Here is a 57671-nt window from a genome sequence, read left to right as displayed (position 1 = left end):
TATTCTCGCATTTTGAGTTCAGATTATATACCCCCCATGTTTAAAATGAATTTAATAAAAACTAGTATGTGCCACTCAATTATAGAAAAAGTATATAGTTAAGTCAATGAAACCTATTTAATATAGATAACTGGGAGTTGAAAATTGAGGAATTGGAAAATATATGTTATAATTTCATTTAAAGTGGCTATTTGTACTAAACTTTCATATATGTACTAGAGCTGTTTTTTATTATAAATATTTTAATTATAAAGAAATTATTAAGTTTTATAGAATTTAAAATAAGGAACTATATAATTAATTATGTAGGAGGAAGTAATAGTGAAAGAAAAACTGCTAATAGTCGAAGATGATGAAGCAATTGCAAATATTTTAAAGGAGTATCTCGAAAAAGAAGGTTATGAAGTTAATTGGTCATCAACTGGTAAGGAAGGATTGGAGGATTTTAAGAAGTATAAATTTGAATTGGTGATGATAGATATAATGCTTCCTGAAATGGATGGATTTACTCTTTGCAAAAATATAAGATGGATTAGTGAAGGTATACCAATAATGATACTTAGCGCAAAGCAAACAGATATTGATAAGGTTAATGGGTTAAAACTTGGTGCAGATGATTATATAACTAAACCATTTAGTTTAACCGAAGTTGCTGCAAGAGTAGAAGCACATTTAAGAAGATATAGAAGAATAGACAAAACTTTAATATCAAATGGCATTTTGAAATTTAAAAAAGATCTTATTATAATACCCGAAGAAAAGAAAGTTACTATAAATGGACAAGAGATCCAAATGACATTAAAAGAATTTGACTTGCTACAACTTATGGCTCAAAATCCTAACAAGGTATTTTCAAAGGAAGAACTATATCATCATATATGGAATAGTATAGACATGGAAGGAAACAATACGGTAACAGTACATATTAAAGAATTAAGGGAAAAAATGGGAGATAGCAGTAAAAATCCGATGTTTATTCAAACTGTATGGGGAACAGGTTATAAATTTATAGGAGAAAAAATATATTAAAAATGTAATAAAGGGGGATGATGTTAATGAAAGTATTTTTAAAAAAATCTAGCATTTTTATTTTAGCATTTTTTATGTTATTTTCTTTCTGTAATATGTCATTTGTGGGACAAACTGTTTATGCAGCAAATGCAGATATTACAAGCCCTGAAGTAGGTAAAAACTATTATGGATTCCAACTTGCTTCAGTTAAGGAAGAGCAAAAGAGTAAATCTACTGTTATGATGTTTACTCATGTGAAAACAGGTGCAAAGCTTATGTACATTAAAAATGATGATACACAAAGAGTTTTTGATATTACTTTCCGTACACCTGTTACAGACAACACTGGAGTTAATCATATTATTGAACATTCAGTTCTTGATGGTTCTAAAAATTATGCAGTAAAATCTCCATTTAAAGAAATACTTAAAGGATCACTTGGTTCATTTATCAATGCCATGACTAGCACTGATTACACTACATTTCCTGTAGCAAGTACTAATGAACAGGATCTTAAAAATCTTATTGGAGTATATTTAGATGCAGTATTTTATCCAAAACTAACTACTGATCCAAATATATTTAAACAAGAAGGCTGGAGATATGAACTTCCAGCAAAGGATTCAGCTCTTTCAGTTAATGGAGTTGTGTATAATGAAATGAAAGGTAATTATTCCAATCCTCAATGGCTTTTACGTAATGCAATAACTCAATCACTTTTCCCTGATACATCTTCTAAATGGGATTCAGGTGGAAATCCAGATGTTATTCCTACTCTTACAAGAGAACAATTAATTTCAACTTATAAGAAAAATTATACACCTTCAAATAGTTATATATATTTATATGGTAAATTGGATATAGGAGAATATTTGAAATTTATTGATAGCAACTATTTAAGTAAATTTGATAAAGTTAATGTGGACACTTCTATTAAAACTCAAAAACCTTTATCCAATATTCCTGTGAAGGTAGTATCTTATCCTATACCTAAAGATGGAGATGCAAAAAAGAAAACATATCTTTCATTAAATTTTGTCACAGGCAGCATAGAGGATAAGGAAACAAATGTGGCACTTAGCTTTTTAGATTATTTGCTTATGGGAACAGATAATGCTCCACTAAAAAAAGCACTTACTGACGCTGGTATTGCAGAAAATGTAAGTTGTTCTTTTAGTATGCAGGGTGCCCAACCTATATTTTCAATTAGTGCTATTAATTCTGATGAAGCTTCAAAAGAAGTTTTTGAAAAGACAATTTTTAATACTTTAGATAGTATTTCAAAAAATGGATTTGACAAAGATTTTATTAAATCTGCCATGGCATCTTATGATATAAGCAATCGCTCTGAAAATCTTGTAACTCCTATGCTTGGTGGAAATGGATTGATTTTATCACAAACTGCACTATCTACATGGATATATGATAAGGATCCTACAATGTATTTTGAAACAGATAGTGTTATGAAAAAAATTAAGGAAACAGATCAAAATAAGTATTTCCAAAACTTAATTAACAAATGTTTGCTTTCAAATAACTACCATTCATTAGTTGTGTTAAAACCTGAAGCAGGACTTGAAAGTAAAAATACTGAAAATACAGCTAAAAAGCTTGCAAGCTATAAGAGTCAAATTGGTGAAACAGGAGTCAATTCTCTTTTAAAAGGTACTGAAGATTTTAATGTATGGCAGAAAACTGAAGATTCTAAGGAAGCACTTGAAACTTTACCAAAGCTTTCTCTTAAGGATGTTAAACCTGAAATGCCAAATTTAAGTTATGGGGTTCAAAATCAGTCAGGTATGAAAGTACTTAAACATAATGCGGATTTAAATGGACTTTCAATTATAAGTTTTTACTTTGATACAACCAAGGTTCCTCAGGATAAATTACAATATTTAAGTTTACTTTGTTCATTACTTGGAAATGTAGATACTAAGGAACATGATTATAAAGGACTTTCAAATGAAATGCTGCAATATACAGGAGGAAATATAACTTTTGTTCCTTCAGCAATGGCAAACAGTAAAAATTCTGATAATTACAACCCTAAAGTTACAGCAGCTATTTTAGTACCACAGGAGAGTATTTCAAAATCATTTGATATGATTAGCGAAATTATAAATAGCAGCAAATTTGATGATAAACAAAGGATAAAACAAATTATAGGGCAGAACAAATCAGCTCTACAGATGCTTTTAACATCAGGAGCAGGCAGTACTGCAATTATGAGAATGAATGCATATATGAATGAAAGTGGAAGATATAATGAAGCGATTACAGGACTTTCATATTATAAATTTTTACAGGATTTAGACAACAATTTTGATGCAAAATGGGATAGTATTTCTAAGAACCTTAAGGATACATGTAATCTTGCATTTAATAGGGATAATCTTGTAGTGAGTTATAGTGGAAGTGAAGATGATTCTAAAGTATTTAGCAAGGAAATAGATCGTATAAGTCCTAAAATTAATTCAGAAGTACTTCCACATCAAAGGTATACTTTTGCTCAGCCTAATAAAAATGCTGCATTTTCTTCTACTGCAAAGGTGCAGACAGTAATACAGGGAGGAGATTTAAAAAAGGCAGGATATACTTACAATGGAAAAATGATGGTACTTCAAAATGTACTTAATATGGGATATTTGTGGAACAAGGTAAGAACAACTGGCGGAGCTTATGGAGTTCAAAGTGCATTTTCATCTGATGGCAGGGTTATACTTGCTTCAATGAGAGATCCAAATCTTAAAGAAACTTTAGATGCTTTTAAGGGTACAGTGGATTATCTTAAAAACTTTAAAGCAACAGACAGCGAAATGACAAATTATATTATAGGTGCTGTTAAAGAATATGTTAACTTAAAAAGCAATGGACCACTTATGGAAAGTTCACTTTGTGATTCAATGTATCTTACTAATTCTTCTGTAAATGATTTGCTTGAATATGAAAAACAGGCGCTTACAACTACACCAGAGGATATAAGAAGCTATGGAGATATGCTTGATAAGGTTTTAAAACAAAATATGTATTTTGTAGAAGGTTCTAAAGAAGCTATTGACCAAAATGAGTCATTGTTTAATGAAGTTATAGATATTGGCAAATAAAGGCAATTGTTAAAGGAGGAATGTTTTTCCTCCTTTAATATATTCAATGATTTTTAAGGTAATCTTAAGATTTTAATAAGTTTAGATAAATGATACTACTATAAAATTAAAATAGAAAGCTGCAGGAGGATAAATATGAATAATATAATAAATATATGTTTTACAGATGGCGCAGGAGGAAAATTTAGAATTGCTAGTAAGATGAATGAACTGGATAGCAAGCAAAAGGTTATGGTTCTTTCTGATGATCTTTCACATGGACCTATAAAATGTGGAGTAAATATTGAAGAGAGAATTAATTGGTGGAAAGTTGCAAGTGAAGATGAATACTTTCTTCAGTATGGTGCAGAGGATTTAAAAGAAAATTATAATACACTTCATAGTGAAATTTCAAAAATAGATAGCAAAGATGTTTTATACTTATGGTATGGCTCCAGTCAAGAGTTTTGTGGAATGCTATATACCTTAGAGCTTTTAAAGAATAAGGATTTAAATATATATTTAATAAATGTAACAGATGCAGTTGTGAAGCATAAAGGAAATGTGTATTTAGCTAGAGATACTGGATACATTGTACCACAATATATAGAAAAATATGCAAGGTTAAAGGAAAAACTGGCTTCAGATAAATATAGGGAGCTTCTTAATACCTGGGAATTATTAAAAAATGATAATTCAATGTTACGTGTTTTTGAAAATGAAAAAATAAGAAGTGTAGATGAAAATTATTTTGATATGGATATACTGAAATACGTTCCAAAAGAATTTAAAAATTCAGCTAAAATTGTAAGGTTAGTAGTAGAAAACAGTGATATGGAAATTTCCTTTGATTATATAATGTGGAGAATAAAAGAATTAGTTAAGTTAAGAAAAATTGACTGCGCATATGATAAAACTTATCATGGTAAATTTGAGAGTCCTAAAATGAATATAAAGATAACAGAAGAAGGATTAAAGTATCTAAGTACTGATCAGAAGGCTATGAGTATTTGGAGAAATAGTAAAAAAGATTTAAATTCAGAAGAGTATATTATAAATGAATACATAGAAGAAGGTAGGCTGGAAGAAAAAGTAAATATTGCAAAAGCATTGAAAGACGTATTAGATGCAGAAACCATAGCAGAAAAAACAGGTTTAACTGTAGGACAAGTTAAGAATTTGTAATATAGAAACTAGTGTGTTTTAATAAATAGTATTACAAAATTAAAAGTCATGGGGGGATAGCAATGAACAAAATAATTAACATATGTTTTTCAGAAAGTGCAGGAGGAAGTTTTAAGTATGCTATTAATACTAAAATACTTCAAGGTAATCAGGAGGTAATAATTTTTGTTGATGATCTTTCACAGGGATCTATAAAGGATGAAATAAATATTGATAAAAGAATCAATTGGGATAATACTTTTACGAGAGAAAATCAATTAAGGTCAGCTGTTGAATATGATATAGATGATTTAAAAGAAAATTACAGCACATTTTATAATGAGATTTCTAAAGTGGATCATAGTGATATTTTATATTTATGCTATGGCTCTAGTAGAGAGTTTTGTGGAATGTTATATGCTTTAGAGGTTTTGAAAGATAGAAATTTAGATATATATTTAATAAATGTAAAAGATACAGTTATTAAACGCAAAGAAATTGAATTTAAGGCTAGGTCTGTTGGAGAAATTATACCAGAAAACATAGAAAAGTATGCAGCAGCTAAAAGAAAGCTGAATTTAAATGAATATAGAAAGCTTCTTGATAAATGGGAATTACTAAAAAAAGATAACTCTATATTACGTGTTATTAAAGATGGAAAGTTAGAAAGTGTAGATGAAAACTATTTTGACATAGATATACTAAAATACACCCCAAAAGAATTTAGAAATCCAATAAGAACAATAGGAGATGTATTAGGCAAAAGTGAAGAAAGAATTTCAGATGAATACATATTTTGGAGAATAAAAGAATTAATTAAAACAGGAAAAATAGAACACAATGGTAAATTTGGAATTATAGGAATGGAAATAAAAATAACTGAAGAAGGATTAAAATATTTAAGTAAGGACAAAGATGCCATAAAAATTTGGGAAGAGTATAGAAAAGAATTAGTAGCAGAAGAAGAGATTAGAAAAAAGTATAGACAGCAAGGTGTATTTGAAGAAAGAATGGATATAGCAAAAAAATTAAAAGATGTTTTAGATGATAAAACTATAGCAGAGAAAGTAGGTTTAAGTATAGAACAAGTTAAAAACTTGAAAATTTATGATTGATTACAGATATACAGCTCCAAAATCTTAATTTTATAATGGAGGATTAGTATGAAACTATTAAAAAAATATAAACATTTTATTATAGGAATTGGAATACTTTTTTGGGTATTGGCTAAAATCATTGGGATTCAAGAATGGGGCAATATTATTTTTGGGATAGCTGTTATAATAGCTGAAACAGATGATGTTATTAAATATGCAAAAAAGGTTGGAATTGTTAAATTCATTATTTTGATTTTTATATTTTTAAGTATAACTGTATTAACAGCTTTAGTATTTTTTCGAATACACGAATATTTTATTCTAGCAGCAACTTCTAGAATACTTATTATAATATTAGCTATATTAATTGATGTATCAATTATGGTTTTTTCAATAAAAAAAATGGAAAAAGTATAATAATGTATCTTATTCTGAAATCACGAGTGGACGAAATATTTTGATTACTATAGTAATATATATTAATTTTAAATTGGATAAGTAGTTTGAAAGATTACAAACTGCTTATTTTTATTGTGTTATAATTAAAATCTTAAAACATGTTTTTAATTATAAAGAAATTATTAAGTTCAACAAGTAGATAAAGAATTCAATATATAATGTAAATATAAGCTCATGAGATTTAATGATAAAATAAGAATATATGAGTAATTATTAGATTTAAATTAAATATTTAGGAGAGAAATACACATGAAACTTAAAAGATGGCTTATATTGTCTCATTTAACAGTTATGCTAACACCAGTGATTTCAGGTTTGTTATTATATATAATTATAGGCAATTATAATAAAAATACTCAAGTTTCAGATTATATATCTGCTGTAAATAAATTTAAAACATATCAGCAGCAATTGGATAATTCTGATATATATACTGGATACTCTTTAAAAGATAAAAAATTTATATCTAGCAAGGACAGTAATTCTATAAAAATAGAATTATACAATGCTGTAGGTCAGGAAATATATTCTTCAGATGATAATATAGCTGGTTTTATTTCAAAGGAGATTGCATTTTCAGACTTATATAAAATACAAACAGGAGCTAGAGCATATACACTGAAGATGCCCGTATTCAATAAGGATAGTGCACTGGTAGGGTTTTATAAAATAGCTGTAGCAAGGGAAGATTTTATTCAAGGTATAAATTATGGAACCGTTATTACAGTTTTATTTTTTATAATTATAGTTTTGTGTATTCTTATATCAGTATGGCTTCTTTTAAACAAAAAACTTAATAGGCCTATTAAAATTCTAGTAGAAGGAATGAATAAGTTTGCTTTAGGAGATAAAAACATAGTAGATTATAAATACAGTGACGAGATAGGTGAGCTTATAAAACATTTTAATGATATGAAAAAGGATATTGAAGAGAAAAGAGAGATTATTGAGCAGCAGCAAAAATCTAAGGAATATATGATATCTGCCATATCTCATGATTTAAAAACACCGTTAACTGCTATAAGAGCTTATGCTGAGGCTATGATTAATGATAAAAATTTATATACAAAAGACAATAAAAATAAGGCTTCAGTTATACTGAATAAAAGTGATTATATGAAAAATATGATAGATGATTTAATGATGTACAATCTTCTTACTACAGAATATAAAATGAATTTTGTAGAACTTGAAGGCTCGGAGTTCTTTGAAATGCTATTTTCAGGGTATGATGAATCCTGCACACAAAAGAAAATAAAACTTACTATAGATATAAATGTTCAAGGTAAATACAAAGTAGATGTAAGGCAGATGACAAGGGTAGTAGATAATTTGATGGCAAATGCTTTAAGATATACTCCTGTAGAGGGATATATATGTATTGGTGCAGTTTCACTAGATAATGAAATGCCAGATTGCTTGAAAATAGGCACAGAAAGTAAGACAGTTACATGGAAAAAAGATGGTTTGCTCATTGTAGTTAAAAATCAGGGTAATGGCATTATAGATAAAGAAAAAGAAAAGGTGTTTATGCCATTTTATCAAAGTGATGATTCTAGAAATAAAAAGTTGTGGAATGGTGTAGGACTAGGGCTTAGCATCGTTAAATTAGTAATTGAAAAGCATTATGGTGAAGTTAAAGTATTTTCAGAAGGAAACAGTACAATGTTCGCATGTTGGATACCTATAAATAAACAGTAATATTGAGGATATGAAAAAACAGTTATTTTAAAGATAAAAAGTAAAAATTATAATATAGGTTGGAGGTTCTTTTATGATAGTTTTGCAAGTTGAAAATTTAGTGAAAAAATATGGAAAGTTTACAGCTATAAATGATATTTCTTTTGAGCTTACAGAAGGAAAGATTATTGGACTTATAGGACCTAATGGCGCGGGAAAGACTACCACTTTAAAGTGTATTACTGGACTTTTGAAGTCAAATGCTGGAAGAGTTCTTATAATGGATAAATGTATAAGGGACAAGGAAGCCAGGAGCAATATTGCATATATTCCTGAAACTCCAGATATATATGGTATGCTGACAGTTTGGGAACACCTTAAATTTATAGCTTTAGCATATAATCTAAAAAATTGGGAAGTACATGCTGAAGAACTACTTCAAAAGTTTGACTTAAAGGATAAGAGAAATGATCTATGTAAAAATCTATCCAAGGGTATGACTCAAAAAGTATCGATATGTAGTAATTTGCTCCATGATCCTCAAGTTATATTGGTAGATGAACCTATGATAGGATTAGATCCAAAGGCTATAAGAGAATTGAAGGATGCATTTAAAACTTTAAAGGAAGAAGGGAAGACTGTTTTTATAAGTACTCATTTGTTAGACAATGCCCAAAACCTTTGTGATGAAGTTATAGTTATGAAAAAAGAGAAGATTATTGCAAAAGGAAGTCTGGAAGAGCTTAGAAAAGATTTTAATGCAGGTAAAGATGTAACCTTGGAGGATCTGTTCTTGGAGGTAACTGAAGATGAAAAAAACTAATATAATAAATGATATTAGAGCTATAATGTACTTAAAAATTATGGAGTTTAAAAATAATATAATGGAAATATTTAAACATCCAATTCGTGCCATTATTGAAGTTTCAAAGTTTGTACTACCAATAATATTTGCTATGATTCCATTTATTTTTAATACTAAAAAACAAGGAAATACAATCAGTATAGATGGTTCATCAGCAAATATTATAGGATCAGTAATAATGCTTTTGGTAATAATAATTTTTTTCATGAATCTTTATAAAGCTGTAGTCAAATACTATCCCACTCAGTATTCTACAGCAGATGTGAATTTTCTATTTACATCTCCTATAAGCAGCAGAACAATATATTCATTTTCTATAGCAAAACAGATATCTATTTCATTGATAGGAAGTCTTATTGTAATACTTCCTTTTTATGCAATGTTAAAAAGTTTAAATATATTAATCTCAGATTTAGGCACTGTCTATACATTTATTGGTATAGTTTTATTTATAATAGTAATCAAAACTTTAAATTTCTTTTTATATTCTATATCTAAAAGATTTAATATAGCTTTTCTTATTGAAAGTATGGTTATAATTTTAATAGCTTCAGTAATTTTATATTTTGGTATTTCGTTGTACAGAAGTGGAGATATTATAAACAATGTAATTGTAATCCTTAATGGAAAAACCTTTGGATTAATACCTATAATAGGATGGACTAGGGAACTAATAATGGCAGGTTTTACAGGAATAATTTCAGTAAGCTCTTTGATGAAAATGAGTGCTTTTGTAATACTAATGATGTTTATTACTATTTATTTTGCTACAGATTATTATGAGGAAGCAATAGTTTCTGTGGAAAGAACTGCATCAATGAAAAATAAAAATCTAGATGAGGTCGAAACTAAATCAGTTAATAAGAAAAAAGTAAAAAACATTAATATAACTTGGGATTTAAAAAAGGAATATGCTTTTTTATGGAAGGAATTAATAATAAATAAAAGGAAAAGTAAAGGAACAATAGTTTTAGTACTAAAATATGTTTTATTTGCAGTTGTAGGAGGAATAGCAGGTTATTTATTGAGAAAGCAGAATTATGTGAATATAATTTCATTGGTACTAATTTTCAGCATAAGCTTAAATAGTGCCAGCAGTGGATTTATGGAGGGAGTACAGTATGAACTTAGAAAATCATATATATTTTTACTTCCAGGAAAAATAAAAAACAAAATATTTGCTATAAATATGCTTCCAGTAATAAAGATTGTTTTTAGAAATTCAGTTATAATAAGTTTCCTAACAATATTTGTAAAGATAACATTGCTTCAGTTTTTATCCATATGGGTGCTAGTTAATTCTATTAACTTAATAAATCTTTTTACAACAGTAGTAATGAAGGTTATTCTTCCTTCAGAAAATGGGAAAAATATTTTACTTATATATGTTAAGGCTATTCTTGAATTAATAGCAACTATTCCAGCGGTAGGGGTTGGGGTACTGGTATGGTATGTTTCAAAGAAGATTGAAGCTTCTATTTTTATATTTGGTGCAGCAAGCCTATTAAGTATTGTAGTACTTTTATGGATAAGTGAAGCTTTGTTTAAAAGAGTGGAGTGTGAAAAATGATACTAAAAATTCAATATTATAAAGAAATTATTAACTTTAATAGGAAGAGTAAAAATATCGATATAATGTATACATAAGGTTAAAAAATTTAGTAAGAGATTAAAAGGAGATGTTTTATAATGAAGAGAAAAATATTAGCAATATTTATTACAGCGTTAATAACGGCAAGTTTATTTCAAGGTTGCAGCAGTTTAAGGAGGGATACAATAATACCAAGTGAGGTTATAAATAAAGCTATGAGTGCTTATGAGAAACCTAAGTCGTATTATGGTGAATCAAAGCTGGAAATACATGAAAATGGAAAATTAAGTGAAACAGCCAATATAAAGGAATGGGCAGATAACTCATCAAATAAAATGAGAAGACGTTATGAATCAAATTCCAACATTAGTGGAAAAAATATATCTACTAATGATGGTAATAAAATATTAGTATATATGGAAAAAGATAAAAAGGCTATGTCTATGAATGTAGGAAATAGTCTATCAGAGATAAATAATGATTATAAATCACAGCTTATGAAACAACTAAGCAACATATCAAAAACACATGATTTAACTTATAAAGGAGAAGAAAATATAAATGGATTCAAAACCTATCATTTATATGCTAAACCTAAACAGAAAAATAGCATTTTAGGTGATATGAACTATTGGATAGACGAGAGTAGTTGGCTTGTTATAAAGTGTACATCAGAAAGTTCTAATGTGAAAACAAATACAGAATATACAAAGATAAAGTTTTCACCTAAGTTAGACGATAGTTTATTTACTCAAAATATTCCTTCTGATGTTAAAATAGAAGATATAAATAGTAATACACTTAAAGAAAATAAAATTGACATGAAAGAAGCAGAAAAAATAGCAGGAAAACCTATTTTAACATTAAAAGAAATGTTTGGGTACAAGCTAAAAAGTGTAACTTATATGGATGTACCAGGAGTAAAGCATAAGGAAATAAATCAAACTTATGAAAAAAATGGAGCAGATCAGTTGATTCTTACAACTATAGTTCCATATGATAATAAGGCTATTGAAAAGGATGATACAAAAATTGATGGTGAAAAAGATATTACTGTAAGAGGAAAAAAAGGAACAGTTATGGAAGAACCTATAAAAAATATATGTTGGAGTGAAGATGGATTTAATTATAATTTGTTAATTCAAGATCCTACATTAAATATAGATAATGGTAAAAAAGTAGTTGAAAGCTTACAATATTATAAGTAAAGCACTACTTTACAAGTAATTTAAAATTACAAAATATACAATGTATCAAATACCTCCTATCAGTGATGTTGAGAGAACATAACTGATAGGAGGTATTTGGTACTATGATTAGTATTTACGAAAAACAAATACTTGGTAAAATAGCATTACACAAAATTCCTATTAGCAAATGATAATAAATTGTATATAGCAATAATATTTTACATAAAATATTATTGCTAATATTCACTATTAATAATATTTATACAAATCAATATATATACAACATTTATAAATAAGCTGTTGTGGTAAACTATGTTATAATTTATTTATATATAAAGTATAAAAGGAGGATAAAAATGAAAAAGATACTATCATTAATTGTTTCTACTGTCATAATGTGTTCATTTTCACTAGTTGGATGTTCTCAGAAGCAAACCCCTGCACCACAGCAAAGCTCAAAACCTGTAGAAACTACATATGTTCATAATGATTTATTAGTTAGTGCAGATTGGGTAAAGGATAATCTTGATAAAGGTATAATAATTCTTGACGCAAGAGATAAAAAATCTTATGATGCTAATCATATTGCAAATGCTATTAATGTAACATGGCAGCAATTTACAGATATGCAGAATAAAAAACCTGGTGATAAAGGTTGGGGAATTTTGCTTGAACCATCAAAGCTTGCTGATGCTATAGGTAAATTAGGAATTGATGGTACAAAAACTATAGTTGTTTATGGTGCACCTCCAACAGGATGGGCAGAAGATGGAAGAATTGCTTGGACACTTAAATCTGCGGGAATTAAAGATGTAAAAATTTTAAATGGTGGATGGAAAGTTTGGGAAAGTAAAGGATATGCTAAAGATACAAAGGTACCAGCACTTAAACAGGCAATATTTAAAATTTCAGCAATGGATGAAAGTATAAATGCTACAACTGATTATATAAATCAAAACTTAGGCAAAATAAAGATAATCGATGCTAGAGACACTAGTGAATATAATGGTGCTACTAAATATGGCGAGGCTAGAGGTGGACATTTGCCTAAAGCAATAAATGTGACTTGGACCCAATTATATAATAGTGATGGTACGGTAAAAAGCCAAAAAGATATAGAAACACTATTATCATCAAAAGGAATTAATAAAAATGATGAAATAGTTACATACTGTACTAAAGGAATAAGATCAGCTGATATGGAATTGTTATTAAAAATGGCTGGATATGATAAAACAAAAAATTACGATGCTTCATTCTATGAATGGGCTGGAAATGAAACTTTAACTGTAGAAAAATAAGATGATTTCGGTTATTTAATAATAGGAAGATATGCTACTTTAACTTTTTTAGCATATCTTTTTTGTATTTATACATGAACAGTGTTCATGAGGAAAGGTATATGGGGAAATTGTTTCCACATGTGGCTTATTTTATGCGAACGTTGGCTTAAAGTTAAGTGTTGTTATTTTTTAGCGAATGGTCCTTAATTTTTTTACCTCAGAATAGGGTATCTTTCTAAAACCTTTGTCTGTTCTGTATGCCTTAACCAAGCCTTTGTCACACCATTTAATTACAGTAATAGGAGCTACACTAAATATTTTTGCAAATTCAGAAGGTGTAAGCATTTCCTTTAACTTTTTATCTGTATAGCTTTTATGTTTCGTAGTATATCCAAGTAATTCATCTATTTCTTTAGCAATGTAGCCTTGCTCTTTTAACTTAAGTTTATAAAAATCCCTTAAAGTGGATAGTGTAACTTTATTATAAGGACAATTTTTTCTAAATATCCAACGCAGTCCTGAAGTTGTATATTTAGTACCTCTTTCATTTATGAAAAGGTATTCTTCCATAGTATATATTTCTTTTAAATATAGCTTTAAGGAATTTTCTATATTAGAGTTCATAGGAACCTTTCTTTCGTAGGAACCAGTTATATTCATAATTCTTTCATCAAAATTTAAATCTTTTAATTTAAGTTCTATAACTTCAGCAGTTCTTAATCCAGAATATGCGATTAAGCTGAGCATTGTATAATTTTTTATTCCATCATTACAGCAAATTTGTTGAAGTAAATTTTCTATGTATTTCTCATCTATGTAATTATTTTTCTTAACTTTGACTTTTGAAATTTTCACTCTTAGAGAATTGTCTACTACCATTTCATTTTGAATACCTTCATTTATTAAAAAGTTATTATAAGATTTAAAGAAATTGATGTAATTATTTATAGAACTTTCACTTATATTTAAAGAAATACTCTTAATATATTTTTTTACAATACTTTTTTCTAATTCTTTAAATGGAGTTTTTATCACTTCTTCATGCCATTTTAAGAATTTCCTTAAATAGTATATGTATAGATATATAGAATTATCTTTCATATTTTGCTTTAGTAAATAGTTATTATATTTATAAAATGTTTTCATTTTTTTGCTCCCAATTTAAATATACTTTAATATAAATTATAACAAATTATTGTATTTAAGATAGAAGAAAATTAAAAATATTTGCTCCATATGATATAATAAAATGGTTAAAATTTAAATTATTAGGGAGAAAATATGTTAAGAGAAGATATGTTTTTACAAATATTTAATGAAGAAACTAGCGGTAATAATTACAGCAAAGGTCAGAGAGTTTTAAGTAATGATTTAGTTTCTTCTATAGATATTACAGATTTAGATAATTTAATTCATATAGATGGTAATGTAATTTCAGAAAATCTTTTTAATGAATATAATACGAAAATTGAAATAGATACAGAGAAAAAAAGTATTTTTTCTACTTATTGTAGTTGTTTTGAATATGAAAAAAATGAGTTAAAAAAGAAAAATTATTGTTGCAAGCATTTGGTGGCAACCTTTTATAAGGCTTTACCTAGGCTAGCTGAATATTCTATTTTAGATAAAAATGAATCCCATAAAGAAATTGTATTTAAAAGAAAAAGCAATATACTATCTATGCTTTTAGATGATAGTAAAAATAAGGAAAAAATAAAAATAGAAGTATACATAAATAAAAATGGATGGACTGATAAACTTAAGGTTGAGTTTAAAATAGGATTGAATTTTATGTCCTCTAGTAGTCTTTATGTTTTAAAGGATATAAATCAATTAATATTATGTATTTACAATAATATTCCTATAAAGTATAGTAAAAATTTTACCTTTAACATAAAAAATCAAAAATTAGATACAAAGGATAGAAGGCTTATAGATTTTATAAAAACGCTAAAGGATTTAGAAGAAAAGAACAATCTTGTTACTAAGAATAGAGAAAATTTCATAGAAGGAAAATATATAAATATTCCAGATTATTTTGTTAGAGAGTTTTTTGAAATTATAAAGGAACACAGAGTTTATTTAAATGAAGGGTTTTTTTATAGAACTGTGGAAACAGAAATTTTGCATGATGTTCCACCTATAGATTTTGATTTAAAGAAGATAAAAGATGAATATATATTAAAATCCTCAGGAGGAATGCCAATAAGCTTGGATTCTAAAAATGAGGCTTTTTTATATGGAACAACTATATATCTCCCAGATTATGATTTTTGCTATAAGATAAGTCCATATCTTCAAATATTTAGCCAAAATAAAGTGATAACCATGGAAGATACTGAGGAAGAGATTATACTGAGAAAACTAATTCCTCATCTTAAGCTTTTAACGGATAACATAAGTGTATCTAAAAATATAAAAGATAAGATAGTAATAGATGAGTGTAGTTTTAATTTCTATTTTGATAAAGAAGAAGGAAAAGTTACATTATTAGTAAAAGTAAATTATGGGCAATTTGAGTTTAATATTTTTCAAGATTATAAAGAAAAAATAATATATAGGGATTCTAAAAAAGAAAATGAAGTTATACAAATTGTAAGGAGCTTGGGCTTTGAAGAAATAGATGAAAAATTTTATTTTTTGAAAGATGATGATTATATGTTTAAGTTTTTTAAAAGCGAAGTTAAAAAGCTTCAACAAATAGGTGATGTATATTATTCTGAAAACTTTAAAGGAATAAAGCATTTAGGTACAAAGGGAATAAAAGGAGAAATTAAATCAGGAAAATACGATTATTTTCAAATGGATTTTAAAATATCGGATATAAGTTCAGAAGAGACCAATGAAATTTTAAGAGCTTTTAGGGATAATCTTAAATATTATAAATTGAAAAGCGGTGAATATCTTGACTTACAGGAATTGGAGCTTAATAAGTTTTTGAAACTTTTAGATGTAATTTCTTATAATGAAATAGAAGAAAATTCTATAGAAGTACCTAAAAATAAGAGTATTTTTTTAGAAAGCTTTATGCAAGAAAATAAAATTAGATACATAAAGGGGAAAAATCAATTAAAAGAGGTAAAAGATAAGTTTCATGATATAAAAAATATGAAATTTCAAATTCCAAGTGATTTAAAGGGAGAGTTAAGAAAGTATCAAAAGGTAGGTTATAATTGGTTTAAAACTCTTCAATATTTAGGCTTTGGAGGAATTTTGGGAGATGAAATGGGGCTTGGCAAAACAATTCAAACCATTACATTTATAGTATCTAATATAGAAAGTAAATCTTTAATTGTAGCACCTACATCACTCATATATAACTGGATAAGTGAATTTGAAAAGTTTGCACCTACTGTGAAAGTAGGAGCTGCATATGGTATAAAGTCGGAAAGAGAGGAAGTAATTAAAAATATAGGAAACTATGATGTTATTATAACAACCTATAATTTATTAAAGAAGGATTTAGAAAGTTATGAGGTATTAGAATTTGACTTTTGTATATTAGATGAAGCACAATACATAAAAAATTCAAATTCTCAAAACGCAGCAGCTGTTAAGCAAATAAAGGCACATAATAGATTTGCGCTTTCTGGTACTCCAATAGAAAATTCTCTTATGGAACTGTGGTCCATATTTGATTTTATAATGCCAGGATATTTATATGATGAAAAAAGATTTAGCGTAAGATATCACAAAAGGCTTAATGAAGCTCCAGAAGTTATAGAAGAGTTAAATAAACTTATAAAACCATTTATACTTAGAAGAAGAAAGAGTGAAGTTATAAAAGAACTACCTTCTAAGATTGAAAAAAAATTATTTGTAACACTAAATGATGAACAGAAAAAAGTATATAAGACTTATGCTAATTATGCTATGGAACTTATTAAGAAAAAAGTAAAGGATTTTGAGTTTCAAAATAGCAAAATAGAGATATTAGCTTATATAACAAAGCTAAGACAGTTATGTTTGGACCCTAGCATAATAATAAAAGATTATAGTGGTGAAAGTGCGAAAATAGAAGCATTAGTAGAACTTTTAAGTAAAAGTATAGGGCAGGGGCATAGAATACTTGTCTTTTCACAATTTACATCTGTTCTCAAAAATATTGGAAGAAGAATTAATAAAGAAGATATATATTTTAGTTACTTGGATGGCTCCATACCTTCAGAAAAGAGGATAAATCTAGTAAATGCTTTTAATCAAGGTGAAAATTCAGTATTTCTAATAAGCTTAAAGGCAGGAGGGACAGGATTAAATTTAACTTCTGCTGATGTAGTAATTCATTTTGATCCATGGTGGAATCCAGCAGTAGAAGAACAGGCTACAGATAGAGCTCATAGGATAGGTCAAAAAAAAGTAGTAGAAGTTATAAAGATAGTAGCTAAGGGCACCATTGAAGAAAAAATTATATCATTGCAGGAAGAAAAGAAAAAACTTATAGGATCTCTTATAGAAGATGAGTCCTTTAATGGAAAGAAATTCTTAAGTTTAACGGAAGAAGATATAGTTGAATTGTTCACTATATAATATAGAAATATATAATTTAATTTTAATTAAACTTATAATTACTTCATATTTTTAAGGGGAATTTGCAGGAATTTGACAATAAATATTGAAATATATAATTTATAAATAATGCTTAAGAATAATTTCTGGAGGTGGACAGTATGAAACAGTATTCAGAGTTGACAAGAAAGGATCTAGAGCTTCAATTTAATGAAATGCCTGATTTTGACACTACTTGTGATGTGGAAAGCTACAATATGGTAATAGGTCAAAAAAGGGCAGTAGAATCTATAGAACTTGGACTAAATATGGATAGTAAGCAGTACAATATATTTATATCTGGTAAAACTGGAACAGGTAAAACTGGGTATATTGTAAGAAAAATAGAGGAATATGCGAAAAAAATGCCTACACCACAGGATTGGTGTTATGTTTATAATTTTGAAAATCCCAATAATCCTGTTGCAATTTCTCTTAATACAGGAACTGCCATTAAATTTAAGGAAGGTATGAATTTCTTTATTAAATATATCATTAAAGAAGTTCCAGTTTATTTTGATTCTGAAAATTATGAAAATGAGAAAAATAGTATAATTGGCAAGTACGAAAACATGCTTTTAGATTTATCCAGAGAGCTGAATATTGAAGCAAAAAAAAGAGGATTTTCAGTGAAAAAGACACCGACAGGAGAATTTGTTTTTATTGCCTTAAAGAATGATAAGCAGTTAAGTGATGATGAATATGAAAATTTAACAGATGAAGAAAGAAAGATTATAGAAAATTCAATAAGCGAACTTAGAAATATATCCTCTGATATATTTAAACAAAGTAATCAAGTTCAAAAAAAATTAGAAAGTGAATTGAAATATTTAGATGATAAAATTGCTGAAAATATAATTTCTGAAAAAATAAAAGAATTAATAAATAGTTATGGATGTAGTGAAAAGGTTATATATTATTTAAATGCAGTAAAAGAAGACATAATTGAAAATATATCCTATTTCTTTGAAGAAGATGTTAATAATGAAGAAGTAAAAAATGTAAAGAGATTGTTTTTAAAAAGATATGAAGTTAATGTTTTAGTTGATAATAGTGAAAGTGAAGGAGCTCCAGTTATTTTTGCAGATTCAGCTGCTCAAGGAAAAGTTTTTGGAAATATTGAATATGAAAACAAAATGGGTAGTCTTATTACTGATTTTACATTAATAAAGCCAGGTTATTTACATAAAGCTAATGGAGGATATATTATAATTAAAGCGCAGCAGCTACTAACTCAACCGTCTTCATGGGAATTACTAAAGAAATGTGTAAATCTAGAAAATATATCTATTAATAATTCAAAATACAATATAGATGTACTTCCTATTTCAACGCTCAGTCCAGAAGAAATACCTTTAAAAATTAAGGTAATATTAATTGGAAGTAACTATATATATTCAGCACTCTTAAATAATGATTTAGAATTTGAAAAGATATTTAAAATAAAAGCTGAATTTGATAATGAAATTGAAAAGGATAGAGATAATGTAACTAATCTTCTAGGATTATTAAACTATTATATCAATGAAAATAATCTTAATCACATAAGAAGAGATGGAGTTAAAAGACTACTGCAATTTTCTTCTAGACTTGCAGAAAGTAAGGATAATTTTTCTGCTTCTATGAGTAATCTTTTTAAAATAGTGGATATTGCAAATTATTATGCTAAAAAAGATAAAAGTGAAATTGTTGAAGATAAACATGTTTCAGCAGCACTAAAAGAACAGGAATCAATGCATGGACTTATTAGAAAAAAAATTCTTGATATGTATAAAAAGAAAAAATATATAACTGTGTTAAAAGGTACAAGAGTTGGCCAGATTAACGGACTCTCAGTTTCAGATTATGGTGATTGTGTAATTGGACAGCAGCATAGAATAACTGTTTCAACTTTCGCAGGAAGAAATGGCATAATCAACATTGAAAGAGAGGCTGATATGAGTGGAAATATTCACAGCAAAGGTGTAATGATCTTAGCTGGTTTTGTAGGACAGCTTGTAGGAAGGGATATCCCAATATCATTTAATGCAAATATTGTGTTTGAGCAGCTTTATTCAGGGATAGAAGGAGATAGTGCTTCGGCAGCAGAATTATTAGCATTATTATCAAGTTTATCAGAAATTCCAATAAATCAGAGTATAGCAATAACTGGTTCAGTTAATCAAAGGGGAGAAATACAGCCAATAGGAGGAGTTAATGACAAAATAGAAGGTTTTTTTGATATATGCTCATTAGACGGTCTTGATGGAACGCATGGTGTTATAATACCGAATACTAATGTGGATGATCTTGTATTAAAGGAAGAGGTATTAGAGGCAGTGGAAGAAGGAAAATTCCATATATATTCAGTAAGTACTATTTGTGATTGTATTCAGATACTATTTAGTGATGAAAATATAAATGTTTCTCATAAAAATATTTTAGAATATGTAAAACAGAAAATGCTGAAGACTTTAAAAGAATATAATAATATTTTAAAAGAATCTAAAATTAATTAAAGATAAAGAAGTTATCAAATTTAAAATTTGATAACTTTTTTTACTAATTCGATGTAATAAAATGGAAAATATATCATCTTGACAGATATAAAGAAAGAGTTAACAAGTATTTATTGATTTTAAGAAAATTGTTTATAATGTGCTGGATTACAAAACACTACATAATTAACAAAAAATAGTTGTACGTACAAGTTTTGGGTAGTATAATAAGCTTGTACATAATATTTCTATTGAATTTTTAATTATGGAGGTGGAATTTAAATGATTAATATTCCAAAAGTAAAATTGGGGATTGTAGCTGTAAGCAGGGATTGTTTTCCTATAGAACTTAGTAAAAAAAGAAGAAAAGCAGTAGTTGAGGCTTGCAGAAAAGAGAAAATTGAAATTTTTCAAGTTGAGACAATTGTGGAAAATGAAAAGGATTGTTTAAAAGCTTTAGAAGAATTAAAAAATGCTAATGTAAATGCTTTAGTTGTGTACCTTGGAAATTTTGGACCAGAGGGTCCAGAGACAATATTGGCACAAAAATTTCAAGGTCCAACTATGTATGCTGCAGCATCTGAGGAAGCAGCAGATGGTTTAATAGATGGTAGGGGAGATGCATATTGTGGTATGCTTAATGCGTCTTATAATTTAGCATTAAGAAAATTAAATCCTTATATTTCAGAATATCCTATAGGCACACCAGATGAAATTGCTCATATGATTTCTCATTTCTATCAAATAGCAACAGTCATACTCGGTATTTCCAGGCTTAAAATTTTTAGCTTTGGCCCAAGACCACAAGATTTTTTAGCTTGCAATGCACCAATAAAACCTTTGTATGATTTAGGTATAGAAATTATGGAAAATTCAGAACTAGATTTATTTGAATCATTTAATAATCATAAGGAAGATTCGAGAATTAAAGACATTGTTAAGGAAATGGAAAATGAACTGGGTGAAGGAAATGCATATCCTGGTATACTAGCAAGGCTCGCACAGTATGAAATTACATTAAAGGATTGGATGAAAAATAATCTAGGAGCTTCAGAATATGCAGTATTTGCAAATAAGTGTTGGCCTGCATTTCAAACACAATTTGGAATGGTACCATGCTATGTTAATTCGCGACTTGCTTCTTTAGGAATTCCAGCAGCTTGTGAAACAGATATTTATGGAGCTCTTAGTGAATATATTATAACTTGTGCCACAGAAATGCCTGCAACATTACTGGATATAAATAATTCAGTCCCAGAAGATATGTTTAATAATAATATTAAAAGCTTTAAAGGGTACAAGCTTAATGAATTATTTATGGGATTTCACTGTGGAAATACTCCAAAATGTTGTATGAAAAATGCAGCTATGAAATATCAACGTATTATGCATAGACAATTGGAACCAGAAAAAAAACCGGATATTACACGAGGAACGTTAGAAGGGGTAATAAGACCTGGAGATATAACTTTATTTAGACTTCAAAGTACAGCAGAAGCGCAGCTTAAAAGTTATGTTGCAGAAGGTGAAGTAATAGATGTAAATCCTAATTCATTTGGAGGAATAGGTGTATTTGCAATTAAGGATATGGCAAGATTTTATAGATATGTACTAATAGCAAAAAGGTACCCTCATCATGCAGGTATAGCATTTAGACATGTAGGAAAAGTGTTATTTGATGCTATGAAAATGTTGGGTATTGAGGATATTTCATTTAATCAACCGGAAAATATGCCTTATAAAAATGAAAATCCATTTAAATAATTATAAGATTACAAAAGCCAAATTTTATGGATTAAGTTAAATTTGGCTTTACTAAAAAATAAAAATTATTTTATAGCCATATCATGTTTTGGATTTTTAGAAACTTTATTAATTGATTGAATGAGTTGATTTAATACATCTGCTTTAAATTGATATTCTAATTCATTCATTTTTGAATAAAGTATTCCTTTTTGAGAAGCAACATATAAAGGCATGAATTTATTTAAAGTTAGAGCCTTTATATCATCTATGCATTTTTCGCAGGTACATATAGTTGGATATTCTTTTAAAACCTTTGGAAGCATTTTACCAATAATCTCTTCCATGTAATTTTCAATCATTTTTCCCCTCCATAAAGTTATTCATTTGTTAAATTTTGTATATGATGCCTTGTATAGTTAATAGAATTAAAATAAAATTTTTAAAATAAATATAACTGCTTTAAAAATTGTCAACATTGGAAGTATTTAATATAATATATATCGGTGAATTTATAGCATTATTTAGATATAATTAAAAAATTAATTAAACATTGTAAATTATGAATAAAATGGTCTTAAAAAATAGTATTAACTTTTGAATTATAAAATTAATTTTTGTAAATAAAAAAAGAATCTAAAATGATTCTTTTTTATTTACAAAAGTTAGTAATCAGATCTCATTAAAGTCAATTGCTGAAGATCTTCAATTAATTTTCTTTTTTTAAGTGCAGAAGCTTTTGAGTTTTGAACTTCTTTTTCTAAGATAAGGTTTTTAGCTTGTATATTTTTCAATTCTAAGCTTAAATTATCATTTTCTTTCATTTTTTCTTGTATTATTGGAAGATACATATTATCTATAGAATTTTTGTTTTTTGAGAAAATTTTGTAATATTTTATAATATATGATTTTAATCTTTTAAGAGCTTTTAAGAACTTAGTTTTTGTTGATTCTCTTTTATTCATTTTGACATCCCCTTTATGTTATTTTATACTAATTTTAAGTAGAAGTGCAAGGAGGACAAAATGAAAAAGAAATATGCTTTGTTGTCTAGATACATAAGGTCTTATAGTAAATCTAAAAAGAAACAAATTAGTGAATTGGATAATAAAAAAGAAAATATGAAGATTAAGCTTGAAGAAGAGTTGAGTAAATTTAATAATCTTTTAAATTTAAAGGAAAGGTTTAAAAAGGAAAATCAAAAATATGATGAGGTATATAATTCTTTAATGGAAATATTAAAATCTAGAGGTATAATTTTCAATATAAAGAATAATTCAGAGGTTCAAGAGTGGGAAAATTTGATTATAAAAGAGGTTAATTCTGTTTATGCATTAGTAAATAAAAAAGGTGAGCCCATACATAATATAGATAAAAAGTATGGAAATACAATAAAGTACATAATTAATAATTATTGTTATAGTGTGACGATTATAAGGAAAGATGGTAATTTAGTAAAAGCTCAGTTGAGAATTTTAGAAAAATAGAATTAGGAATAGAGGGGGAAAAGTTTTGCGTAAAGTAGTAGTAGCATTTTTATTTGTACTATTGATATTTATTGTTCCTACAAAAGTTATTGCCGAGGAGAAAAATTATACTATAGATAAATTATATACTGTTGCAAAAATTACAGAAAAAGGAGATGTAGAAGTTCAAGAGGAGATAACTTATACTTTTAATGGAAGTTTTAATGGTGTTTACAGGAATCTTTTTAAAAATAAAACTAATGGTTATGTAATATCAAGAGTAGCAATGAAAGATAAAAATGATAATGTAACCTCAATTTCTCCTAGCAATAATTCAAAAAATAATACATATGAAATTGTTGAGTCAGATAATAACACTCAAATAAAAGTATTTTCAAAAAGTAACAACGAAAAGAAAACCCTAATGCTTAATTATACAATTCAAGGTGCTGCAAATAGATATAAAGAATTTGGAGAACTTTATTGGAATTTTTATAAAGTTGAGAATGGCAAGTCAATTAAGAATGTAAATCTTGACTTATCATTAAAAGATTCAAAATTTGATTTGAACAAATTTAAGTATTGGGTTTATGTAGATGGAGGAGAATTTAAAACAAATTATGATAATAGTAGCATTAATATAAATGGAAGTAATCTTACTTCAACTTTAGGGGTAAAGATTCATTTTCAACAAGAATTTTTAAAAATTGATGAAAAAATCTATAAAGAAAATAATGAAGAAAATGTGAAAAACAGTAGTGAAGATACAGCTTTAAAAGAAAATAACAAATCTAATAAAGAAGATTTTGGATTTATTTTCATGGGTGTTATTGTGGCATTATGTGCTTCTTCAATTATATTTTTTCATAATAGAAGTAATAAAAAGTTTAAAGAAGAACTTCAAAAATACAGAGAAAATTTTAAGTTTTTTGAAGGAGAGATTTTAAGAACTAAACCAGGAGATATTCCGCCAGTTCTAGTAAACTTATTATATCATGAAAAATATATTTCTAATTCTACTATTCCTTCTACGCTATTTTATTTATGCAAAAAAGGATTTTATGCTTTGGAAAAGGATAAAAGCTTAAGATTAAAAGCATCAAGTGAAAATGAAGAAGAAGATTTATGTTTTTTAAGAAATGACAATATTGAAAGCCTTAATTATTCCCATTTAAAATATTTTGTGAAATGGATGCAAGATTATGAAAAAGATGGATTGCTGACTTTAAGATATATTAAAGAAAAGGTAAGTTCTAGAGAAGGTGCCTTAGAATTTAAAAAATGTTATTCTAAGTGGAAAAAAATAATAAAGGAAGAAGGAGAAAAACTAAATTTTTATACTACTATAAAAGGTAAGCAAGTATTGAGTAATGAAGCTTACAATGAGAAAATTAAATGGGATGCTTATAAAAAATATATTTTGTATTATCTTTCAAACTATGAAGAATATAGGGATGAGGTTAACAATGAAGATATTTTAATATATGCTTCAGCTTTAGAAATAGACAATACTTATTTAGAAAAGTTTCATGAAAGGCTTAATAACCTTTATTATAATTCAGGAGATTCTAACTATTATTATATGTATAATGATTACTCATATTACCTCATGAACTTGTATCTTTGGGATAGTATAGACGATAATATATATATTAATACTAAAAATAATGATAATAATGACAGCAGCGGTGACGGTGGTTTTGGAGGCTTTTCTGGAGGAGGAGACTTTTCCGGAGGAGGTGGTGGAGATTCAGGAGCATTTTAAATTAAGTTTTTCGTAAGATAAGCACATTGCGAAGCAAAGCTTCGCAAGTTAAGAGTTAAGAATGAAGAATTAATAGCTATTAATTCTTCATTCTTAACTCTTAATTTAAAATATTGCTTCACAATATTTTTATATTGTTATAGTTCAATTGATTCTAAAAAGTCTTTTAAAACTCTTTCATACTTTTTTGGATACATAAAATATGAACCTACATGTGTTGAGTCGGAAAAGCTAACCAATTTGCTTTTACTGTTTTTAAAGGATTTTTTTATTTTTAAGCTTTCAGTGTAAGGAATTGTAATATCTTTTTTTCCATGTATCAAAAGTATAGGTATTTTAGAATTACTAACGCTGTTCACGGGACTTACAGTATTGTAGTTAACTCCATAAATGAGTTTAAAATTCAATAATATCATGGGAACGAAAGGAAAGTCAGGAAGACCTGTCCAAACCTTCATATTAGAATGTAAATAAGTTTTCAAATTACTAAAAGGTGAATCTGCAATAACGAAATTTATATCATTTGTCTTATCTATAGAGCTTAATGCAGTAGATGCTCCCATAGAAAATCCTATAATTCCTATGATATCTCCAATGTTTTTTGATTTTATGAAATTTATAGCTCCTAAAATATCTTGTTGTTCTTTAAAACCGATAGTAACACCATCTCTTCTGGCATAATCACCATGACCTCTGAAATCGAATAAAAAAGTGTTATATCCTTCTTTTAAAAATATTTTGGATAATTGAAGATTATCTATTTTTACAGAAGAAGGAGTTCTTCCACCAACTATAAATTTAGAATCTCCATATCCATGGCATACTATAACAGTTTTTTTACTGTTGCCACTTTTTATAAGACAACCATTTAATTTCATATTCTCATTAAAACTATTAAAAATTACATTTTTATAATTTTTTATTCCATAGCTTTCCATGTTAGGATGAAAGTTTATTGATTTAGGATGACTAAATTTAATTACAATATAAACTGAGAAAACTTCTAAAAATAAAATAGAAATTAATACGAAAAATAAGACTATTTTTATAGTTTTATTTAAGCTTAAAAGTGGAATTAAAATTTCTTTTAATAATTCAGATTTATTTCCCATATGTTATTACTCCTTTTTAAGCTTTGATTAATTATATTATATAGTTCATATTTAAGATTATAACATAAAGATTACATATATCGAACTAAATAATTGTATGTGAAAGATGTAATTGAATAAGTAGTAATTTATGTGTAATATATTTGCATAAATATTTAAGTTGGAAGGAGATTTTTATGAGTAGATATTTTATTGAAGTATTTGGAAGAGTACAAGGGGTGGGATTTAGATATTTTGTAGAATATACCGCAAAGGCTTTTCACATAACAGGGTGGATAAAGAATTGTGAAGGTGGAAGTGTTATGATGGAAGTACAGGGAAAAAGTGATAATGTTATTTTATTTATAAATCAGGTTAAAAAAGGTAATAGATTTGCTAAAATTGAAGATATAACTTGTAGAGAAATAGGGCCTATTAGTAAAGAAAAGAATTTTAGAGTTATTTACTAAATACTGATATTGTAATACACAAGAGTATATATTATACTTAGAATTGAACAAAGTTTATTTTAGGTGATTTTTATGCAGATTATTTGAATTTTGAAAATTCCACAAAAGCAAGTAATACATTAATAGTATTGTATGGAGTTCTAAGCAGTTATTTATCAAAAAAACATTAAATCTAAATGGAACTTTCACAGAGGAGTGTGGTTTGTATGAAAACAGAACAAGAAAAGATATTTGAAAATGTAATTAACAAAAAAACTGAAGAATCACCAGAAAAAAAAGAAACAAAAAAAACCAATATGTTATTAGCTGCTTTTATGATGTTTATCTTACCAATAATGCTTGTGGTTTTGGGTGTATTTTTAGGAGGATATATAGGAAAATTTATAGGAACATCTATTAGAACTTTTCAGATTGCAGGAGGAGTAGTTGCTTTTATTCTATCTGTTATAATTATAAAATTATTTGATAAATCTGCTGTGATAGATAAGGACGCAGAAGTAATTCATTGGGATGACATGTAAAATATATTATTGGTTTTAAAAAGAGGCTTTGCAGCCTCTTTTATTAAAGGTAAATATCTTAGGAGGTATAAATATGAATTTGAAAATAAGATCAAAATTAATTTTAGCATTTGGAGTAATTTTAGTATGTTTTTTATTTAATATTATAATAAGTATTAGCTTCCTTAATAATAATGATGAAAGTATAAGTAAAGTAAAAAATTTTACATATGAACAATTAAAATATTCATCTAATATAAATGTTTCAGTAATTCAGGTTCAGCAATTTTTATCAGATGCTTCTGCTACTAAAAGCATGGATAGCTTTAAAGAAGCTGAAAAATATAAGGTAACTTTTAAAGATTCATTAAAGCAGCTTGAAAGCATAAATCCTAATATTAAAAGTGAAACTGAAAAGATAGATAAAGATTTTGATAAATTTTATGAACTTGGAGTAAACATGGCAAATGTTTATATAAATGAAGGTCCTGACAAGGGCAATGTGTTAATGACTCAATTTGATCCTATGGCAACTGATTTGTCTAATGAAATTAATTCATTAAACAATAAGGCTGAAGCTTCCATGAATTCAGATTTGAAAAATATACAAAGTACTATGAGTAGGAATAAAGTATTTTCAATAGCATTAGGAAGCGTTTCTTTAATTTTGGCAATTATTGTTATAATATTGTTACAGGGTAGTATTTTAAAGCCAATTAATAGTATGTTTGTTATACTTAAGGATATGGAAAATGGACAAGGAGATTTAAGTAAAAGGATAAAAATAAAATCTGATGATGAAATAGGCATAATGTCTAAATCCTTTAATAATTTTATGGATCAACTAGTTAACATGATAGAAAATATAAACGAAAATTCTATACTTGTATCAAAAAGCTCTGAAGTTTTAAATAAAGGAGCTGAAAAAAGTATAGAAAGTATAAAGCAAATAAATGAAAATATGATGGAATTGAATAATGGAAGTGAAAGTATTTATAATTTAGTAAATGAAGTTGCCGCAAGTTCTTCTAATATTTCAGAATCAACACAAATTACAGCCGAAGAGGTTGAAAATATAAGTTTAATGACAGAAAAAATTAATAATATTGCTATGGAAAGTGGTAAATTTGTAAAGAGTACTAGAGAAGAAATGAATAAAATTGAAAGTATTTCTTCAGCCAACATACTTATAAATGAAAAATTAGGAACTAAAGCAAAAGAAATTAGAAATATAATTGATACTATTAAATCAATATCAGATCAAACTAACTTATTAGCTTTGAATGCTTCAATAGAAGCTAGCAGAGCAGGAGAACATGGCAAAGGTTTTGCAGTAGTGGCTGATGAAATAAGGGAGCTTTCTGAAAATAATAATGAATCCTCTAAAAGCATTGAAAATATAATAGAGGGCATAAATGAAATGATAAAAAATACAATAGATTCGGCAGCACAAGAAGCATCTAATATAAAAAAAGGAAATAGAATGGTTGAAGAAGTAGTTATACAGATTGAAAAGATTATAGAAGGAATAAATAATATAAATAGTAGAATCCAAAGTATAGCGGCATCTACACAGGAACAAAGTGCTTCAATTGAAGAGCTTACATCCAATATGGAAGCTGTAAGCAGTAGTAATTCAGAAATGTCTACTGAGATAAAGGCCATATCTAATGGTGTTCAATCACAAACTGATATAATATCAGAGTTTGCGGAAATGGCCGAAAATCTAAGCAATTCATCAAATCAATTGAATGATTTAGTACATAAGTTTAAAATTAAGTAAACAATTTTATTGGGTCTAAAAAGGTTGCTTTTATCTAGCAACCTTTTTTAAAATTAAAAAATTTTAAGATTAAGTTAAGATAGACGAAATAATAATTATGTAAAATTGTAGTATTAAGGAATTTTGTCTAGTGTATGCCAAAAGATGATTTTGCCTATAATATTTCATAAGGAGATGAGAAAAAAAGTTGAAAAATAATACATGGAAGAAGATTTTGGGACTAATTTTATTTTTTATAGCAGCAATACTTTTTTTTGTTTTTGCACCAAATTCTCAAGAAAACTTAGATTTTAATGTGAAGATGGACAAAAATCAAGCTATAAGTGAAGCAAAAAAACTTGCAGAAAAATATGGATGGGCGTTAAAAAATTCTAGAGAAACTGCTTCATTTTCTTTAGATGAAAAAGCTCAAACCTATTATGAACTTAAAGTGGGTAATTTTCAAAAGCTAAATTTCTTAGTTAAGAAGGAAGAAGGGTATATACCAGCTACTTGGACAGTTAGTATTATACCAAAAGGGGGAGATGAAAAAGTTAGTGTATACTTTACACCTTCGGGAAAGGTTTATGGATTTTATAAAAATGTACTTGACGATGTAAAAGGACCAGCATTAAGTGAAAATGCTGCAAAAACTATTGCGGAAAAAGAATCAGTACATAACTGGAATTTTAATTTAAAAGAATACAAATTAGTAGATAAATCACAAAAAATACAAAGCAATGGGAGGATAGATTATGCTTTTAATTACATAAGATATATCAATGTAGGAGAGGCAAAAGATAAGGTGGAATTACAGGTAAAGGGAGATAAATTAGTTAAAGTTCAACATTATCTTGATATACCAGAAAGTTTTACCAGAAATTATGAACAACAAAGAAGCAGTAATGACAATATTGCAAATACTTCATCTTTTATATTTTACGTACTAATTTTTATAGTTGGATTTTTTTGCTTCTTCTATTTAAATAGAAGAAAGATGATAGAATGGAAGAATCCGTTGATTTTTGTTGTGTTTTTGATTTTCATGACTCTTATCAATGGAATCTTTAATATGAAACAGGGTTTAACTTATATGGATACTACATATTTAACTCCAACATTATTTTATATAGTTAAAATATTTATATCTCTTATGACAGGGGTTTTAACAGGGGTATTTACTTTTATTTCTATATGTATTGGTGAAGGATTATACAAAAAAGCATTCCCTAACCATTTAAATTTTTGGAAGATGTTTTCTGTGAGGAATTTTGGTTCTTGGCAGTTTTTAAATAGGGTAATTATTGCATATCTATTTGTTGCATTAATGCTTATATATGAAATTATATTTTATGGAACTATGAATCATTTTCCGGGTTGGTGGCAGCCAGCTTCAATGATAACAGATCCTAATATACAAGGAAATTGGTTTGCATGGATAGGAAGCTTTGCAGAAGCTCTTAATGCAGGTGTGTTTGAAGAATTTGCTTTTAGAGCAATGCCTATTTGTATTGGTATTTTAATAGGAAACAAATATAATAAGCAAAAATTGTGTATAGTGATAGCATTTGTGTTTGAAATATTGGTGTTTAGTGCTGCACATGCTAATTATCCTGGATTTCCTGCTTATGCAAGATTACTTGAACTTTTAATTGTAGCATTAGGTTTTGGATTAATATTTTATTTTTGGGGCATTATATCAGGAATAATAGCTCATTTTACGTATGACTTTATACTTATGTCTATGATGATTATGACAACATCAGGTAAGGCACTTATGTATCAAAAAATTTTAATTCCAGTCATTGTAATTTTACCATTAATTTTAGCCATATATGGAAGATTTAAAAATGGGCGTTGGATAGATATAGAAGAAAGTATATATAATTCTGCAAACCTAGAAAAACTAACTAAAAATATAGAAGAAATTAGTGAAGAATCTGCTTTAAATATTAAAGAAAGAGAAGTTGATAAAATAGAAAACTTTATTGAATCAAAGAAGAAAAATACAATAATTACAGTAATTACAGTCTTTTTAACTATTATTGCTATAATATCATTATTTACTGTTCATTCAGCGATACCCAAGTTTAATATTGAAAGATCACAAGCTGAAAGCTTGGCAAAACAGGAAATTGAAAAAGAGGGTTTTAAACTTTCTAATGATTGGAAAGTTGTAAATAATGTACAAGTTAAAGATATATTTGAAAATGATACTGGAGTGTTTGTATCTCAAGATTTTATTAGGAAAGAAGGAAAAGATAAATATAAAGCTTTAATAGGAAATTATATAAACCCATTTAAGTGGAAGGTGAGATTTGTAAGATTTAATGGTGATATTAATGAAAGAGCTGAAGAATTTCAGGCTACAGTTATTGATAAAAACCATAATATAAATGTTAAACATATTCTTCCACAAAATAAGAAAGGAGAAAAACTTACTAAAGAACAAGCAGAAAGAGTACTTTATGATTTTATAAAAAATAAATATGCAATAAATAGAATAGATTTAAAAGAAATTTCAGCAAAAGAAAATAAATTAGATAAACGCATTGATTGGTCCTTTACTTTAGAGGATAAAACTACTAAGCTTAAAATTTATAAGTCTGAAATAAATGCGGTGGTTTCAGGAAATGAAGTATTACAAATAAATAAAACACTGCATGTTTCTGATAGTAAGCAGAGTGAAATGTTAAAGAAATATGCATGGATATTGATTGCTGCAATTATATTAATATTAGCTTTTGCTATACCAATAATATGGATAGTAATAAAAGCTATAATTGCTTGGAGTAAAAATCAAATATCTAAACCTACATTTTTTAGGTTGTTTTTTATACTATTAATCTTAAATGTAGTATCCTTATTTTTAAATATGCCTGAAAGACAAATGGAATTTTCAACTACTAGTTCCTTTGGATCACAATTAATAACTTCTGTAGCAGGAGGAATGTTTGGGAAAATAATTATTTCATTTATTCAAGCGTCAATAATATCATATGCAAAGAATTTTTATAAGAAAACTTCAAAGCTTAACTATTTTAATGTGGTGATGATTTTTTGTATTGCTTTGCTCATGTTTTCTATTTCAAATATTTTTACAGGAAGAAATGTAATAGAAGTGGATAAATCTATATATTGTTCCTTAGGAGCTTCAAATAAATTTTTAGGACAGTTAACTTATATTTGTAATTCATATATAGCTAAAATATCTTTGCTTTTTACGATACTTATAGCTGTTAAGAATTCTAAAAATAAATACAGTAGAACAACTTTAATTATTTTACTTTTGGTACCTTATGGAATAGCAAGTTCCTTTACTTTCTCATCACCAGTAATGTTAGTGTTTTCATTGCTATATGGAGTAATTTATATTATGCTTTATAAATATTTCTTTCAGTATAATTTTTCCCTTAGTGCTATTTTTATTGGAATAATGTATATATTATCAAACATTAAAGGTATAATCTTGAATCAATATCCTACTTTAAATTTAAGTGTTGGACTTTCTTTGGTAATTGTAAGTTTTTTAATTGTATATACTTATAAAATTTTAGAAAAAGAATTTTAAAAAAGTTATAGCATAAAAATAATGTAAAATTATTGAATAAAAAAATAAAATTACTATTGACCAATATACAGTTTTAGTGTACTATGCATATATAACACTAATACTTAAGGAGGTAGATTAATGGATATAAAATTTGATGATAAACTTCCTATATATGTTCAAATAATGAATAGCATAAAAAAGGATATAGTTTCACAAAATTTGAAACCAGGTGATAAATTGCCATCAGTAAGAGAAATGTCAGCAAAGTTTAAAGTAAATCCTAATACACTTCAAAGAGTTTATCAAGAATTGGAAAGAGAAAATATAACTTATACACAAAGAGGTACAGGCACTTTTATTAAGGAGGATATAAGTATGGTAGATAATTTAAAAAAGGATATGGCAAAGGAAATTATAGATAATTTTATAAATGGAATGAAAAACTTGGGTTTTAGCAATGAAGAAATAATTCATATAATCCAGAATAGAATAAAGGAGGACTAATAGGATATGGAAGATTTTATTTTAAAAGCTAATAATATTGAAAAAAGTTATTTTAATAAAAAGGCTTTAAGTGGAATAAATATGGAAGTTAAAAAAGGGAGAATAATAGGACTTTTAGGTCCTAATGGTAGTGGTAAAACTACTTTTTTAAAAATAGCTGCAGGTATTTTAAGGCAGAGTAGTGGAGAAATATTTATAGATGGTCATAAACCAGGAGTATATACTAAAGCTATAGTATCCTATTTACCTGATAAAGATTATTTATTTAAATGGATGAAGATTAAAGATGCAATAGAGTTTTTTAATAGTTTTTATAAGGATTTTGATAAAGATAAAGCTGAAGAACTTTTAAAATTTATGAATTTAGATGAAAATTCTAAAATTACATCTCTTTCAAAGGGAATGTCTGAAAAATTATATTTAACACTTACTTTATCTAGAAAGGCAAAACTTTATATATTGGATGAGCCTTTGGGTGGAGTAGATCCTACTACAAGAGAAAAAATATTAGATGCTATATTAGATAACTATAGTGAAGAAAGTTCCATGATTATAACCACTCATCTTGTAAATGATATTGAAAGATTGTTTGATGATGTAGCATTTATATCAAAAGGAGAAATAGTGTTAAGTGGTAATGCTGAGGAATTTAGAAATGAAAAAGGGATATCTATAGATGAATTATATAGGGAGGTGTTTAAGGATGCTTAATTTAGTAAAATATGAATTAAAAGGATATGTGAAGGAACTTATTATAAGTCTTGGTATAATTATTATACTTAATTTGTTATTGCTCACAAGAATAAAAACATGGTCAAATGAAGGAGTACTTGTATTATCATGTATGATAACTTTTGCCATACTTATTGCAGTTTTTATATGGAATATAACCTTATTTAGTAAGGATATGTATAAAGATAGTGGATATTTATTATTTACTCTTCCAGAAAGTGGTTATTCTATTTTAGGAGCAAAGCTTTTAACGGCTCTAATTCAAAATATAATAGTTGGGTTATCAGCTATTCTTTTCAATTTTATTATATTTACACAAGTTTCAAGTGATTGGAAAGAAATTTTGTCACAAATTTCAGGTTATTTTAATAAAGGATTTATTATACTTATCATTGTAAGTATTGTAGTATATATTGTATATTTGCTAACAATAATATATTTTTCAATATCACTAAGTAGAGTTGCAATTAGAAATAGAAAGCTAGGAAAATTAAGTGCTTTTGCAATATTTGTTGTTCTTTCAATTGTAATAGGTCAACTTTTAAGAATTACATCTGAAGTTTTTCCTGAAACATTCAATATAAATGTAGTGTCACCTAAACTACAAAGTGCTATGTCTATGTATACAATGCATGGAGTTGACATTAACATAGCATCTTTAATTTTTGAAGTTATAATATTTATAGTTCTTTTCATAATAACTTCTTATATTTTAGAAAATAAAATAGATCTATAATTCATAGTATTAAAAAAACAGTACTTAATGTTTAAGTACTGTTTTTATTTTGATAGTATATTTACATACTAAATATTATGTAAACTATATTTAAAGTAAACAATTCACATTAAGATATAAATATTATTTTAAATTAAATAATATATTGATAAAAAATATTTATATTATTAGAGTAAAAAAACTTTAAAAGAGAAAAATAGTAAGGTAAAAATTTTTAGAAAAGGAGAATTCATATGAAAAAATTTGTTTGTACAGTTTGTGGGTATGTCCATGAAGGAAATAAGCCACCAGAAGTATGTCCTATTTGTAAAGCTGATGCAAGTAAGTTTAAAGAAGTTAATGAAAACCTATCATGGGCAGATGAACATAAAATAGGTGTAGCATCAGATGTTGATAATGAGATAGTAGAAGATTTAAGAGCAAATTTTATAGGTGAGTGCACAGAAGTAGGAATGTATCTTGCTATGTCAAGACAGGCAGACAGAGAGGGATTTCCTGAAGTTGCAGAAGCATATAAAAGAATAGCTTTTGAAGAAGCAGAACATGCATCAAAATTTGCAGAACTTTTAGGAGAAGTGGTAAAACCTAATACTAAGGAAAATTTAAAGGCAAGAGTTGAAGCTGAATATGGAGCCTGTGATGGAAAGAAAAAACTTGCAAGTCTTGCAAAAGAAAAAAATTTAGATGCCATTCATGATACAGTTCATGAAATGTGTAAAGATGAAGCAAGACATGGTAGAGCTTTTAAAGGCTTACTAGACAGATATTTTAAGTAAAAATAGAGGATTCCTACTTTTAAAGTTAAGGAATCCTTTTGTTATAAATTATTCGTTTTTAAAAGTTAGACAATTAGTTTCTGTATATAAATTAACTTTATCACCATTAACTTTTATAGAATCTGCATCACATACATTATTTGAATTATGAATACAAGTGCCTACATTACAAGTGATTGAATTACAGCTATTTTTTTGATCATTAACGTTGTTTGTAAGATGGCTATAAACTATGGAATCTAAAAAGGATGCACAACAGGTTTCAGAATCACTATGGGCACTTTTTCCACCAACGTTTACAACGTTAGCATAACAAACTCTTTCATTATTGTGGGAACAGTTTATAACATTACAATTAATTCTTGACATAATATATCTCCCTTCTTGCTTGATATATTAAGAAGTTTAACCCAAAATAAGATAAATTATTTAATACTAATAGAAATTTTTATTGAATTAAATAACTTTTTAATAAAATAAATAGTTGCTATTTGTATATGAAGCTTAGAAATAGTAGTATTATGGATTGTATTATATATCTAAAAATTGTGACCGTTTTTTAAATATATCATATAATAGTAGAATAAATGTTTTAAAGGAGATGTTTATTATTAGTAATAAACCAATTGAATTAAAAACTTTGGAAGATAAAAAGAAGATAGCAGAAAAATTTTATTTTAAAGCATATTATTCAATGTATGAAGATGAAAAAATTAAGTTTTATACAATGGCAATAAAGATGAATCCTAAATATACAGATGCTTATTTTAATAGAGCTGAGGTATTTAGAAGTTTAAAAGAATATTCCAAATCAATAAAAGATTTTACGAAGGTAATAGAATTAGATCCTAAGGATAAAGATGCATATAACAATATGGCTGTTGCTTATTACGAAAATAGAGAATATGAAAAAGCTTTGGACAGCTATACTAAAGTAATAAAATTAGATCATGAAAATTATAATGCTTATTTTAATAGGGGATTAACATATAAAGCTCAAAATAAATATCATAAGGCAATAAAAGATTTTTATAAAACAATTGTTTTAAATCCTGTGGATAAAGAAGCTTATTTTAATAGAGGAATTATGTATTATAATATTGGAAAATACAATAAAGCAGTTGAAGATTATACTAAAGCAATTGAAATAGATAATAAATATGAAGATGCTTATAACAATAGAGGAACAGTATTTTATTTAATAGGAAAATATGAAGAAGCTATTGAGGATTATATAAAGGTTATAACATTAAATCCTAACAGTTTAGAAACATATTATAACATATCATTAATATGTTCAGAAGAAGGTATGAATAGTATTACATGTGGTGAAAATAAAAAAATTATAACAAATGATAATTAGCATTTATATGATGAAGATTGATAGTATTATAGTGGAAAATTTTAACTATCAATTTTCATCTATAAAATAGCCTTTATAAAACCTTTAGTATTTTTTTACAGTAAGGTTCAAGATTTAAAGTTATTGTTCCATTTACTAAAGTATAATTTTTATTATTGTCTAGAAGGTCTAATAAATAAGTCCCATAATTAGGAATATTAAATTTGAAGGATGCAATTTGATTATCTGATAAGTTTAATACAACTAAAATGGTTTCTTTATTATAAATTCTAGCAAAGACAATTTGTTCATTCTTTATAACAACTTCCTTATATATTCCAAATTTTAATGAAGAAGAAAAAGTTCTTATTTTAGAAAGCTGAGTTATTAAATCAAAAAGCTTTTCATTCAATGTTTGATTTTTTATTTCATCTAAGCTAGGTCTTAAAGCTAAATCAGAATTTCCGCATTTTTTCCCTTTAATGCCATACTCACTACCATAGTATAAAGAAGGTACTCCAGGCATTGTAAAAAGCATAGTATATGCAAGATAAATATGATTTGGGTTATTTAATATACTTGATATCCTAGTTACATCATGATTATCAATAAAATTATAAAGATTTAAATTTTTGTATATTCCGTGTTCTCCAAATTGTCTATTAAGAGAATAATTTATTTCAAAATAATTTTTATCATTTAAACTTGAATAAATACCTTTATAACATTCATAGTTAGTAATAGAATCTAACATATTTTCATTTGCCCATATATTATAATCACCATGTATTACTTCACCCATTAACCAAAAATCTTCTTTTTTGTTTTTACAGTAAACTGAAAGTTCTTTTAGAAAGTTTATATCTAGGCAATTGGCAGCATCTAATCTTAAACCATCAATATTAAAAGTTTCTATCCAGTAGGAAACTGCTTTGAATAAATGTTCTTTTACTTCGGGATTTTTCAAATTTAGTTTTACTAGCTCATAATGTCCTTCCCATGTATCATATGAAAAATTATCTTTATAAGGGCTTTTTAAGTTAAAATTAATATTTGAAAACCAATTGCGATACTTTGAATTTTGGTCATTTTTTATGATGTCCTTAAACGCAAAGAAATTTCTTCCTACATGATTAAATACTCCATCTAATACTATTCTAATTCCATTTTCATGTAGTGATTTACAAAGAGCTTTAAAGTCTTCATTACTCCCTAATCTTTTATCAATTTTATAATAATCAGTGGTATCATATCCATGGGTATTAGATTCAAAAACAGGGCCTAAATAAATTGCATTTATACCCAAAGATTTCATATGTGGAATCCATTGCTTAATTTTTTCTATTCTATTTACAATTTGAATTTCAGAATCATTTGAAATAGGAGCTTCACAAAATCCTAGTGGATATATATGATAAAATATTGATTCATGTACCCAAGATTTCATTTTAAACATTCCTTTCATTGAAATATAAATTATAATAATATTGGTAATTAGATGTAGTTATATAACTTAGAGCGTTATATATTACATATTCATTTATTGAGGAGTATAATATATATTATGCCTATCTATGGTAAAATGGTCAAACTTAAATTATAATTTAAATCAGGATTGTGAATAGTTTAAATGTAAAAGAATATATTTTGTATTAAAAATATCTAATAATTATATTTAGGTGGGGGATGATCTATTTTGGAGTCAAATATTATGTTAATTGTGATACTTATTGCATCAGTGGTAGGTAAAGCAAATTCTGTGGCAATAGCTACTTGCATTCTTTTAATGATTAAACTTTTAAATGTAGAAGAATGCATTTTTCCATCTATAGAGAAGAATGGTGTAACTATAGGATTGATATTACTTATAGCTGCTATATTAATTCCTATTGCAAAAGGAACTGTTACATCAAATAATGTAAAAAGTGTATTCACATCATGGATAGGTGTAATTGCATTAATATTATCCTTTTTAACCACTTATTTAAGTGGTCTTGGTTTAAATTATCTTACTGTACAGGGACATGGAGATATTATGCCTGCAATGATTTTAGGATCAGTAGCAGCTGCAGCTTTTTTGGGTGGAGTTCCAGTAGGGCCACTGATTACATCAGGAATGCTTGCAGTAATTGCAAAATTAATACACAAATAATAAGGTGGTATCTCGGATTTGATTATATGGTTTATTGATACATTGAAAATATAACTTATGAGGCAAATTCACAATACAAGTTTTTTACAAATTTTGACTAATAAATGGGGGTAAAAATGAACAAGAAAAAAATCGTAATACTATTGATGATAATAATTATAATTGGTGCTGCATTTCATGTTATTATGACTAATCCAAATTCTAGAGGATTTGTTAATAAAAATATAAATAAAATTGAGGGTAAAACGCTAAATGAAAAATTTGAAACAAAAATTAAATCAGGTAATTTAGCTACAGATTATAAAATAGATGAGGCTATAAGTGATGTAGATAAGTTTAAGTTAAATACTTTAAATGTTCCTATTGTTGTAAATATAAAAGATTTGTCATCTAGTGATATGACAGTGGATAAAGCTAGTGAAGAGAAGGCAAAAAATTTGATAAAGAAATTAAGCGGAAAGAAGATAAATATAATACTAGAACCTTATCCATGGATAGATAATGGAAGTAAATACGAAACAGCTTGGAAACCTAATGATCTAAATACTTTTTTTTGGAATTGGAAAAGTAAAGTATTAAGAACTTTAATTGATGATATTGCAGTACCATATCATGTAGATGCATTGAATATAGGTTCAAGCTTTGTAAATATGGAATTTGCAGAAGGTTATTGGTGTGATACTATAGATTATGTTAGAAAATATTATAAAGGATTAGTAACTTATAGAATGGGTTGGTGGTACACAGCTAAGTGGAAGCCAGAGACAATTACTGATTATGAAAGTAAATTAAATAACAAAATGTTTTCAAGACTGGATTTTATTTCCATTGCAGCTTACTTTGAACTTACAAATAGCGGCACTAATAATGCAGAAAATATATTTAATGCTATAGAGAGCACACAAATATATGATAGAAAGCAGAATATAAAACAAGAAATAAAAAATTTTCATGATAAATGGAATAAACCTATTTTCTTTGGAGAATTAGGATTTCCAAAAACTAATTATGCTTCTGTACATCCATGGAATCCATATCAAAATGATATAACAAATAATATGGAACAAGCTAATTGTTTTGAAGGCTATAGAAGAGCATTTGAAAAAGAATCCTGGTTTTTAGGATTTTCTATATTTGCAATAGGAGAAAATAGTATAGATAAAAGATATTATCCTAGTGAAGAAAGCACAGAAGTTATCAATAATTGGTATAAAGATAGTAAAAAATAATATTATATAAAGGACAAATCAATTTATATTATGATTTGTTTTTTTTTTAAGAATTTTATGTTTTAATGGTTTTAGAATTTCTTATACTTTACCATATTTTTAAAGTATTGCTTTTAAATAGAACATAATGAAATTAAAAAAATTAATATTTTATTAATACTTTATTAAGTAATATTGAATACCATTTATTGATATAATATGTTATAATCATATTATATATTAAGAAGGTGTTACTTAAAAGATAGTAATTGGGAAAATATAAAAGATGAAGAGGGGTTATTAATTATGGATTTTGTAAATAAAAATTTTTCAGGAATCTTTAAAATAGCAATTGGGATAATAGTTTTCATGCTGCTTATTAAAATTTTACCTTGGGTAGCATTGATTGGCGGTATTTTATGGATATCCAGCAAGGCAGTTAAAAGATTCAAAAATTGGAAGAATAAAAAAGAGGTAAATAAAGAAGTATTTGAAACAAATAGTACAGTACATGATGAAAAAGATGAATTTGATCTTTCTGAAAGGAAAATTATAGATGTAGATTATAAGGAAGTATAGAATAAGAAACTCAAATGTTACATTGCAAAATTTTGAAAATTCATGTATTATAGGCTTAAGAATATTACATAAATTTAGAATACAAATTTTCATTATTAGGTGGGGATAAAATGATAAAGACAGCTATAATTACTGTAAGTGATAAGGGATCTAGAGGAGAAAGAGAGGATGGAACAGGAGAAGCATTAAAGAATATATTAGATCCAAATTATTATAGTATAGACTACTATAAAATTATACCTGATGAGTTAGATAAAATAGTAGAAGAGTTAGTATATCTTTCAGATGATTTAAAAGTAAATTTAGTACTAACTAATGGAGGCACAGGTTTTTCAAAAAGGGATGTGACTCCTGAGGCTACAATGAAAGTAATAAAAAAATATGTACCTGGTATAGGAGAAGTTATGAGAAGCGAATCCTTAAAAGTAACTCCTAAAGCTATGCTGTCAAGAGCAATTGCAGGTATAAGAAATGATACTTTAATTATTAATTTACCTGGTAGTCCTAAAGGAGCAGTGGAAAATTTGCAAGCAGTATTGCCTGCACTTCCACATGGAATAGATATATTAATAGGAAAAGCTTCAGAGTGTGCAAGATAGCATAAAAAGGAGGAATAACATGGAACTTACACATATAAACGATGAAGGAAGAGCTAAAATGGTTGATGTAAGTGAAAAAAATGATACTGAAAGAGAAGCAATAGCAAAAGGGTCTATATACATGAAAGAAGAAACTCTTAAAAGAATTAATGATGGTGGAATAAAAAAAGGTGATGTACTTTCAGTGGCACAGGTTGGTGCTATAATGGGAGCTAAAAATACGTCACATATCATTCCAATGTGCCATCCTATTATGATATCAGGATGTGATATTAGATTCAATCTAGATTTTGAAAATTTTAAGATAGATATTGAAGCAATAACTAAAACTGTAGGAAAAACTGGAATTGAAATGGAAGCACTTACTGCAGTTTCAGTGGCAGCACTTACTATTTATGATATGTGTAAAGCTATAGATAGAGGAATGGTAATATCAGATATCATGCTAATGCGAAAAAGCGGAGGGAAATCGGGAGTATTTCAGCACTAATTTTGAAATTATATATTAGGAGGGATGAGGAAATGGCTAGAGTTGTTGCTGTAAATATAAGTGAAGTTAAGGGAGTTATAAAAAAACCAATAGAAAAAGGTTGCTTTAAAGAAAATTATGGATTGGAAGGAGATGCCCATGCTGGAGATTGGCATAGGCAGGTTAGTTTACTTTCACAAGAGAGTATCGATAAAATGAAAGCTATGGGAGTAGAAGGATTGAGCAGTGGTAAATTTGCAGAAAATATAACTACAGAAGGTATAACTTTATATGAACTTCCAATTGGAACTAAGCTTAAAATAGGTGAAACTTTGATGGAAGTAACTCAAATAGGAAAAGAATGTCATAAAGGATGTGCTATACGTAGTCAGGTAGGTGATTGTATTATGCCAAGGGAAGGTATATTTACAAAAGTTTTAAAAGGTGGTTACATAAAATCAGGAGATACAATAGAAAGAATTTAAAATAATAGAAAAATCCTTTAATAGGTTAGTATACTATTAAAGGTTTTTTTGTGTAAAAAAGTATTCAGAAAGTAGTAGTTTTTTGGGGGATCTTAAAAAATTAATAGATAAGGGGGTACAGCTACTTTCTGAATATAAATGGATTAAGTATATTATATACAATTTAATAATAAATATCAACAGATATTTATTATTAAATTGTAAAAATTAAAAATAAAGCTATCCTTGATTGGTTCGATAACTATAATATATGATTAAGGATTGGAGGAAATAGTAGATATGAGATACATTCCAATACTATGCCTTAAAGAAGGTATGAAGCTTGGCAAAAATATATATTCCACTGAAGGTGTTGTGCTTTTAGCTGAAAATGTAATTTTAACTGAAGAATATATAGCCAGTCTTATAAAGATAGGCGTTAATGGTGTTTATATAGATGATAATATATCTTCTGACATAGTAGTACAAAATATAATTTCAGATGAACTTAGAATTGAAGCAATAAAATCCATTAAAAGTATATATAACAATTCTCATAATGTAGGAAGAACAATAAATATGGTTGAAAATATAGCTAAAAGTATTATGTTTGAAATTTTGCGAAGCAAAAATATAATGATAAATATGATAGATATTAAAACTTTCGATGATTATATGTACACTCACTGTTTAAATGTGGGTGTGTTAGCAGCAGTAGTTGGAGTAGGACTTAATTTAGATACTAAAAAAATAGAAAAGTTAACAGCTGCTGGATTATTACATGACATTGGTAAAGTGTTTATCAGTAAAGATTTGTTGAATAAAACTGAAAAATTAACAGAAGAAGAGGAAAAATTAATTAGAAGTCATGCTGAACTTGGATATAGATATATAAAGCAATATTACACTATACCTGTTACATCTTATGTAGGTGTGCTTCAGCATCACGAAAGATTTGATGGTAAAGGATATCCTGATGGTAAAAAAGGAGATGAGATATCACAGTTTGGAAGAATTATATGTCTTTGCGATGCCTATGATAAATTGGTTACAGAAGCACCTACAACAAAGGCATGCATACCTTCAGAAGCCATAGAATATATAATGGCTAATAATGGTCAAATGTTTGATCCAAAGTTGGTAAAAGTATTTCTTAGAAGAGTGGCGCCATATCCTATAGGATCAATTTTAAGATTGAGTAATGGAGAAAAAGTTATTGTAATAGAAAACAATGAAGAATGTTCTATTCGTCCTAAAGTTAGAAATGTAGAAACTCAAGAAGTATATGATTTAACTTATGATTGGAATTTAAGAAATGTAACAATTGTTGATGTAGAAAATATGTAATGGAGATTATGGAGTTATTTATATAAAAGTAATGAAATAACAAAATAATAAAAATGTACCTAAAAATAGATTTTTTTAAATTATCTACTTTAAGGTACATTTTATTATATTTTAGTTTTATAGCTTTTATTTTGTAATAATTTTAAAATACAGTTCATTACTAATTTATTTTAAAGTAATATGATTAACTAATCATTTACTTTCACATCAAGTAAGTCCAATATGAACATTACAAGTGGAATACCTATAAGTAATCCCCATACTCCCATAAAATGTTCGGAAGCTATAAGAATTATAAAAGTAAAGAATATAGGCAATTCAATTTTAGCTGACATCAATTTAGGATTTAAAATATAACTTTCAAGTGAATGAACTACCGCTACCATAATTAACACATATAAAACCTTAGTAAATCCACCTATTTTAAATGCAATTAAGGAAAGTGGTATAAGTGAAATTATAACTCCTGCTACTGGAACTAAACTTAATATAAATATCATAAATCCCAATGAAATTAATTGAGGAAATTTTAATATAGAAAGCATAATAACAGAAATTATAGTATTGGCAAAAGCTATTACAATTTGAGCTTGGATTACCTTACCAAAGGAATTTAAAAAATTATTTCCGAAAAAGCTAAAATATTTAAACATAACGCTTACCTTACTTGTTTTGAATTTTTCTAAAAAAGCAATGATTTTATTCTTTTCCAGCATAAAGAATAAACTTAGCATTATAGCAATGAATACATTGGCACTCCATTTTCCTATATTTGCAGCTAGCTGAACTGTAATATCAAAGCCTGATTTTACATACTTTTGCAAGTCAATTTGTTGTAATGCACTTACTAAGTATTTTTGAATAATGTCTGAGTTAGAATTAGAACTATAATTAGTATTAAAATCAAATATAGGCTGATTTAACAGAGATTTAGTTTCAGTAATAAGTAAAGGTATATAATTTACTATTATTAAAATTATAGAAGTAAATAATAAAGTGTACAAAAGAATTGTAATAAGTTTTTCTTTTACAGGAGTAATCTTTTTTAATTGCCTTACAATTACACCTTGCAAACTATTCATTAAGTAAGTAAATAGAAAGGTCAACAATAACATATTTAATAAAGATTTTAGCAAATACAAAATTATTATTAAAACAACAAAGAATAGAAATCTCTTAGTAGATTCTTTTGAAAAAAATTCTTTTAAAAAGTCCATAAAAAGTCTCCTTAGATTAAAATTTTAGTTTTTATTCCTGTATATTCTAATATAATGTTATTTTTAAGAAATTACAATATATAATTTGTAATTTTAAAGAAAAATATAGTGCTAATATTATATAAGTAATATATTTAAAATATAATATTTAATATGAATATTATATTTTAATATTAATATGAAAGAAATGTATATCATCATTGATATTCCACTATTGATATATATTAGCAATATGATATATAATATACTTGATAGCAAGGGAGGCGGCTAATTATAATGACTAAAATTGCGTTAGTTACAGATAGTACATCTGATTTAGATAAAGAAATAATTAATAAATACAATATAAAAGTATTACCATTAAGGATAGTTTATAAGGATAAAGAATATATAGATAGAGTAAATATAACACCTAAAGAAGTTTATGATAATTTAGGAAAAGAAATTCCACATACATCATTACCATCCATGCAGGATATGGAAAAACTTTTCCAACAATTAGAAACTGAAGGATATACACATGCTATTATAGTGCCTATTTCTTCAGGGTTATCAGGTACATATAGTACATTAAAGTTAGTAAGTAAAAGTTATCCTAATATTATAACTACAGTTTTTGATTCAAGATCTTTAACTTTAGGTGCAGGAGCTATATTGATAAAGTGTGGTGAACTTTTAGAAAGTGGTAAGACTTATGAAGAAATAGTGGAAGTTTTGCCTAAGATAAGAGAAAGTATATCCGTATTTTATGCTGTTGATACATTAAAGTATCTTATTATAGGAGGAAGAATAGGTAAAGTTTCTGGTACTGTAGGTGAACTTTTAAATATAAAACCAATAATATCAATAGATTCTTCTGGAATATACTATACTTATACAAAGGTTAGAGGAAATAAAAAAGCTATAAATAAGTTGATGGATATTGTAAAAGAAATATTAGTTTCTTCCAAATGCAGAGTTTGGGTTATGCATGGTGGTGCTGAAAACGAGTGTAAAAAAATGTATGAAAATTTCAAGCTATTACCTAACATAACTTTTCTTGGTATGGGAGATATAAGTCCTGTAGCAGGAGTACACACGGGACCAGGACTTTTAGGACTTGTAATAATGAGAGAGTTGAATTTTTGAATAGAAAAGTATGCAGAATCATAACATGTGCAAAAAATAATTAGATAATGCATATTAAAAAATAGCTAGTTAGTGTAGTTTTATGCTTAACTTGCTATTTTTTATAGGTTTAATGAAAGGATGAAACACTTATGAGAAATATGTTACTTACAAATAAAGATGGATTAACTGAAAAGGAATTTTTAGAAAGTTATAAGCCAGGAAATTATGAAAAGCCATCTAATACTGTTGATATGCTGCTTTTTACAATGGATAATAAATTACTGCATGATGATGTGAAAAAATTATCTGAAAAGGAGCTTAAAATACTTCTAATAAAAAGAGGAAATCACCCTTATATGGAGTGCTTTGCAATCCCAGGTGGTTTTGTAAATATAGATGAAGCTTTAAATGAAGCTGCTTACAGAGAATTAAAGGAAGAAACAAGTGTAGAAAATGTATATCTGGAACAGTTGTATACTTGGGGAGATGATATAAAAAGAGATCCTAGGATGAGAGTTATATCAATAGCTTACATGGCTTTAGTAGATAAAAATAGTATAAAGCCTAAGGCTGGGGATGATGCTAGTGATGTAAAATGGTTTTCTGTAAAAAAAGAATTTATATTTTCAATTAAAGAAAAAGATGAAAAAAAAGATATATATAATTTAATACTAACATCTGATGATGAAGAAAATAAAATAATTTATAAGGTTACTGAAAAGTATATTAAAAATGGTATTATGCCTAACAAGGAATTAGAATATGAACCTTTAAGCTTTAGTAAGGAGGAATTGGCTTTTGATCATGTAAAAATTATAGATGCTGCACTGGAGAGGTTGAAAAGTAAAATACAGTATACACCTATAGCTTTTATGTTTTTGCCAAAACGTTTTACATTAACAGAGCTTGAAAAAATATATGAAGTTATTTTAAATAGGACTTTACTTAAGGAAAGTTTTACAAAGAAAGTTTTACCTATGTTAAAAGAAACAGACTGTATAAAAGAAAATACTGATCATAGTTCAGAAAAGTATTATGAATTTAATAAAGAATGGAAACACAATTTTTTAAATGAGTAAAAAGTATTTTTATGTTGCATAAAATGAGGTTTTAGTATGGAAATGAATTTAATTTGTTCGAAAAACCTTGAAAGAATTATAGAAGAAATTCTTTCTAATAGAAAAATAGCGATTAGTAAAGATTCTAAAATATGCATAATCGAAAGAGGGTTTGAGTTAGAAAAAGGCAAAATAGGAATATATTTTGATATGGAATCAATAAATGTTTTGATGGGTTATTTGGATTATATGGCCTCAAATAAAGAAAATTTTAAAAATGTAATTACAGGAAAATGTGATGATGATGAACTTAAAGTATTAACTTATGATGATATTTACTACTTTGAAGCTATGGGAAATGATGTTTTTTGCAGGACAGAGGATAAAAAATATAAGGTTAAAGAAAGGCTTTATGAGCTGGAAGAAAGATTACAAAGTAAGGGCTTTATAAGGATAAGCAAGTGCTTTATTGTAAATATAGTTAAAGTAGATCGCATTATTTCATGGTTCAACAGCAAACTTATATTAAAAATAATAGACATAGATGAAGAAATTTATGTTACAAGAAAATATTTAACTGAATTCAAAAAATTTCTTGGGTTTTGAGGTGTTTTAGTTATGAAAGAAAATTTAAAGGATTTCTTATTTAATTTATTTGTATCTTCTCTTATTGGATTATTTGTTGGTATGCTTGAAGTAACTATTACAAATATGAGCAGTATGGTAGCAGCTACATTAATTACTGATTCTTTGATTGGTGCCTTTATTGGAACAATTTCAATGTTTGCTTTTATATACATATTTGAGATGAAAGAAATGGATATAAAAATAGCATTTATAGTAGTGTTTATGATAATAGGAATCATTTCCAGTACACCATCTATTTATTTATATTTTGTCCAAAATATAAATATCTCTGTAATAAGATTAATGTCAATTGTGATATCAGCAGAATTTTTGGGAATGAGTTTTTGCTATTATTCTTATAAAAAATGCTTAGAGCTTAATTCAAAACTTATAAATAAGAAAAAACAGTTTTCCAAAAAGTGAGGCTGTGGCGTTGTCCACAGTCTTTATATTTAAGTAAGCATTTTTAGAAAATTTTTCATTGTATTAGACATATAACTACTGTTTAACCAGACTAGAAAGGTTTCAGTTACTAAATTGGGATTAGTAATCTCTTTATATGTTAAATTTAAATTTGGAATAAGATTTACAGTAGATTTAGGAACTATGGCTATACCCATACATGTAGTAGCCCAAGTTAGCATAGATCTTACATCATCAGTTTCACAAAATATATTTGGAGTAAAATTAAGTCCACTGCAAGCATCAACTATCATAGATTTAAATGCAACATGTACTATTAAAGGCGAATTCTTAAGGTCAATTAAGCTAATTTTCTTTTTCTTTGGTGAAGACAAAAAGCTACTATGGATTGCAGCTACCATGTGTTCTTTGGATAAAGATTTGTATTTAAGATTTTTAGAATCAAAAGGACATCGTATTATTCCTATTTGAATAATTCCATTATTCAAAAGGTCTAGTATTCTAGTGCTGTTTCCCTCTCTTATTTGGAAATTTACTTTTGGATAGAGCCTGTGAAAGTTATTTATATTTTCAGGCAACATTGAAGCTGTAGAGGCAATTGTTCCAATAGCTAAAGTTCCTTCAATGCCTTTATTAAAATCTTTTAATTCTTTAAGAGTAGTTTCAACTAATTCAACAATTTTTTCACTGCGGTCATATAAAAATCTACCTGCATCTGTTAATTGAGATTTTCTAGTAGTTCTTTCAATCAACTTTGTACCAATTTCATTTTCTAACATTTTTAGTTGATAGCTGAGTGGTGGTTGAGCTATATGAAGTTTTTTAGATGCATTAGTTAAAGTACCTTCTCTAGCAATGGTTAAAAAATATTTAATTTGTTTAATATCCATATTAGTAATCCTTTCTATAATATATATAATTTGTATATATATATTATATATTATAAGTATTTTTTTTATAAGTAGTATTTTGCTATACTGAGATAGTAAACATAAATAATTAAGTATTAAAAATATTTAGAAAAAAGTTTGATGCATTTATGAAAACAATATTTTATGTAGGGGGTAATTTTTGTGAAACAGGGATGTATTAGTATTATTTTAGCAACGATTTTATTTAGTAGTATGGAGGTAGCGTTAAAGCTAATTTCAGGTCAATTTAATCCAATACAGTTAACTTTTCTAAGATTTTTAATAGGAGCGGTAATACTTTTTCCAGCAGCTCTAAAAGGTTTAAGAGATAGAAAGATTTTATTAAACAAAGATGATTTTAAAGTATTTGCACTTTTAGGGTTTGTATGTGTTGTAGTAAGTATGACTTTTTATCAATTAGCTATTTTATATAGTAAAGCATCTATTGTTGCAATATTATTTAGTTGCAATCCAATATTTGTAATATTTTTTGCTTATTTTATGCTTAGTGAGAAAATATATAAAACTACAATTGCATCATTAGTTATAAGCATTATAGCAATTATAACTATTATGAATCCATTTCATATGACCAATAATATTTATGGCATTTTGTTTACTATTTTAGCTGCTTTTACTTTTGCTCTATATGGTGTAATTGGGAAGAAATATAGTAAAAAGTATGGTGGTGTTGTGCAAACTTGTTTTTGCTTTCTTATGGGAAGTACTGAAATGTTTTTGATAATATTAGTAAGTAAAATAAATTTTGTAGCACAAATAATTTATCAATCTAAATTTAAAATTTTCTCAAATATACCAATCTTAAAGGGAATTACATTATCTAGTATACCTGGATTGATTTTTGTAGGAGTGTTTGTAACCGGTTTAGGTTATACTTTTTATTTATTAGCAATGGAGAAAACGTCTGCAGCTACTGCTTCTTTAGTGTTTTATATAAAACCTGCATTAGCACCAATATTGGCTTTAATTATTTTAAGAGAAGTTATTAATTTAAATACAATTGTAGGAATTATTTTAATTGTCATAAGTTCATCCATAACATTTATATCTAATAAAAAACGAATAAAATCGGAAGAGGTTGAAGTAAAGGAAGAACTAGTATAAATATTGTAATTTTATATATCTATATGAAATTTTAAAAATTATTTATAAAATAAAATGGGATTATTGTATTAAAGATAAATATTACAATTAATATGCTTTATTATTGAGTTATAAAGTAATATATTGTATATAAGTTTTTTTAATGCAGTAATCCTTTTTTTGTTTTTGTAATTATATGATATAATTTTTATTACATGGTAAAAATACTACAAAATGGAAGGCGATGGGCTATGAAAAAATCAGAGGATATTGTATTTGAATATTTGTATAATAAATGCAAAGAGCAAAAAAGAGAAGGTTTAGTTGAAAAATTAGGCTGCAGTACTAAAGAAATTGCAGATAGTTTAACACTTCAAAGAACAAACGTAAGTAGTATATTAAATGTAATGTGTAGGCAAGGAAAGATTTTTAAAATAAAAGGAAAACCTATTATATATTATGTGAATTTATGTAAAGAACAATGTGAAAATAGTAAAAATTTTAAAGAAAATTATATAAGTTTTAATACTCTTATTGGTAAAAATAAAAGTCTAAAAAAATGTATCGAACAAGCTAAAGCTGCTATTTTATATCCTCCTAACGGATTGCATACGTTACTTTTAGGTCCAACTGGTGTTGGAAAAACAATGTTTGCTGAAGTTATGTATAAATTTGCAATAGAAAAAGGGAGTATCCCTATAAATAGTCCTTTTGTATCTTTTAATTGTGCAGATTATGCTAATAATCCTCAATTAATATTAGCACATCTTTTTGGAAGTAAAAAAGGGGCTTTTACAGGTGCTGATAGGGATAAAGATGGTCTTGTGGATAAAGCTAATGGAGGAATATTGTTTTTAGATGAGATCCACAGATTGCCTCCTGAAGGTCAAGAAATGTTATTTATGATAATTGATAAGGGAATATATACGCCTTTAGGAGATATAGAGAAAAAGAAAATTAGTAAGGTGCGTATAATATGTGCAACTACAGAGAATGTGGATAGTGTGCTTTTAAATACATTTAGTAGAAGAATTCCTATAACAATAAATATACCAATGCTTAAGGATAGAAGTTTGGAAGAAAGGTTTGAACTTATTTGTGAATTTTTTAAGACAGAATCAGAAAGAATCGGAAGAGAAATATTTGTATCAACTAATACAATAAGAGCTTTGCTTCTCTATAGTTGTACAGGCAACATAGGACAATTAAAAGGTGATATACAGCTTGGATGTGCTAATGCGTTTTTAAAATATGTGTCTAAAGGCAAGAAAAAAATAGAAGTACATAGTACAGATTTTCTAAATAATGTAAGGCAAGGCTTATTACTGTATAAACAAAATTCACAAGTATTAGATAATATAATTAATGAGGATATTGAATTAAATTTTAATTCTAAGATAACCAAACATAAGATCAAAATAAATGACAAATATTTACCTAATAATTTTTATGAAAGTATTGAAAAAAGGATACAGGAACTTAAAGAGCGTGGTATAGAAGAAAATGATATTAACTTTTTAATGGATTTTGATATAAAAAAGTATTTAAAAAAATATGTAGGTGAATTTGAACAAGAAGTAAAAAAAGAAGAATTATCTAAAATAGTAGATAAAAAAATAATCAATATAGTAGAAAAATTTTTAGACATTGCATCAAAAAAAATGAAAAAAGTTTTTCCGGTTAAAATATTTTATGGATTATGCCTTCACATTAACTCAAGTATTGAAAGGATAATTAGTAACAAAAATTTACTCAATCATAATTTAAATGAAATATTAGAGAAGGATAGAGAAGAATATAAATTAGCATTAGTTTTAGTAGATAAATTAGAAGAAGAATTTAACATTAAAATACCATTACAAGAAACAGAATTTATTGCTATGTTTTTATGTATAGATGATTTTGATGGAGATAAGATAGCATATAAACCTATTATTGTAGTTGCTATGCATGGAGAGAGTACAGCTTCATCTATGACTGAAGTGGCCAATAAATTGGTAGGTGGTAACAATGTATATGGTTATGATATGACTTTAGATAAAAATCCACAAACAGCTTATATAGAGCTTAAAGATTTTATAAGGACAAATCATCAAGGTTTTGGTGTAATACTTTTAGTAGACATGGGATCTTTAGGAATGTTTGGAGAACTTATAAGTGAGGAAACTGGAATTGAAATAAGAGTAATTGATATGGTGTCTACATTGCTTGTTATTGAATGTGCAAGAAAAGCTCTTACTAACAATAATATAAATATTATATGTGAAGAAGCTAAACAATCAGTAAGTTTTTTAAATAATTACAATATAAGCTTAAGTGAAACTTATATACCAAGAAAGGATAATATAATAATAACAAATTGTATTACAGGTGAAGGTAGTGCCATTAAGGTAAAGAACATGATTGAAGAAAAAATAAATTTATCATCAAGGGATATACAAATAGTTCCGTTATCAGCTAGTGACAGAGAAGAGATGTATAATACTATAAATATATTATCTAAAAACAACAAAATACTTGCTATAGTTGGAACTGTAAATCCTAATGTGTATGGAATACCATTTATACCTGTTTCGGAACTTTTTTTAGATTCCAATTATACAAGATTAAAAGATATAGTAAACAGAATTAAAACACTAGAGAATTTTTACAATGAGATATTTCAAAGCTTAGAAAGCGAAATAGAAGAATTAAATATGGATGATTTTAGGCCTTTGTGTACAAATTTTTTAGATAATGTGAAAGAAAATATAACTGATAATATAGATATATATATGGTTTCTGGATTAATACTCCATTTAGCTTGTGCTATAATGAGATTGATTAATAAAGAAAATACACCTAAATGTACAAATAAACAGAAAGTAATGAGCTATTCAAAAGAATATGATTCTTTAAAAGAAGCATTGAGACCAATAGAGAGATTTTATAATATTAAATTTTCCGATGATGAATTTTGCCACATATTAATTATAATTTTAAATATAGTAAATATATAAGAAATTAGTATGTGTATAAAAATAAACTTGTACAAAAATATCATGTGTATAAATAAATATCATACAGATTAATAAAAAACATCATGTGTATAAAATTTTTAAAATGTGTATAAAGGATAAGATAGGCATAGGGTAAATTCCCTATGTTTTCTTATTTGGCATAGGTTTTGCTATGTAAATAAGTGAAGATAAAAAATATTGTTTAGGGGGAATTATTATGAATATTTTATTGGCATGTTCATCAGGGATGTCTACAAGTTTAGTAGTAAAAAAAATGCAGGAAGCAGCAGCAAATAGAAATATAGAGTGCAAAATTTGGGCTGTTGCTCAAGATAAAGTAGAAGAAGAAATGAAAAAGGCAGATGTTTTATTAATAGGACCTCAAATGAGATTCTTAAAACAGAAATTTGAAACCATGGCAAAAGAAATAGGTATAAATATGGATATTATTAAGCCAATGGATTATGGAAGATGTGATGGCAATTCAATTTTAGATGCAGCTATAGAACTTATAAAAAAATAGTTTTTAATGGGTAAGGTGATAACGTTTAATAGATAAAGGAGTGAAAATTTATGAAAAAGTTTATGGAGATTATCGACAAATATTTAATGCCGATAGCAGAAAAAATGAATAATAATGTATACTTGACAGTTATAAGAGACGCGTTTATGTTAACGTTACCTTTAATTATATTTGGATCTGTATTTGTAGTTATAACAAATTTACCATTTTGGTCAAAGGATCAAATTACAGTATTAGGCAATTATTTAGGAGCAGCTAATAATTCTACAATGTCGATCATGACATTGTTTGTGGTGTTTGGTATAGGATATAATTTGAGTAAACATTATAAAATAGAAGCAGTTTATGGAGCAGCTGTATCAGTTGCAGCATTTATCATATTAACTCCTACTGTAGTTAAAGGAAAAAAGGAAATTGTAGATTCAGTACTAGCATTTGATAGACTAGGTGCTAAAGGATTGTTTGTTGGAATGATTGCAGCATTTATAGCAACTGAAATTTATAGAAGAATTGTACAAAAAAATTGGACAATTAAGATGATAGAAGGGGTACCAGAAGCAGTATCAAAATCTTTTGCTTCATTAATACCAGCATTTATAACATTAAGTTTTTTCTTAATAGTAAGGATAATATTTATGTTTACTCCTTGGGGAAATATGCATGATTTCATATACAGATTTATACAAACCCCTTTAATGACATTGGGGTCAAGTTTGCCAGCTACTTTAGTTGCAATATTTTTTACACAAATATTCTGGTTCTGCGGCTTGCATGGCCAAATTTTAGTAAATTCTGCGTTAGATCCAATATGGAGATCATTATCTTTAGAAAATTATCAAGCTTTTACTTCAGGAGCAACACATTTACCTCACATAGTTACTAAGCAATTTATGGATACTTTCACTGTTTCTATGGGTGGAACAGGTATGACACTTGCTGTACTTGTAGGAATATTGATATTTGCAAGAAGTAAACAGCTTAAGGAATTAAGTAAAATTGCTACTCCACCAGGAATATTTAATGTTAATGAACCTGTAATATTTGGGTTTCCAATAGTTTTAAATCCAATGATAATAATACCTTGGATTTTAGCTCCAATGATAGTAACAGTAATCACTTATTTTGCTATGGCAACAGGAATTGTTCCTCAAACTACAGGAGTAGAAGTATCTTGGACAATACCAATATTTTTTAGTGGAATGTTAGCTACAAATTCGTTAGCTGGCGGAATATTACAACTCTTTAATTTTGCAGTAGTGCTTTTGATATGGTTACCATTTATACTTACTATAGATAGAAAATATAAGAAGGCTGAAAAAGAAGCAAAAGAAGCTATTGAAAAGAATAAAAATGAAATTATAAACAATAAAAACAATTTAACAACTTAAACAAAAATAAAAGAAAAATTAGAGGTGTATGAAATGGAAGAATTAGAGAATATACCATTTGAATTGATATTATATGCAGGAAATGGAAGATCTTATTCTATGGAAGCAATACAAGAAGCTAAAAAAGGTAATTATAAAAAAGCAGATGAACTAATAAAAAAAGCATCAGAAGAACTTGGAAAGGCTCATGAATTTCAAACTAAATTAATTCAAGCTGAAGCAAATGGTCAATCAAAACCAGTAAATATTTTACTTGTACATGCTCAGGATCACCTTATGACAGCTATGACAGTTAGAGATTTAGCAATAGAAATAGTAGAATTATATAAAGTTAAGGTGGGAGATACAATATGAGTATTAAATATAAATTCCCAAAAGATTTTTGGTGGGGAAGTGCAGCTTCTGCCACCCAAATAGAAGGAGCAGGAAAAGAAGATGATAAGGGATTAAATATATGGGATTTATGGTATGAAAAGGAGCCTAATAGGTTTTTTCAAGGTGTATCATCAGAAATTGCATCAAATTTTTATCATAGATATAAAGAAGATATAAAACTGATGAAGGAAATAGGACATAATTCATTTAGGTTCTCAATTTCCTGGTCTAGATTGATTCCAGATGGAACGGGTAGAATAAATGAAAAGGCAGTAGAGTTTTATAATAATGTAATAAATGAATTAATAAAAAATGATATAGAACCTTTTGTAACATTATATCATTTCGATATGCCTCTAGAAATGCAGTACAAAGGTGGATGGGAAAGCAGGGAAGTAGTTAATGCGTATAGCGAATATGCAAAGACTTGTTTTAAATTATTTAGTGACCGAGTAAAGGTGTGGATTACACATAATGAACCAATAGTTCCTGTAGAAGGTGGATATTTGCACGATTTTCATTATCCTAATATAGTAGACTTTAAAAGAGGAATTCAAGTAGGTTTTAACACTATGGTTTCTCATTGTAAAGCAGTTAAAGAATTTAAAAGTTTAAATATACAAAATGGTAAGATAGGTATAGTTCTAAATTTAACACCATCTTATCCTAGAAGCAGTAATATAGCCGATTTAGAAGCGGCTAATATAGCAGATTTAATATATAATAGAAGTTTTCTAGATCCAGTAGTAAAAGGAGAATATCCTAAAGAACTTATACAGTTATTTAAAGAGAATGATTTATTACCTTGTATAGAGAAAGGTGATGAAGAATTGATAAAAAATAATCTAGTGGATTTTCTTGGAGTTAATTATTATATGCCAAGGAGAGTAAAAGCAAAGGAAAATATGCCTAACCCTAATGCACCAATTATGCCAGAAACTTTTTTCGACAACTATGAAATGCCAGGGAGAAAAATGAATGTTTACAGAGGTTGGGAAATTTATGAAAAGGGTATATATGACATAATGATTAATTTAAAAAATAATTATGGCAATATAAAATGTTATGTATCAGAAAATGGTATGGGTGTGGAGAATGAAGAAAGATTTACTAAGGATGGTATTATTGATGATAGTTATAGAATAGACTTTGTAAAGGAACATTTAAAATGGCTTCATAAATCTATACAAGAAGGGTGTAATGTAAAAGGATATCATATGTGGACATTTATAGATAGCTGGTCATGGATTAATGCTTATAAAAATAGATATGGATTTGTACAATTAGATTTAAAAACACAAAAAAGAACTTTAAAGAAAAGTGCCTATTGGATAAAAGAAGTTTCTAAAAATAATGGCTTTTAAAATTATATATATTAACATAGAAATTTAGTAAAAGTGAATAATAAGAAGTACTCTTTGTGTAAAAAAATTTTTATCATTTAAAATTTTTACACAAAAGAGTACTTTTTATATGTAAGAGGTATTAATTTTTATTTTTAAATTTTGTTTAATTTACAAAAACAGAATGTACTTAATGGTTCAGTCTATAAATAGGGAAATTTCATCTATACTTTTACGTATTTTGTTTCGAAGTTTTTTATCAGCAGAATAGCCAATGCTTACTACTAACCTGACCCTTTTAGATTTTGGTATGCTTAACAGTGTTTTTAATTCTTTTTCATTAAACCAACCCATAATGCATGTAGATAGTCCTAATTCAGTAGCTGCAAGACATAAATGAGCAGTTGCAATACCAATGTCTATGGAAGAGTAATCTTGATTTTTAATAGTTCCTCCAATACGAGCTTTAATATCCGATTTTTCTTCTAATATTATAATAAATGCTGGACATTTATCTGTAAATTTATTCATAACTAAGTTTTGAAGACATTTTGCAACTTTAAATGATAGCTCTTTATTGTTTACAACTATGAATTTCCACGGCTGACCATTGCAGGCAGAAGGAGCAATTCTACAAGCTTCTATACAAGCTATTAGCTTTTCTTTTTCAACTGGTTTATCCTCATAATTTCTACAACTTTCTCGTTTATTAATTAAATCAAAATAATTAGTCATAAATATCTTCCTTTCACAAATAACTTTATCTAGTAACTTTTTAAGTATATAAGACACAAAAATAAATTTAGTAAGTTAGTTTATTTTTGTATATTAAATCACTAGTGTTTAATTAATGGATTGAAAATCCTATTGACAAAATTTCTATGTAATAA

51 protein-coding genes (1 of these 51 running past the window's edge) are annotated in these 57671 nt (G+C 27.0%); 41 read left to right on the top strand and 10 right to left on the bottom strand.

Annotated features, from left to right (window positions below):
• Window positions 1-3, bottom strand: the beginning of a protein-coding gene (locus EG57_RS25190; RefSeq protein ID WP_414629348.1) for an FAD:protein FMN transferase. Its footprint begins 654 nt before the window's first position; the window shows 3 of its 657 coding nt (coding positions 1-3); the start codon lies at window positions 1-3; the stop codon falls past the left edge of the window.
• Window positions 4-321: 318 nt separating this feature from the next.
• Between EG57_RS25190 and EG57_RS0214735 the strand changes: the two genes are divergently transcribed.
• The 10 genes from EG57_RS0214735 (at window position 322) to EG57_RS0214690 (ending at window position 13441) form a co-directional block, all read left to right on the top strand.
• Window positions 322-1029 (top strand): response regulator transcription factor, encoded by a 708-nt coding sequence (locus EG57_RS0214735; protein ID WP_032077952.1) that lies wholly within the window; start codon window positions 322-324, stop codon window positions 1027-1029.
• A gap of 26 nt (window positions 1030-1055) precedes the next feature.
• Window positions 1056-4115, top strand: a complete 3060-nt coding sequence (locus EG57_RS0214730; protein ID WP_032077951.1) for an insulinase family protein — start codon at window positions 1056-1058, stop codon at window positions 4113-4115.
• Window positions 4116-4250: 135 nt separating this feature from the next.
• A complete protein-coding gene (locus EG57_RS0214725; protein WP_032077950.1) occupies window positions 4251-5279 on the top strand; it encodes a DUF1835 domain-containing protein in 1029 nt (342 codons plus the stop codon).
• Between the two features lie 62 nt (window positions 5280-5341).
• Window positions 5342-6373 carry a DUF3658 domain-containing protein gene (locus EG57_RS0214720; protein WP_032077949.1) on the top strand — a complete coding sequence of 344 codons (1032 nt, stop codon included), beginning with the start codon at window positions 5342-5344 and terminating at the stop codon, window positions 6371-6373.
• Between the two features lie 48 nt (window positions 6374-6421).
• Complete coding sequence (locus EG57_RS0214715; protein WP_032077948.1) at window positions 6422-6772, top strand: hypothetical protein; 351 nt, start codon at window positions 6422-6424, stop codon at window positions 6770-6772.
• A 291-nt stretch (window positions 6773-7063) separates the two neighbouring features.
• A complete protein-coding gene (locus EG57_RS0214710) occupies window positions 7064-8515 on the top strand; it encodes a HAMP domain-containing sensor histidine kinase (RefSeq protein WP_032077947.1) in 1452 nt (483 codons plus the stop codon).
• Window positions 8516-8588: 73 nt separating this feature from the next.
• Window positions 8589-9317 carry an ABC transporter ATP-binding protein gene (locus EG57_RS0214705; RefSeq protein WP_032077946.1) on the top strand — a complete coding sequence of 243 codons (729 nt, stop codon included), beginning with the start codon at window positions 8589-8591 and terminating at the stop codon, window positions 9315-9317.
• Window positions 9304-10929: a putative ABC exporter domain-containing protein gene (locus EG57_RS0214700; protein WP_032077945.1), complete on the top strand. Its 1626-nt coding sequence runs from the start codon at window positions 9304-9306 to the stop codon at window positions 10927-10929. Before EG57_RS0214705 ends, EG57_RS0214700 begins: the two co-directional genes overlap by 14 nt.
• Before the next feature lie 119 nt (window positions 10930-11048).
• Entirely contained in the window at window positions 11049-12158 is a 1110-nt protein-coding gene (locus tag EG57_RS0214695) for a LolA family protein (RefSeq protein ID WP_032077944.1), read from the top strand.
• Between the two features lie 338 nt (window positions 12159-12496).
• Entirely contained in the window at window positions 12497-13441 is a 945-nt protein-coding gene (locus tag EG57_RS0214690; RefSeq protein WP_032077943.1) for a sulfurtransferase, read from the top strand.
• A 171-nt stretch (window positions 13442-13612) separates the two neighbouring features.
• On the opposite strand, the gene EG57_RS0214685 is transcribed toward EG57_RS0214690, so the two are convergent.
• Window positions 13613-14569 carry a tyrosine-type recombinase/integrase gene (locus tag EG57_RS0214685; RefSeq protein WP_242859860.1) on the bottom strand — a complete coding sequence of 319 codons (957 nt, stop codon included), beginning with the start codon at window positions 14567-14569 and terminating at the stop codon, window positions 13613-13615.
• 135 nt (window positions 14570-14704) lie between these two features.
• Between EG57_RS0214685 and EG57_RS0214680 the strand changes: the two genes are divergently transcribed.
• From EG57_RS0214680 to EG57_RS0214670, 3 genes are all read left to right on the top strand, one after another.
• Complete coding sequence (locus EG57_RS0214680) at window positions 14705-17950, top strand: DEAD/DEAH box helicase (protein ID WP_032077942.1); 3246 nt, start codon at window positions 14705-14707, stop codon at window positions 17948-17950.
• A gap of 140 nt (window positions 17951-18090) precedes the next feature.
• Window positions 18091-20466, top strand: a complete 2376-nt coding sequence (locus EG57_RS0214675) for a Lon protease family protein (protein WP_242859859.1) — start codon at window positions 18091-18093, stop codon at window positions 20464-20466.
• Between the two features lie 261 nt (window positions 20467-20727).
• A complete protein-coding gene (locus EG57_RS0214670) occupies window positions 20728-22209 on the top strand; it encodes an L-fucose/L-arabinose isomerase family protein (protein WP_032077941.1) in 1482 nt (493 codons plus the stop codon).
• 65 nt (window positions 22210-22274) lie between these two features.
• On the opposite strand, the gene EG57_RS0214665 is transcribed toward EG57_RS0214670, so the two are convergent.
• Together EG57_RS0214665 and EG57_RS0214660 are read right to left on the bottom strand one after the other, a co-directional pair.
• Window positions 22275-22550 carry a late competence development ComFB family protein gene (locus EG57_RS0214665; RefSeq protein ID WP_032077940.1) on the bottom strand — a complete coding sequence of 92 codons (276 nt, stop codon included), beginning with the start codon at window positions 22548-22550 and terminating at the stop codon, window positions 22275-22277.
• A 303-nt stretch (window positions 22551-22853) separates the two neighbouring features.
• The gene (locus EG57_RS0214660; RefSeq protein WP_032077939.1) at window positions 22854-23153 is read right to left on the bottom strand and encodes a hypothetical protein; all 300 of its coding nucleotides are present in this window, start codon (window positions 23151-23153) and stop codon (window positions 22854-22856) included.
• A 60-nt stretch (window positions 23154-23213) separates the two neighbouring features.
• Here EG57_RS0214660 and EG57_RS0214655 point away from each other — a divergent pair, with 60 nt between their 5' ends.
• Window positions 23214-23675: a hypothetical protein gene (locus EG57_RS0214655; protein ID WP_032077938.1), complete on the top strand. Its 462-nt coding sequence runs from the start codon at window positions 23214-23216 to the stop codon at window positions 23673-23675.
• Between the two features lie 25 nt (window positions 23676-23700).
• Complete coding sequence (locus EG57_RS0214650; RefSeq protein ID WP_032077937.1) at window positions 23701-25419, top strand: DUF2207 domain-containing protein; 1719 nt, start codon at window positions 23701-23703, stop codon at window positions 25417-25419.
• 137 nt (window positions 25420-25556) lie between these two features.
• Here the strand turns inward: EG57_RS0214650 and EG57_RS0214645 are convergent, their stop codons facing one another.
• Window positions 25557-26531, bottom strand: coding sequence for an alpha/beta hydrolase (locus EG57_RS0214645; protein ID WP_052037928.1), 975 nt, complete (start codon window positions 26529-26531; stop codon window positions 25557-25559).
• 176 nt (window positions 26532-26707) lie between these two features.
• Between EG57_RS0214645 and EG57_RS0214640 the strand changes: the two genes are divergently transcribed.
• The 8 genes from EG57_RS0214640 (at window position 26708) to EG57_RS0214605 (ending at window position 35543) form a co-directional block, all read left to right on the top strand.
• On the top strand, window positions 26708-26980 hold the full coding sequence (locus tag EG57_RS0214640) for an acylphosphatase (protein WP_032077936.1): 273 nt from the start codon (window positions 26708-26710) through the stop codon (window positions 26978-26980).
• Window positions 26981-27186: 206 nt separating this feature from the next.
• Window positions 27187-27501 (top strand): SoxR reducing system RseC family protein, encoded by a 315-nt coding sequence (locus tag EG57_RS0214635; protein ID WP_032077935.1) that lies wholly within the window; start codon window positions 27187-27189, stop codon window positions 27499-27501.
• A gap of 73 nt (window positions 27502-27574) precedes the next feature.
• Window positions 27575-29263: a methyl-accepting chemotaxis protein gene (locus tag EG57_RS0214630; protein WP_032077934.1), complete on the top strand. Its 1689-nt coding sequence runs from the start codon at window positions 27575-27577 to the stop codon at window positions 29261-29263.
• Between the two features lie 187 nt (window positions 29264-29450).
• A complete protein-coding gene (locus EG57_RS0214625; protein WP_242859858.1) occupies window positions 29451-32813 on the top strand; it encodes a hypothetical protein in 3363 nt (1120 codons plus the stop codon).
• A 120-nt stretch (window positions 32814-32933) separates the two neighbouring features.
• Window positions 32934-33299, top strand: coding sequence for a GntR family transcriptional regulator (locus tag EG57_RS0214620; protein WP_032077933.1), 366 nt, complete (start codon window positions 32934-32936; stop codon window positions 33297-33299).
• A 6-nt stretch (window positions 33300-33305) separates the two neighbouring features.
• The gene (locus EG57_RS0214615) at window positions 33306-34010 is read left to right on the top strand and encodes an ABC transporter ATP-binding protein (protein WP_032077932.1); all 705 of its coding nucleotides are present in this window, start codon (window positions 33306-33308) and stop codon (window positions 34008-34010) included.
• Complete coding sequence (locus EG57_RS0214610) at window positions 34003-34767, top strand: hypothetical protein (protein WP_032077931.1); 765 nt, start codon at window positions 34003-34005, stop codon at window positions 34765-34767. The genes EG57_RS0214615 and EG57_RS0214610 overlap by 8 nt, the downstream gene beginning before the upstream one ends.
• A gap of 233 nt (window positions 34768-35000) precedes the next feature.
• Entirely contained in the window at window positions 35001-35543 is a 543-nt protein-coding gene (locus EG57_RS0214605) for an NADH peroxidase (protein WP_032077930.1), read from the top strand.
• Between the two features lie 48 nt (window positions 35544-35591).
• Here the strand turns inward: EG57_RS0214605 and EG57_RS0214600 are convergent, their stop codons facing one another.
• The gene (locus tag EG57_RS0214600) at window positions 35592-35912 is read right to left on the bottom strand and encodes a DUF1540 domain-containing protein (protein ID WP_032077929.1); all 321 of its coding nucleotides are present in this window, start codon (window positions 35910-35912) and stop codon (window positions 35592-35594) included.
• A 157-nt stretch (window positions 35913-36069) separates the two neighbouring features.
• On the opposite strand from EG57_RS0214600, the gene EG57_RS0214595 reads away from it, so the two are divergent.
• The gene (locus EG57_RS0214595) at window positions 36070-36906 is read left to right on the top strand and encodes a tetratricopeptide repeat protein (RefSeq protein ID WP_242859857.1); all 837 of its coding nucleotides are present in this window, start codon (window positions 36070-36072) and stop codon (window positions 36904-36906) included.
• 73 nt (window positions 36907-36979) lie between these two features.
• Here the strand turns inward: EG57_RS0214595 and EG57_RS0214590 are convergent, their stop codons facing one another.
• Window positions 36980-38332 (bottom strand): alpha-amylase family glycosyl hydrolase, encoded by a 1353-nt coding sequence (locus tag EG57_RS0214590; RefSeq protein WP_032077928.1) that lies wholly within the window; start codon window positions 38330-38332, stop codon window positions 36980-36982.
• 249 nt (window positions 38333-38581) lie between these two features.
• On the opposite strand from EG57_RS0214590, the gene EG57_RS0214585 reads away from it, so the two are divergent.
• The 7 genes from EG57_RS0214585 to EG57_RS0214555 all read left to right on the top strand — a co-directional run bounded on the left by EG57_RS0214585 (window position 38582) and on the right by EG57_RS0214555 (window position 43703).
• Complete coding sequence (locus tag EG57_RS0214585; RefSeq protein WP_032077927.1) at window positions 38582-39037, top strand: DUF441 domain-containing protein; 456 nt, start codon at window positions 38582-38584, stop codon at window positions 39035-39037.
• Window positions 39038-39153: 116 nt separating this feature from the next.
• A complete protein-coding gene (locus EG57_RS0214580) occupies window positions 39154-40266 on the top strand; it encodes a glycoside hydrolase family 113 (RefSeq protein WP_032077926.1) in 1113 nt (370 codons plus the stop codon).
• Window positions 40267-40551: 285 nt separating this feature from the next.
• Window positions 40552-40824: a hypothetical protein gene (locus tag EG57_RS0214575; RefSeq protein WP_029161271.1), complete on the top strand. Its 273-nt coding sequence runs from the start codon at window positions 40552-40554 to the stop codon at window positions 40822-40824.
• A gap of 110 nt (window positions 40825-40934) precedes the next feature.
• Complete coding sequence (locus EG57_RS0214570; RefSeq protein ID WP_032077925.1) at window positions 40935-41423, top strand: MogA/MoaB family molybdenum cofactor biosynthesis protein; 489 nt, start codon at window positions 40935-40937, stop codon at window positions 41421-41423.
• 19 nt (window positions 41424-41442) lie between these two features.
• On the top strand, window positions 41443-41913 hold the full coding sequence (gene moaC, locus EG57_RS0214565; RefSeq protein ID WP_032077924.1) for a cyclic pyranopterin monophosphate synthase MoaC: 471 nt from the start codon (window positions 41443-41445) through the stop codon (window positions 41911-41913).
• 32 nt (window positions 41914-41945) lie between these two features.
• Window positions 41946-42377 (top strand): MOSC domain-containing protein, encoded by a 432-nt coding sequence (locus tag EG57_RS0214560; protein ID WP_032077923.1) that lies wholly within the window; start codon window positions 41946-41948, stop codon window positions 42375-42377.
• Window positions 42378-42656: 279 nt separating this feature from the next.
• Window positions 42657-43703: an HD-GYP domain-containing protein gene (locus EG57_RS0214555; RefSeq protein ID WP_032077922.1), complete on the top strand. Its 1047-nt coding sequence runs from the start codon at window positions 42657-42659 to the stop codon at window positions 43701-43703.
• A gap of 188 nt (window positions 43704-43891) precedes the next feature.
• Here the strand turns inward: EG57_RS0214555 and EG57_RS0214550 are convergent, their stop codons facing one another.
• On the bottom strand, window positions 43892-44920 hold the full coding sequence (locus EG57_RS0214550; RefSeq protein WP_032077921.1) for an AI-2E family transporter: 1029 nt from the start codon (window positions 44918-44920) through the stop codon (window positions 43892-43894).
• Between the two features lie 276 nt (window positions 44921-45196).
• On the opposite strand from EG57_RS0214550, the gene EG57_RS0214545 reads away from it, so the two are divergent.
• From EG57_RS0214545 to EG57_RS0214530, 4 genes are all read left to right on the top strand, one after another.
• The gene (locus EG57_RS0214545; RefSeq protein WP_032077920.1) at window positions 45197-46048 is read left to right on the top strand and encodes a DegV family protein; all 852 of its coding nucleotides are present in this window, start codon (window positions 45197-45199) and stop codon (window positions 46046-46048) included.
• A gap of 131 nt (window positions 46049-46179) precedes the next feature.
• Window positions 46180-47109, top strand: coding sequence for an NUDIX hydrolase (locus tag EG57_RS0214540; RefSeq protein WP_032077919.1), 930 nt, complete (start codon window positions 46180-46182; stop codon window positions 47107-47109).
• 36 nt (window positions 47110-47145) lie between these two features.
• The gene (locus EG57_RS0214535; RefSeq protein ID WP_032077918.1) at window positions 47146-47694 is read left to right on the top strand and encodes a LytTR family DNA-binding domain-containing protein; all 549 of its coding nucleotides are present in this window, start codon (window positions 47146-47148) and stop codon (window positions 47692-47694) included.
• A 12-nt stretch (window positions 47695-47706) separates the two neighbouring features.
• A complete protein-coding gene (locus EG57_RS0214530) occupies window positions 47707-48138 on the top strand; it encodes a hypothetical protein (protein ID WP_032077917.1) in 432 nt (143 codons plus the stop codon).
• A gap of 29 nt (window positions 48139-48167) precedes the next feature.
• On the opposite strand, the gene EG57_RS0214525 is transcribed toward EG57_RS0214530, so the two are convergent.
• Window positions 48168-49028 carry a LysR family transcriptional regulator gene (locus EG57_RS0214525; RefSeq protein WP_032077916.1) on the bottom strand — a complete coding sequence of 287 codons (861 nt, stop codon included), beginning with the start codon at window positions 49026-49028 and terminating at the stop codon, window positions 48168-48170.
• A gap of 183 nt (window positions 49029-49211) precedes the next feature.
• Between EG57_RS0214525 and EG57_RS0214520 the strand changes: the two genes are divergently transcribed.
• The 6 genes from EG57_RS0214520 to EG57_RS0214495 all read left to right on the top strand — a co-directional run bounded on the left by EG57_RS0214520 (window position 49212) and on the right by EG57_RS0214495 (window position 56802).
• Window positions 49212-50174 (top strand): DMT family transporter, encoded by a 963-nt coding sequence (locus tag EG57_RS0214520; RefSeq protein ID WP_032077915.1) that lies wholly within the window; start codon window positions 49212-49214, stop codon window positions 50172-50174.
• A gap of 230 nt (window positions 50175-50404) precedes the next feature.
• The gene (locus tag EG57_RS0214515; protein ID WP_032077914.1) at window positions 50405-53152 is read left to right on the top strand and encodes a sigma-54-dependent transcriptional regulator; all 2748 of its coding nucleotides are present in this window, start codon (window positions 50405-50407) and stop codon (window positions 53150-53152) included.
• A gap of 217 nt (window positions 53153-53369) precedes the next feature.
• A complete protein-coding gene (locus EG57_RS0214510) occupies window positions 53370-53675 on the top strand; it encodes a PTS sugar transporter subunit IIB (RefSeq protein WP_029161284.1) in 306 nt (101 codons plus the stop codon).
• Between the two features lie 50 nt (window positions 53676-53725).
• Window positions 53726-55063, top strand: coding sequence for a PTS cellobiose transporter subunit IIC (celB, locus tag EG57_RS0214505; protein WP_032077913.1), 1338 nt, complete (start codon window positions 53726-53728; stop codon window positions 55061-55063).
• A gap of 33 nt (window positions 55064-55096) precedes the next feature.
• A complete protein-coding gene (locus tag EG57_RS0214500; RefSeq protein ID WP_032077912.1) occupies window positions 55097-55417 on the top strand; it encodes a PTS sugar transporter subunit IIA in 321 nt (106 codons plus the stop codon).
• Complete coding sequence (locus tag EG57_RS0214495; protein ID WP_032077911.1) at window positions 55414-56802, top strand: glycoside hydrolase family 1 protein; 1389 nt, start codon at window positions 55414-55416, stop codon at window positions 56800-56802. Before EG57_RS0214500 ends, EG57_RS0214495 begins: the two co-directional genes overlap by 4 nt.
• A gap of 177 nt (window positions 56803-56979) precedes the next feature.
• Here the strand turns inward: EG57_RS0214495 and EG57_RS0214490 are convergent, their stop codons facing one another.
• Entirely contained in the window at window positions 56980-57516 is a 537-nt protein-coding gene (locus tag EG57_RS0214490; protein WP_032077910.1) for a nitroreductase family protein, read from the bottom strand.
• Window positions 57517-57671 lie beyond the last annotated feature (155 nt).

Source organism: Clostridium drakei (genome assembly GCF_000633595.2).
GTDB classification, from domain to species: domain Bacteria; phylum Bacillota; class Clostridia; order Clostridiales; family Clostridiaceae; genus Clostridium_AM; species Clostridium_AM drakei.
The sequence above is the reverse complement of the archived record's forward strand: the minus strand, read 5'-3'. Positions and strand labels throughout refer to the sequence as shown.

Excerpts from the sequence above, each read along its gene's own strand:
- EG57_RS0214680 (WP_032077942.1), top strand. The coding sequence starts at position 14,705 with ATGTTAAGAGAAGATATGTTTTTACAAATATTTAATGAAGAAACTAGC.
- EG57_RS0214535 (WP_032077918.1), top strand. The coding sequence starts at position 47,146 with ATGGAAATGAATTTAATTTGTTCGAAAAACCTTGAAAGAATTATAGAA.
- celB (WP_032077913.1), top strand. The coding sequence starts at position 53,726 with ATGAAAAAGTTTATGGAGATTATCGACAAATATTTAATGCCGATAGCA.
- EG57_RS0214640 (WP_032077936.1), top strand. The coding sequence starts at position 26,708 with ATGAGTAGATATTTTATTGAAGTATTTGGAAGAGTACAAGGGGTGGGA.
- EG57_RS0214495 (WP_032077911.1), top strand. The coding sequence starts at position 55,414 with ATGAGTATTAAATATAAATTCCCAAAAGATTTTTGGTGGGGAAGTGCA.
- EG57_RS0214575 (WP_029161271.1), top strand. The coding sequence starts at position 40,552 with ATGGATTTTGTAAATAAAAATTTTTCAGGAATCTTTAAAATAGCAATT.
- EG57_RS0214545 (WP_032077920.1), top strand. The coding sequence starts at position 45,197 with ATGACTAAAATTGCGTTAGTTACAGATAGTACATCTGATTTAGATAAA.
- EG57_RS0214690 (WP_032077943.1), top strand. The coding sequence starts at position 12,497 with ATGAAAAAGATACTATCATTAATTGTTTCTACTGTCATAATGTGTTCA.
- EG57_RS0214730 (WP_032077951.1), top strand. The coding sequence starts at position 1,056 with ATGAAAGTATTTTTAAAAAAATCTAGCATTTTTATTTTAGCATTTTTT.
- EG57_RS0214515 (WP_032077914.1), top strand. The coding sequence starts at position 50,405 with ATGAAAAAATCAGAGGATATTGTATTTGAATATTTGTATAATAAATGC.
- EG57_RS0214570 (WP_032077925.1), top strand. The coding sequence starts at position 40,935 with ATGATAAAGACAGCTATAATTACTGTAAGTGATAAGGGATCTAGAGGA.
- EG57_RS0214705 (WP_032077946.1), top strand. The coding sequence starts at position 8,589 with ATGATAGTTTTGCAAGTTGAAAATTTAGTGAAAAAATATGGAAAGTTT.
- EG57_RS0214685 (WP_242859860.1), bottom strand. The coding sequence starts at position 14,569 with ATGAAAACATTTTATAAATATAATAACTATTTACTAAAGCAAAATATG.
- EG57_RS0214540 (WP_032077919.1), top strand. The coding sequence starts at position 46,180 with ATGAGAAATATGTTACTTACAAATAAAGATGGATTAACTGAAAAGGAA.
- EG57_RS0214710 (WP_032077947.1), top strand. The coding sequence starts at position 7,064 with ATGAAACTTAAAAGATGGCTTATATTGTCTCATTTAACAGTTATGCTA.
- EG57_RS0214620 (WP_032077933.1), top strand. The coding sequence starts at position 32,934 with ATGGATATAAAATTTGATGATAAACTTCCTATATATGTTCAAATAATG.
- EG57_RS0214715 (WP_032077948.1), top strand. The coding sequence starts at position 6,422 with ATGAAACTATTAAAAAAATATAAACATTTTATTATAGGAATTGGAATA.
- EG57_RS0214655 (WP_032077938.1), top strand. The coding sequence starts at position 23,214 with ATGAAAAAGAAATATGCTTTGTTGTCTAGATACATAAGGTCTTATAGT.
- EG57_RS0214530 (WP_032077917.1), top strand. The coding sequence starts at position 47,707 with ATGAAAGAAAATTTAAAGGATTTCTTATTTAATTTATTTGTATCTTCT.
- EG57_RS0214600 (WP_032077929.1), bottom strand. The coding sequence starts at position 35,912 with ATGTCAAGAATTAATTGTAATGTTATAAACTGTTCCCACAATAATGAA.
- EG57_RS0214720 (WP_032077949.1), top strand. The coding sequence starts at position 5,342 with ATGAACAAAATAATTAACATATGTTTTTCAGAAAGTGCAGGAGGAAGT.
- EG57_RS0214580 (WP_032077926.1), top strand. The coding sequence starts at position 39,154 with ATGAACAAGAAAAAAATCGTAATACTATTGATGATAATAATTATAATT.
- EG57_RS0214605 (WP_032077930.1), top strand. The coding sequence starts at position 35,001 with ATGAAAAAATTTGTTTGTACAGTTTGTGGGTATGTCCATGAAGGAAAT.
- EG57_RS0214590 (WP_032077928.1), bottom strand. The coding sequence starts at position 38,332 with ATGAAATCTTGGGTACATGAATCAATATTTTATCATATATATCCACTA.
- EG57_RS0214555 (WP_032077922.1), top strand. The coding sequence starts at position 42,657 with ATGAGATACATTCCAATACTATGCCTTAAAGAAGGTATGAAGCTTGGC.
- EG57_RS0214525 (WP_032077916.1), bottom strand. The coding sequence starts at position 49,028 with ATGGATATTAAACAAATTAAATATTTTTTAACCATTGCTAGAGAAGGT.
- EG57_RS0214725 (WP_032077950.1), top strand. The coding sequence starts at position 4,251 with ATGAATAATATAATAAATATATGTTTTACAGATGGCGCAGGAGGAAAA.
- EG57_RS0214700 (WP_032077945.1), top strand. The coding sequence starts at position 9,304 with ATGAAAAAAACTAATATAATAAATGATATTAGAGCTATAATGTACTTA.
- EG57_RS0214660 (WP_032077939.1), bottom strand. The coding sequence starts at position 23,153 with ATGAATAAAAGAGAATCAACAAAAACTAAGTTCTTAAAAGCTCTTAAA.
- moaC (WP_032077924.1), top strand. The coding sequence starts at position 41,443 with ATGGAACTTACACATATAAACGATGAAGGAAGAGCTAAAATGGTTGAT.
- EG57_RS0214670 (WP_032077941.1), top strand. The coding sequence starts at position 20,728 with ATGATTAATATTCCAAAAGTAAAATTGGGGATTGTAGCTGTAAGCAGG.
- EG57_RS0214550 (WP_032077921.1), bottom strand. The coding sequence starts at position 44,920 with ATGGACTTTTTAAAAGAATTTTTTTCAAAAGAATCTACTAAGAGATTT.
- EG57_RS0214635 (WP_032077935.1), top strand. The coding sequence starts at position 27,187 with ATGAAAACAGAACAAGAAAAGATATTTGAAAATGTAATTAACAAAAAA.
- EG57_RS0214510 (WP_029161284.1), top strand. The coding sequence starts at position 53,370 with ATGAATATTTTATTGGCATGTTCATCAGGGATGTCTACAAGTTTAGTA.
- EG57_RS0214490 (WP_032077910.1), bottom strand. The coding sequence starts at position 57,516 with ATGACTAATTATTTTGATTTAATTAATAAACGAGAAAGTTGTAGAAAT.
- EG57_RS0214500 (WP_032077912.1), top strand. The coding sequence starts at position 55,097 with ATGGAAGAATTAGAGAATATACCATTTGAATTGATATTATATGCAGGA.
- EG57_RS0214630 (WP_032077934.1), top strand. The coding sequence starts at position 27,575 with ATGAATTTGAAAATAAGATCAAAATTAATTTTAGCATTTGGAGTAATT.
- EG57_RS0214665 (WP_032077940.1), bottom strand. The coding sequence starts at position 22,550 with ATGATTGAAAATTACATGGAAGAGATTATTGGTAAAATGCTTCCAAAG.
- EG57_RS0214675 (WP_242859859.1), top strand. The coding sequence starts at position 18,091 with ATGAAACAGTATTCAGAGTTGACAAGAAAGGATCTAGAGCTTCAATTT.
- EG57_RS0214645 (WP_052037928.1), bottom strand. The coding sequence starts at position 26,531 with ATGGGAAATAAATCTGAATTATTAAAAGAAATTTTAATTCCACTTTTA.
- EG57_RS0214610 (WP_032077931.1), top strand. The coding sequence starts at position 34,003 with ATGCTTAATTTAGTAAAATATGAATTAAAAGGATATGTGAAGGAACTT.
- EG57_RS0214560 (WP_032077923.1), top strand. The coding sequence starts at position 41,946 with ATGGCTAGAGTTGTTGCTGTAAATATAAGTGAAGTTAAGGGAGTTATA.
- EG57_RS0214615 (WP_032077932.1), top strand. The coding sequence starts at position 33,306 with ATGGAAGATTTTATTTTAAAAGCTAATAATATTGAAAAAAGTTATTTT.
- EG57_RS0214695 (WP_032077944.1), top strand. The coding sequence starts at position 11,049 with ATGAAGAGAAAAATATTAGCAATATTTATTACAGCGTTAATAACGGCA.